Here is a 57,671-nt window from a genome sequence, read left to right as displayed (position 1 = left end):
ACATTTCTTATTTGGGCTACTAATTCTTGCCTTATTTATCTTTGCTGGCGTAAAGCACCCTAAAACAGGCGACTGGAATATACCATTACTAGCAATCCTTATTATTAGCCAATTTCTTTACCCTTACGCACGTTTTGTGTATGAAAGTATCATTGACTATATTTTAGGCAATAATATATTCTTTGCGAATGCAATTTTAGTTTTGATTGTAAAGTTATTTACGATGCTCTTTTGCTATAGCTTTGCGATTCTTATCGCACCTATCGGGCTAATTTACCTCTATTTTTACCATACTAAACAAGAAAAACAGCATAATAACGTATAAAATGAAAAGGCTGAACTCAATAAAGTTCAGCTCTTTTGTTTGACACTACATTATCGTTGAACGACCTTTATTTAAGATCTTAGTTAACACATTTTCCGCAGATTGTTCTAACTGTGAGCCGATTTTCTGGCTCAATTTCTTCTTCTCTTTATATTTCAATTCAATCACCTCTTTCTCAAAGATTGCATTTAAAATAAGATCATCACTGGTTGCAATTTCATCTACTAAATTTAACTCAATCGCTTGCTGTCCGAACCAATGTTCACCTGTTGCTACTTTTTCAATATCTAATTGTGGGCGGTGTTGAGCGACAAATTGTTTGAACAATAAATGAGTTTCTTCCAATTCTTGTTGGAATTTTTGCTTACCTTTCTCTGTATTTTCGCCGACTAAAGTTACTGTACGTTTATATTCGCCTGCAGTCATCACATCCACATCAATATCGTGTTTTTTCAGGAAACGATGAATATTTGGCACTTGAGCTACAACACCTACCGAGCCAATCACCGCAAACGGAGCAGACACAATTTTATTTGCCACACAAGCCATCATATAACCACCGCTTGCAGCAACTTTATCCACCGCTGCAATTAAAGGAATATTGCGATAACGCAAGCGTTGCAACTGTGAAGCTGCTAACCCATAACCGTGAACCACACCACCTGGGCTTTCTAATCTGAGCAATACTTCATCTTTTTCTGGATTAGCAAGGCTAATCACTGCATCAATTTCTCGGCGTAGAGAATTAACCTCGTGTGCCATCATATCGCCATTAAAATTCAGTACAAACAAGCGAGATGGGGCTTCTTCGCTTTCTCCACCTTCTTTTAAACGTCTCTTCTCAGCTTTTGCCTTCTCTTTCTCCGCTTTTTTCTCTTGCTTTTCTTGATGCTTTAGCTCTGCTTCACTCAAGAAAAATCCTGCAAGTGATTTTTGCTGTTCCTTATATTTTTTCGTTAAATTTGTAATAGATACTGTACCATTCTCAGTTTGTTTTTTGGACTCCAAAATCAACATTACTACCACTGCAATAATGCCGAAAACCGTTAATAATTCTAATAAGAAAATCCCATAATTAAGTAAAACTTCTTTCCACATACCTCTTCCCTTTTTGCAAAAAAATCAATAAATATGACCGCTTGTAGAACTATTTAATAAATCAACAACCGCTTGAGCCGCTTGCTCATCTGCATTACATTGAATTGACTTGTGCAACTCAACAAATCGCTGCTTTAAAGCTGACTTCTTAGTTTGGCTTTCTATATCATCTGCAAGGAAAACCGTTAAATGTTTTGCCAAATTCTCCGGATTACACTCCTCTTGGATTAACTCTGGCACAAGAAGCTCTTGAGCAAGTAAATTAGGCAGAGAAATATAGTCTGTCTTAACCAACCTTTTTGCCAACCAATAAGTAAGCGGTTTCATTTTATAGCCAACAACCATTGGCGATTTGCACAGCATTGCTTCTAATGCAGCCGTGCCGGACGCTAAGAGCGTACATTCCGCTGCAATCATCGCTTCACGAGCCTTGCCTTGAATAATAGTAAGCTCTAGTTCTGGAGCAACTTGTGCTTTAATCTCATTAAATTGCACAAATCGCTTTTCATTAACCATTGGGACTAAGAATTGCAAATCAGGAAAGCGAGCCTTTAGAAGTTGAGCTGTTTTTAAAAATGGCTCAGCTAAAAATTGAATTTCGCTACCTCTACTTCCCACCAAAATTGCCATATAGCGTTTGCTTTCATCAATATTAAGAGATAAACAGGCTTGCGAACGATCCTGTTCTAAAGGAATTGCATCAGCCATTGTATGACCAATAAAACGGCAAGGCACATTAAACCTATCGTAGAATGCCTTCTCAAACGGCAGAAATGCTAATACCAAATTAGTCGCTCTACCAATTTTAAACACCCGCTTTTGACGCCACGCCCACACCGATGGGCTCACATAATGAATAGTTTTAATACCACTCGCTTTGAGTTTTTCTTCAACAGTTAAGTTGAAATCCGGTGCATCAATACCAATAAAAATATCGGGCTTTAATTGAAGCATTTCATCAATCACTTGCTTACGACGTTTCAGTAATCTTGGAAGATGTTTAACCACCTCAGCTAAACCCATAACCGAGAGTTCTTCCATATCAAATAAAGTCTCGCAACCCTCTGATATCATTCGTGGACCGGCTACCCCAATAAAACGAGCATTTGGATAATGCACTTTTAATGCTTTAACTAACCCTGCTCCGAGAATATCGCCAGATACTTCCCCTGCCACTAGAGCAATAATAGGTGATTTATTTTTCATAGTTAGATTTATAAAATATAAATATTTAAATTTTACTATTATAGCCAATCATTATAAAAACTGATCATTTTTTTACATATTCACCAAACAGAACTCACAGTTTTAGCCATTAACCGTTTGAAATAACAAAAACCCCTAAGTATCTCTACTTAGGGGCTCTTCTCTCTATCTATCTTCTCTTATGTATTCGGTAAAACCCGATGATGCTCTACTCTCACATGGCGAAACACCACACTACCATCGACGTTACTGCGTTTTACTTCTGAGTTCGGAATGGTGTCAGGTAGAACCACAGCACTATGGTCATCGGGATAATTCAGTTAAAATCTAAAAACAAGCTGCTACTTTGAGTATTCTTCTCTTTGTTTGTCTTTTCTTCATTCGTCTTTTTTGTTTAGTCTTTACTTTACTTCGCCTTGTGTCTTCTTGTTTCTCTATAAAAACACTTGAGCGTTGTATAGTTAAGCCTCTCGGGCAATTAGTATGGGTTAGCTCAACGTCTCGCAACGCTTACACACCCCACCTATCTACGTCGTAGTCTCCAACAACCCTTACAGACTTATAGTCTGGGAGAACTCATCTCTTGGCAAGTTTCGTGCTTAGATGCTTTCAGCACTTATCTCTTCCGCACATAGCTACTCGGCAATGCGTCTGGCGACACAACCGAAACACCAGCGGTGCGTCCACTCCGGTCCTCTCGTACTAGGAGCAGCCCCAACCAATTCTCCAACGCCCACGGCAGATAGGGACCGAACTGTCTCACGACGTTCTAAACCCAGCTCGCGTACCACTTTAAATGGCGAACAGCCATACCCTTGGGACCTACTTCAGCCCCAGGATGTGATGAGCCGACATCGAGGTGCCAAACACCGCCGTCGATATGAACTCTTGGGCGGTATCAGCCTGTTATCCCCGGAGTACCTTTTATCCGTTGAGCGATGGCCCTTCCATTCAGAACCACCGGATCACTATGACCTGCTTTCGCACCTGCTCGACTTGTCTGTCTCGCAGTTAAGCTTGCTTCTACCATTGCACTAACCTCACGATGTCCGACCGTGATTAGCAAACCTTCGTGCTCCTCCGTTACTCTTTGGGAGGAGACCGCCCCAGTCAAACTACCCACCAGACACTGTCCGAGTACTCGTTCCGAGTACTTCGTTAGAACATCAAACGTTAAAGGGTGGTATTTCAAGGACGCCTCCACAATCACTGGCGTGACTGCTTCAAAGGCTCCCACCTATCCTACACATCAAAATTCAATGTTCAGTGTCAAGCTATAGTAAAGGTTCACGGGGTCTTTCCGTCTAGCCGCGGGTACACCGCATCTTCACGGCGATTTCAATTTCACTGAGTCTCGGGTGGAGACAGCCTGGCCATCATTATGCCATTCGTGCAGGTCGGAACTTACCCGACAAGGAATTTCGCTACCTTAGGACCGTTATAGTTACGGCCGCCGTTTACTGGGGCTTCGATCAGGAGCTTCTCTTTCGATAACACCATCAATTAACCTTCCAGCACCGGGCAGGCATCACACCCTATACGTCCACTTTCGTGTTTGCAGAGTGCTGTGTTTTTAATAAACAGTTGCAGCCAGCTGGTATCTTCGACCGGTTCAACCTTCATCCGCAAGGGACTACAATCTACGCCGGCGCACCTTCTCCCGAAGTTACGGTGCTATTTTGCCTAGTTCCTTCACCCGAGTTCTCTCAAGCGCCTGAGTATTCTCTACCTGACCACCTGTGTCGGTTTATAGTACGGTTTAGATAAACCTGAAGCTTAGTGGCTTTTCCTGGAAGCGTGGTATCGGTTACTTCAGCACCGTAGTGCCTCGTCATCATCTCTCGGTGTTAAGAATGTCCGGATTTGCCTAAACATTCCACCTACCAACTTAAACAGGGATATCCAACACCCTGATAACCTAACCTTCTCCGTCCCCACATCGCAGTTTATCCAAGTACGGGAATATTAACCCGTTTCCCATCGACTACGCTTTTCAGCCTCGCCTTAGGGGCCGACTCACCCTGCCCCGATTAACGTTGGACAGGAACCCTTGGTCTTCCGGCGAACGAGTTTTTCACTCGTTTTGTCGTTACTTATGTCAGCATTCGCACTTCTGATACGTCCACCGGACTTCTCAATCCAGCTTCTTCCGCTTACAGAACGCTCCCCTACCCAACAGTGTTACCACTGATGCCGCAGCTTCGGTGACTAGTTTTAGCCCCGTTACATCTTCCGCGCAGGCCGACTCGACTAGTGAGCTATTACGCTTTCTTTAAATGATGGCTGCTTCTAAGCCAACATCCTAGCTGTCTAAGCCTTCCCACTTCGTTTCCCACTTAACTAGTACTTTGGGACCTTAGCTGGCGGTCTGGGTTGTTTCCCTCTCCACGATGGACGTTAGCACCCACCGTGTGTCTCCTGAGTATCACTCTTCGGTATTCGCAGTTTGCATCGGGTTGGTAATCCGGGATGGACCCCTAGCCGAAACAGTGCTCTACCCCCGAAGGTGTCCGCTCAAGGCTCTACCTAAATAGATTTCGGGGAGAACCAGCTATCTCCCGGTTTGATTGGCCTTTCACCCCCAGCCACAAGTCATCCGCTAATTTTTCAACATTAGTCGGTTCGGTCCTCCAATTAGTGTTACCCAATCTTCAACCTGCCCATGGCTAGATCACCGGGTTTCGGGTCTATACCTTGCAACTACACGCCCAGTTAAGACTCGGTTTCCCTTCGGCTCCCTTATTCAGTTAACCTTGCTACAAAATATAAGTCGCTGACCCATTATACAAAAGGTACGCAGTCACAGAATTAATCTGCTCCCACTGCTTGTACGCACAAGGTTTCAGGTTCTATTTCACTCCCCTCGCCGGGGTTCTTTTCGCCTTTCCTTCACAGTACTGGTTCACTATCGGTCAATCAGGAGTATTTAGCCTTGGAGGATGGTCCCCCCATCTTCAAACAGGATATCACGTGTCCCGCCCTACTTGTTGTTAGCCTAGTACCACAATAAATACTTCGGATACGGGATTATCACCCTCTACGATTGAGCTTCCCAGCTCATTCTCCTGTATTTACTGCTATCACTAACTGGCTCTTTCGCGTTCGCTCGCCGCTACTAACGAAATCTCGGTTGATTTCTTTTCCTCGGGGTACTTAGATGTTTCAGTTCTCCCGGTTTGCCTCATTATCCTATGTATTCAGATAATGATAGTAGATTCTTCATCTACTGGGTTTCCCCATTCGGATATCTTGGATTAAACGCTTCTTATCAACTCATCCAAGCTTTTCGCAGATTAGCACGTCCTTCTTCGCCTCTGATTGCCAAGGCATCCACCTTGTGCGCTTAGTCACTTAACTATACAACCTCAAATGTTTTCTGTTATTTCAATCCAGAGAAAGAAAAAACAAAACACTTAAAGTTAGTTTTTAAACTAAACACTTAGCTGCTTTTGTTCAGCTAAGATTTTTGAACTACTCAGACTTTCTTTCGAAAATCTCTCAGTTTTTCAGCTTGTTTCTAAATTTTTAAAGAACATTAAGACAATAGGCTTTCGCCTATCATCATACCTAAAATCGCAAAAATCTCGGTATTTTCTACCGCTTGCAACCTTAGGTATGATGATTGGTGGAGATAAGCGGGATCGAACCGCTGACCTCCTGCGTGCAAGGCAGGCGCTCTCCCAGCTGAGCTATATCCCCAATTTCATCTTTCGTTGTTTTCACTCTTCAGTTTGCTTTCGCTCTCGTTTAGAGTGGTGGGTCTGAGTGGACTTGAACCACCGACCTCACCCTTATCAGGGGTGCGCTCTAACCACCTGAGCTACAGACCCAACGGATGACCTTCAGTTTGTCTTCTATTTCATCTATCAAACAATCTGTGTGAACACTTGCTGTCGTTTCTGCTCCACTTCGCTCTCGCTTAGCTTCGCCCTTGATTTTTGGTAAGGAGGTGATCCAACCGCAGGTTCCCCTACGGTTACCTTGTTACGACTTCACCCCAGTCATGAATCATACCGTGGTAAACGCCCCCCCGAAGGTTAAGCTATCTACTTCTGGTACAACCCACTCCCATGGTGTGACGGGCGGTGTGTACAAGGCCCGGGAACGTATTCACCGCAACATTCTGATTTGCGATTACTAGCGATTCCGACTTCATGGAGTCGAGTTGCAGACTCCAATCCGGACTTAGACGTACTTTGTGAGATTCGCTCACCATCGCTGGGTCGCTGCCCTCTGTATACGCCATTGTAGCACGTGTGTAGCCCTACTCGTAAGGGCCATGATGACTTGACGTCATCCCCACCTTCCTCCGGTTTATCACCGGCAGTCTCCTTTGAGTTCCCGACCTAATCGCTGGCAACAAAGGATAAGGGTTGCGCTCGTTGCGGGACTTAACCCAACATTTCACAACACGAGCTGACGACAGCCATGCAGCACCTGTCTCTAAGTTCCCGAAGGCACAAACTCATCTCTGAGTTCTTCTTAGGATGTCAAGAGTAGGTAAGGTTCTTCGCGTTGCATCGAATTAAACCACATGCTCCACCGCTTGTGCGGGCCCCCGTCAATTCATTTGAGTTTTAACCTTGCGGCCGTACTCCCCAGGCGGTCGATTTATCACGTTAGCTACGGGCACCAAGCTCAAAGCCCAATCCCCAAATCGACAGCGTTTACGGCGTGGACTACCAGGGTATCTAATCCTGTTTGCTCCCCACGCTTTCGCACATGAGCGTCAGTACATTCCCAAGGGGCTGCCTTCGCCTTCGGTATTCCTCCACATCTCTACGCATTTCACCGCTACACGTGGAATTCTACCCCTCCCTAAAGTACTCTAGACTCCCAGTCTGAAATGCAATTCCCAGGTTAAGCCCGGGGCTTTCACATCCCACTTAAAAGTCCGCCTGCGTGCCCTTTACGCCCAGTTATTCCGATTAACGCTCGCACCCCCCGTATTACCGCGGCTGCTGGCACGGAGTTAGCCGGTGCTTCTTCTGTAGTTAACGTCAATTGATTGCTCTATTAAAACAATCACCTTCCTCGCTACCGAAAGAACTTTACAACCCGAAGGCCTTCTTCATTCACGCGGCATGGCTGCATCAGGGTTCCCCCCATTGTGCAATATTCCCCACTGCTGCCTCCCGTAGGAGTCTGGACCGTGTCTCAGTTCCAGTGTGGCTGGTCATCCTCTCAGACCAGCTAGAGATCGTCGGCTTGGTGAGCCTTTACCCCACCAACTACCTAATCTCACTTGGGCTCATCTTATGGCAGGTGGCCCGAAAGTCCCACCCTTTAGTCCTTAGACATTACGCGGTATTAGCTACCGTTTCCAGTAGTTATCCCCCTCCATAAGCCAGATTCCCAAGCATTACTCACCCGTCCGCCACTCGTCACCCAAGGAGCAAGCTCCTCTGTGCTACCGTTCGACTTGCATGTGTTAAGCCTGCCGCCAGCGTTCAATCTGAGCCATGATCAAACTCTTCAATTCAAAAAGTTTAATCGCTCAATATGTACTGACATAAAATCGCACTTTCAAACTTAGCTCAACTTAAAAAAGTTCAGTTAAAAGAAAGTAATGAATTTCTAGTTAAGCACCTATTAAGACTTCAAAATTAAAAAAATAGTTTTAAATCAAGTCTATCAACAAGTGCCCACACAGATTGTCTGATAAATTGTTAAAGAACAAAAAAGAACGACGCACTGAATATTAACTTAACTGTTCACAACAGTGCGTCGTTGTGTGCGGTGCATTATAGAGAAATATTAAATCTACGCAAGTGTTTTTTGCAAAAAATTTTAAATTTTTTACCGCTTGTATGGTTTTAGTACAATCTGTTTATTTCTTTAGCGAAAAATGGTGATTTATTCAAAAGTAGTACTTTTATGCCTCCATAATCTCTGAGTTATTTTATAAAAATGTGATCTATATCACAAAATTATTTACTCTTTTGAAGTTGTTACTGCTATTATTTGCAAAATTATTTTCGTTATTAACATCATATATAAGGAATGAATATGAGCCAATTAGATGAATTGCGTAAAGTAACCGTTGTTGTTGCAGATACAGGTGATATTGAGGCAATGAAACTTTATAAACCTGAAGATGCAACGACAAACCCATCTTTAATTTTAAGTGCTTCTGCATTACCGCAATACGCTCCATTAATTGAAGATGCTATTGCTTATGCAAAAACACAAAGTAGTGATAAAGATCAACAATTAGTTGATGCAGAAGATAAATTAGCAGTAAATATCGGCTTAGAAATTTTAAAACTTGTTCCTGGTCGTATTTCTACCGAGGTGGATGCTCGTTTCTCTTACGATACAGAAAAGACAATTTCAAAAGCACGCAAATTAATTGCATTATATAACGATGCAGGTATCAGTAATGATCGTATCTTGATTAAAATTGCTTCTACTTGGCAAGGCATCAAAGCGGCAGAGCAGTTAGAAAAAGAAGGAATTAACTGTAACTTAACATTATTATTCTCTCAAGCTCAGGCTCGTGCTTGTGCAGAAGCGGGAGTTTACTTAATTTCTCCATTCGTTGGTCGTATTCTAGACTGGTATAAAGCGAATGAGGGCAAAGAATATGCCCCAGCTGAAGACCCAGGTGTCATTTCAGTAACCAATATATACAATTACTATAAACAACACGGTTATAACACTATTGTAATGGGAGCAAGTTTCCGTAATGTAGGCGAAATTATTGAGCTAGCTGGTTGCGATCGTTTAACTATCTCACCTTCTTTATTAAAAGAGTTACAAGAAAGCGATGAAAAATTAGTTCGCAAATTAGATTACAAAGGCGAAATCAAGCCTCGTCCAGAAAAAATAACTGAAGCAGAATTCTATTGGGAACATAACCAAGATCCAATGGCGGTTGAGAAATTAGCGGAAGGTATCCGTAAATTTGCTATCGACCAAGAGAAATTAGAAGCAATGCTTGCTGAAAAACTATAATAATTAATTTATAATAAAACCCACTTTAGCATTTACTTTAAAGTGGGTTTTCTATTTATATTATTTATGTAAAGGCTTTAAAATCAATGATAAGTCATTATCAATTACCTTGAATAATAAATCAATGTTTGGGTGTTTTCCTACATTAGCTTTAGCATCTTCAGTATGCTCTGCAAACCATTCAAGTCCTTGTTTTGCTGTATTGGCATCTAATTTTCCATCAAATTTCTCGTAAAGTGCATAGTAGAGTCTTAGTGAGCCTAATTTGCCTTCAATTGCCGGAATATGTTGCATTACCTCACCACTATTAATCACATCTAAACCTGAAAGATGCTCGATGGTCGGAAAAGTCGCTAAATAATCTTTGAATTGCATTTGGTTCTCCCTGATAAAGATAAAGGCAGATATAACATCTGCCTTTTGATTATATGCTGTTATGATTAAAATTTATAGCAAAATTAATTCCAATGTAATTGCCCGTTTACGGCAGTTGCTTTCACATTGAATTGGTTATCAAAAATCGCTAAGTTGGCAATTTTGCCTACTGAGAGTGAACCAAGTTTATCCTCAATCCCAATCGCTCTTGCCGGGTAGAGGGTACTCATACGAATGGCTTCATTCAGGCTGATATCGCAATGTAACACTACATTGCGGATCGATTCGATCATCGTGATCGCCGCACCGCCTAAGGCTCCAAATTCATCAAAGCATTTGCCGTCTTTTACGGTGACTTTCTTGCCGACAAAGATAAAAGATTCAATGTCACTACCTGCAGCAGCCACCGCATCGCTTACGATCACTAATTTATCGCCTTTGGCTTTTTTCGCAATGCGGATATTGCCCCATTCAACGTGCAAACCGTCGCAGATAATGCCAGCGTAAATATCACTGTCTAACACTGCACCTACTACCCCACCTTCGCGTCCGTTACTCACCGGCGACATCGCATTGTGTAAGTGAGTAGCAAAAGCTGCCCCTTCAGCAATTCGCTGTTTAGTTTGGGTGAAAGTCGCATTCGAGTGACCGATAGAGACAATTATGCCTGCATCGTTAAAACGCTTGATGTGATCTGCGGTTGAGTTTTCTGCTGCAATCGTGACTTTGGTGATTACATCGCCATTGGCACATAAGAAATCTAACATTTCCGGGCTGATTTCACGGATAAATTCCGGGCGGTGAACGCCTTTTTTCGCCACGCTTAAATAAGGGCCTTCAAAATGTAGCCCCAATGCTTGGTTTTTATGTTTGGCGAGGTATTCACGCATGACCACCACCGCCTCTTTCATTCCCTCATCAGGCGAAGTAATAAAAGTCGGTAAATAGCTGGTGGTACCTGAACGCAAGTTAGTTTCTTGCATAATTTCAAGGGTGCGGATGCTGATGTCTTCATTAAACATTACCCCTCCGCAGCCGTTGAGCTGTAAATCAATAAAACCTGCCGATAAATTCGCCCCGTTCAAATCCACTTTTTCGAGGGCTTGCGGTAAATTTTCTTCAAGAATGATAGATTCGATTTTGTCGTCTTTTACCACTAATGCGTGTTGGTACAACACTTCTTCGCCTGTGTAAATCACACAATTTGTTAAGGCATAATGGTTCATATTTTGTTCCTTTAGATTGTAGCAAGCGGTCGTTTTTACAAAATTTTTTGCGAAAATAACCGCTTGTTATCAAGCACTAACGTGCTACATTTTTCTCTAACTCTTTGAAATATTTAACTGTTTTTACTTTCAATTCTTGCGTTGCCGGTTCATCACATACCACAATACCACGGCGGTGTAATTGCAAGCAACTGATGGTCCAAAGGTGATTTACCGCACCTTCCACACACGCCTGTAAAGCTAATGCTTTATTATGACCTGTAACTAAAATCATCACCTCTTCCGCATCAAGCAGTGTCCCCACGCCTACAGTTAAGGCAAATTTCGGCACTTGACTGACATCATTATCAAAGAAACGGGAATTTGCAATGCGGGTATCTTCCGTTAATGTTTTGATGCGAGTGCGAGAAGAGAGCGAAGAGGCAGGCTCGTTGAATGCAATATGTCCATCAACGCCCACGCCGCCCATAAAGAGGTGGATTTTGCCGTAAGAGCGAATTTTCTCTTCATAACGTGCACATTCTGCGTCCACATCTTCCGCCATACCGTTTAGAATATTAATGTTTTCAAGTGGCACATCAACGTGGTCAAAGAAATGTTTGAACATAAAACTATGGTAGCTTTCAGGATGTTCCTTAGGTAAGCCAACATATTCATCCATATTAAAAGTAACCACATTTTTAAAGCTGACTTCCCCTGCTTGGTAGAGTTTAACTAATTCTTTATAGGTTTTTTCAGGGGTGCCGCCTGTCGGTAAGCCAAGCACAAACGGTTTCTCTTTAGTCGGTTTGAATGCATTAATACGATCAACAATATAGCGAGCAGCCCAAACACTCACATCTTGAGCAGTTTCTAACGGAATTAAACGCATAACATCTCCTTAAATTTTATTTTTGAGAAAAATACTTCATTTTTTTCATTTTAATGAAATATAACTTCAAATGCTATGCTTTATACGGTTTATTGTGATCTAGATCACATAAAATGTAAGCGGTTTAATTTTCGTAAAAAATCACAAAAATCAAACCGCTTGTCACTTAAATAGACTGAGCCGAAACCGCATTTTGGTAGCCAAACTGCCGCCACGCCTCATACACCACCACCGCCACAGAATTGGATAAATTCATACTGCGGCTGTCTTGGCACATTGGAATACGGATTTTTTGCGACATCGGCATTTCTGCTAACAGCGGTTTTGGAATCCCTCTACTTTCCGGACCAAACATTAAAAAATCGCCCAATTCATATTTCACATCACTGTGATTTTGCTCGCCACGCGTGGTTAAGGCAAATAAGCGTTTCGGCTTGGCTCGCTCTAAAAAATCCTCAAAATTTTTGTATTTTTGGATATTCACAAATTCGTGGTAGTCCAAGCCCGAACGGCGGAGTTTTTTGTCGTCCCAAGCAAAGCCAAACGGCTCAATCATATGTAAACGGAACCCGCAATTTGCACAAAGGCGGATAATATTGCCGCTGTTTTGCGGAATTTCCGGTTCGTATAAAACAATATCTAACATTTTAAATTTTTCGCCCTATAAATGTTTCACAATCCAACAATTATGAATCTGCGGATTACGCTCAAAATCAAGCGATAGCGTTTTGTGGGAAATATTTTCCGCTTGTAACCCCAGCTCTGCTAAGCCATCAAAATCCATTTTAAAACCACGTTTGTTATTGGAGAAAACAATAGTGCCGTCTGTAGTTAAAATGCGTTTAAGCTGTTTCATTAGCTCAATATGATCCCGCTGAACGTCCCAACTGTTTTCCATTCTTTTTGAATTTGAGAAGGTTGGCGGATCAACGAAAATCAGCTCAAAACGCTCACGGCATTCAGCAAGCCATTGCAAGCAATCCGCTTGGAATAAACGATTGTTGCGAAGCGATAAATTGTTCAGCTCTAAATTCTGTTCAGCCCAGTTCAAATAGGTGTTAGACATATCCACCGTAGTGGTCGATTTCGCCCCATTCAATGCAGCGTGAACTGTTGCCGAACCTGTGTAAGCAAAGAGATTAAGGAAGGTTTTACCTTTCGCCATTTCACCGACCATTTTACGGGTTAAGCGGTGATCTAAGAACAAGCCGGTATCCAAGTAATCGGTTAAATTTACCCACAGTTTCGCCCCATATTCATTGACGAAGAAATAGTCGCCTTTATTCGCTAATTTTTCGTATTGGTTCGTGCCTTTTTGCTTTTGGCGAACTTTGAGGACTAATTTATTGGTTTCCACACCTGTTACCGAAAGTGTGGCAGAAACGGCATCCAACAAGCGTTGACGAGCCTTTTGTTCGTCAATATTTTTCGGTGCTTGGTATTCTTGCACAACGATATGATCGCCATATCTATCCACCGCCAAATTATATTCCGGCAAGTCAGCATCGTATAAACGGTACGCATCAATACCCTGTTGCTTCGCCCATTTTTCTACTTTTTTGATGTTTTTCGCTAAACGGTTGGCGAAATCAGGTGCTACTTGGGCATTTTGCTCAAATTGCAAATTTTCGGTTAAATCTGACCGCTTGTTATTTTCGCTAATCAGATAATTTTTCTGCACACAATCTAACGGACCGTTTTTCGCTTTAAATTGGCGAGCCGAACGTAAACGCAGACAGTTTAACAACTCTGGCTCGCCACTAAAAATGGAGGCATTCCAGCCGGCAAATTGTTGTTTTAAGCGTTGCCCGAATACGGAATAAAGGGCGATTAACGCCGGTGTTGTGCCTAAACGCTCACCGTATGGTGGGTTACACACCACAGTGCCGATCTGCTCAGGCATTGGATTTTTCAATGCAGCGATATCGCCCTGTTGCCATTGAATTAAATGATCCACCCCGGCATTTTTTGCATTCTGTTTGGCTTTAGCGAGCACTCTATGATCGAGGTCAAAGCCGAAGAAAAGCGGTTGAATGTCATCATTTTTTTGCGAAAATGCTTCGTCTAACACCTCTTTCCAAATAGCTTGTTGATGCCCTTTCCACGCATTAAATCCCCAATATTTACGATGAAGTTGCGGAGCAATATTGGCGGCCATTTGTGCCGCTTCAATTAACAGCGTGCCGGAACCGCACATCGGATCGACCAACGGTGTGCCTTTTTGCCAACCGGAACGTAGAATAATCGCCGCCGCCAAGGTTTCACGCAAAGGGGCTTTACCGGTATCTTCACGATAACCTCGAATGTGTAACGCATCACCACTTAAATCCAGCGAAACCACCAGATTTTCACGATCTAAATAGACGTGAATTCGCACATCGGGGTTCTCTTTATCGACCGTCGGGCGGGCGAAACCTTTACGCTCAAAATAATCGACAATGCCGTCTTTCACTCGCATCGCCCCAAATTGGGTGTTGCGGATCTCTCGGTTTGTACCGTTGAAATCAATATAGAACGTATCTCTCGGGTCAAAAAGTTCAGCCCAATTAAAGGCGATAATGGAGGCGTATAAATCGCTATCGCTAAAAATTTTAGTGCTGATTAAAGGCAATAAAATGCGAGAGGCTAAACGGCTGTGTAAAAGTGCCTGATATGCCCCTTTTTGGCTGGTGGTGAAATGCACGCCGCCTTGTGCGACTTTACATTCTGCATTGCAGATCTGCTCAAGTTCGGTTTTAAGCATTTCCTCAAAACCTCGGGCTGCGGTGGCGAAATAAGTAGTTTGATTTGTCATTCTGGTTTTCTCATAGAAAATTTTGCCCATTATAGCCGAACAAGCGGTCTTTTTCTTGCAAAGTTTTGCAATTTCTTTTGTGTAAAAAATTAGCACAGATCAAAAAAACCGTGTTTTATAAGAGGGCAAAACTTGCTATTTTTAATCAATGATCGCAAAATTAGTCGATTAAATGAGGGAAGAAAACGGGAGAAACAAATGACTACTCCAACTCGTATTTTATTGATTGACGACCACCCGCTGATGCGTCAGGGAATGCGTCAGCTATTGGAACTTGACGATCAATTTTCAGTAGTGGGCGAAGCCAGTAACGGCACAGATGGCATCAAACTGGCATTACAACTTGAGCCGGATGTGATTATTTTAGACTTAAATATGAAAGGCATCTCTGGGTTAGATACCTTACGTTCATTACGTTCTCAAGGCGTAGATGCCCGCATTATTATGCTAACGGTTTCTGACGAGCAATCAGACGTGTTCGCCTTAATGGATGCAGGTGTTGATGGCTATTTATTAAAAGATACCGATACCCCGGAATTGTTGGATAATATTCGAAGAGCTGCCGCAGGCGAAGTAGTATTAAGCGAAACCGTTCGCCAGCACTTGTTAAACCGCCAACCGGAAAATGATCCGCTAAGCTGCTTAACCGATCGTGAGCTGGATGTATTGCAGTGGATCGCAACCGGAATGTCGAACAAGCAGATTGCAGCCCAACTCTTTATTTCTGAAGAAACGGTAAAAGTGCATATCCGCAACTTGCTGCGTAAGCTCAATGTTCACTCTCGAGTGGCTGCAACCGTGCTATATTTAGAACAACAAAAAGGTTAATAAGATTTCAAGGCAAAATGCTGAATAGCGTAAAGTTATTCGGCATTTTTATTTATAGTGCGGATCGAACTTCGTAACACTAATTCAGGCTCTAGCATAATAGTCTGAAATGCTGTAGATTTAGTACGAATTCGCTTTAACAAGGTTTCTACCGCCAATTTACCAAGTTCAGCTTTCGGTTGGCTAATGGTAGAAAGTGGTGGAGAGAGATATTTTGCCAGTTCAATATCATCGTAGCCAATAATTGAAATATCTTGCGGTACACTTAAACCTTGTTGCCAAACAGCTTGGTAAGCACCCAGAGCAATCGTATCACTACAGGCGAAAACCGCCGTTGGTTTTTTAGATTGAGTAAGCAAAGTATTCATTCCATCTACACCACCTGCAAAATCAAAATGGCTTTCAATAATCCAATTTGGGTTAAGTGGAATATTAGCCTCCGCTAGGGCTTTTTTGTAGCCTTCTAAACGGTTTTTTGCCAATGATTTTTTTAGATTTCCTGTAATAATCGCAATATTAGAATGCCCTGCATCAATTAAGGTTTTTGTGGCAAGATAGCCACCGGATGTTGAATTTTCAAAAATTTTATCCGCATTCAATTCCGTAAACCACCAGTCCACAACGACCATTGGTAGAGGAATATTTAGGTTATCATCAGCATTCAATCTGGCATCGCCACACATTAGTAGTAAGCCATCAACTTTACGTTGAATAAGCGTTTGCAAATGATGTTGTAAACGCTCAGCATCACCATTGGTAGTGGCAATAATCAGGTTATAGTGGTGTTGCTGGCAATATAGCTCAACACCTGCCATCACTTCTGCAAAAAATGGGTTGCTGGTTGCAGTAACCAACATTCCAATGGTTTTAGTTTCATTGACTTTTAGGCTGCGAGCCAATGCAGAAGGCGTATAATTTAGCTCTTTAACCACCCGCTGAACTTTTTCCCGAATTTCCTCACTCACAAAACGACTGTTGTTGATAACGTGGGAAACCGTTGAGGTCGAAACCTGTGCGAGGCGTGCAATATCCTTCATCGTTGCCATTTGCAAAATTCCTTAGAAAAACGACCGCTTGTTACTGCTTACTCAAAAAATCTAAGGTTTCTTGACGGCTTGGAATAGACGGCTGGGCTCCTTTTCGGGTTACGCTAATCGCAGCGGCTGCGTGTGCAAAACGAATTGCCTCATTAAGCGGTTTATCTTCTAACATTGCGGTAACCAATGCACCGTTAAAGGTATCTCCTGCTGCGGTCGTATCAACTGCATTAACACGAAAACCCGCTACAATTTCGCCTTGTCCGTTTTCACTCACAAAAACACCTTTTGAACCCAATGTAATCAGCACTTTCTCAATACCTTTTTGGTGGAAGGCTTGAGCTGCCAGCTTCGCACTTGCTTCATCAACTACTTTTATACTCGTTAAAATTTCCGCCTCTGTTTCATTTGGGGTAATCATATCTAGCAGGCTTAGTAGCTCATCAGGTAATGCTCTGGCAGGTGCAGGATTCAGCACTACTTGCGTGTTATTTTCTTTAGCGATTTTCGCTGCTTGAATAATCGCAGGTAAAGGGGTTTCTAACTGCATTAATAAGCAATCAGCTTGTGTAATTTCCGATTGAAATTCAGCCACAACAGTTTCATCTAAATGCCCGTTTGCTCCTGCCGAAATCACAATACTGTTTTCGCCCGATTCTGCTACTTGAATCATTGCAATACCGGTCATTTCATTTGCCACGGATTTGATCGGGCGAGTATTAATACCATCTTTCTCAAAAGCGGTTTTCATTGCTTGACCGATGCCATCATCACCAATGCAGCCGATAAAAGATACTTTTGCCCCAAGCCGAGCTGCAGCAACCGCCTGATTCGCTCCTTTACCGCCATAAGCAATGTGATAGCTATGCCCAGTCAAAGTTTCGCCCGGTTTAGCAAAATAGGGAACGGAAATAACGTGATCAGCGTTAATGCTGCCGAGTACGGTGAGGTTTTTCATAATAAGTCCTTAGTTGCCAAAATCTTTGCTTGCCCAGCACGGCAAAGCCGTACCGGGTTAAGCATAATTCAGCCCTTCTGGGGCTGTAAAGCGATTATTTTGTGATAACTTTTAAATCTACTGGGATTTTCGCTTCTACTTTTTCGCCTTTTAACACTTTGTCAGCAGTTTCCACGCCAAGTGAGCCGATTAAGTCTGGTTGTTGAGCGATAGTTGCCGCTAATTTACCACTTTCTACTGCTTTTACACCATCATCTGTACCGTCAAAGCCAACGATTAATACCTCTTTCTTCGCCGCACCTACTGCACGTAATGCACCTAATGCCATTTCATCATTTTGAGCGAAAATCGCTTGTACATCCGATTTACTCGCTAATAAGTTTTCCGTTACATTCAAACCTTTTGTGCGGTCAAAATCGGCTGGCTGGCTTGCCAATACATTGAATTTATGAGCATCAATTGCTTGTTTAAAGCCTTCGCCACGTTCACGAGCCGCTGATGTACCTGCAATACCTTCTAATTGGATAACTTTCGCACCCTCACCTAATTTTTGTGCGATGAAATCACCAGCCATTTTACCGCCTGCTACGTTGTCTGATGCAATATGGCTGACTACATCGCCTTTTGCTGCACCACGGTCAAGCGTAATTACAGGGATTTTATTACGATTTGCAATTGCTACCGCATTTCCGACCGCTTCTGAATCAGTTGGGTTAATTAGCAATACTTTCGCACCACGTACGGTTAAGTCTTCCACATTAGAAAGCTCTTTTGCCGGGTCATTTTGTGAATCAAGCACCACTAATTTGTAGCCTAATTCATCAGCTTTCTTTTGAGCACCATCTTTAAGGCTCACGAAGAATGGGTTATCTAACGTTGATACTGCTAATGCAATAGTGTCTTTTGCTGAAGCCGTAGCCGCAACAGATAAACTCAACATAATTGCTGAAGCGATAGTTGTTAATTTTTTCATAGAAAATCTCCTTTGAAGATGATTACACTTTTTTAGTACCTAAATAATTATCAGCTAATACGGCTGCTAAAATCACCAATGCTTTAGCAATCATCTGATAATATGAAGAAATATCCAATAAGTTGAGTGCATTGTTTAAGAAACCGATAATTAATGCCCCAACTAATGTGCCCATTACACGTCCTTTACCCCCCATTAAACTAGTTCCACCAACCACAACTGCTGCAATTGCATCTAATTCATAAGAAACACCGGCTGTTGGCTGTGCAGAAGAAAGGCGTGAAGTTACAATTAAGCCTGCCAGTGCGGATAAAAAGCCGCTTACTGCAAAAACGAAAATTTTTATTTTATTAACATTAATTCCTGAAAGCTGAGTTGCTGCTTCATTTCCACCTAAGGCATAAATATAACGACCGATCGGCGTATGTTTCAAGATATACCACGCTATCGCAAACACAACTGCCATAATCCAAATAGGGAACGGAATACCAAATAAATAACCTGTACCAATAAAAGAAAACGCATCGGCTTGATCAGAAAAACCTGTACTAATTGGTCTGCCATCGGTGTAAACCATTGTGATACCACGCAGTAATGTCATTGTAACTAATGTTGCAATAAAGGCTTGGACTTTACCTTTCGCCACAATCGCACCACTAATTCCACCAAAAGCTGTACCAAGTAATAACACTAATGGAATAACAAGGAAAATCGGTAATTCAGAACCGACTAAAGAGGCGGCAACCGCTCCTGTTAAAGCTAAAACAGAACCAACCGATAAATCAATCCCGGCGATTAAAATCACGAACGTCATTCCTACTGCAATAATCGCATTCACAGAAGTTTGGCGTAAAATATTGAGAATGTTATCTACACTGAAGAAATCAGGGTTAATCATTGAAACAATGATGATTAAAATAAATAAGGCAACAAAAGAGCGTTGCTCTATTAAAAATTTGCCTAGTTGAAATTTATTTGCTTGAGTTGTCATAAGAACACCTTAATTTAATACCGTATTTTTACCGATAGCTGCTGCCAACAATTTTTCTTGAGTTGCTTCTTCACGCGAAAATTCTGCACTAATTCTGCCTTCGTGCATCACTAATATGCGATCACTCATTCCAAGCACTTCCGGCATATCAGACGAAACCATCAAAATACTCAATCCATCTTTTTTAAATTCATTAATTAATTGGTAAATCTCTTTTTTCGCCCCAACATCAACACCACGTGTTGGTTCATCTAAAATCAACACATTTGGACGAGTCATCAAGCCTTTGGCAATCGCCACTTTTTGCTGATTACCGCCAGACAGTAACCCAATTTGTTGATCTCGACTTGGCGTTTTGATATTAAACATCAAGATAAAATCATCAACCGCCAATCTTTCTGCATCGTGTCGAATAGAGCCACCTTTGGAAAAATGATCTAATGAAGTCAAAGACATATTTTCTTTTACCGACATTCCTAAAATTAGCCCATCGCCTTTACGATCTTCTGAAATATACACGATGCCGTTATCCAATCCATCTTGCGGACATTTGTTGGAAATCGCTTTTCCTTTTAACTCAATCGTACCTGTAGTTTTCGGTAACGCCCCATAAAGCACTTTCATTAACTCGGTACGCCCTGCTCCCATTAAACCGGAAATCCCTACAATCTCACCTTTATGTAACTGGAATGAAACCCCATTTACACCACTTCCACTTAGGTTTTTCACATCAAGAAGGAGCTCGCCACGCTCTTGCTGTAAATGAGGATACTGTTCTTCTAAGCGGCGACCGACCATCATTTCAATCAATTTATCTTCATCAATATCTGCAATTACTTGTTCTCCGATAAACTGACCATCACGAAGCACAGTAACATCATCGCAAATCTGGAAAATTTCTTTTAAACGGTGTGAAATATACACAATGCCTCGATTTTCTGCTTTTAGCTCGTGAATAACCTTAAATAGAGCTTCCGTTTCCGTATCAGTTAAAGCATCGGTTGGCTCGTCCATAATGATCACTCGAGATTCAAAACTCAACGCTTTAGCAATTTCCACCATTTGCTGTTCACCAATTGATAATTCTGAACAAAGTTGATGACTGCTATGTTTTACACCTAAACGAGCCAATAATTTATCTGCCTCAGCGTACATTTTTTTCCAGTCAATCGCTCCCCAAGCAGTTCTAAATTCACGCCCAAGAAAAATATTTTCGGCAATAGTCAAATTACCCACTAAGTTAAGCTCTTGATGGATAATGCTAATTCCGGCTTCTTGCGAATGTTTCGGACCTTTAAAAGTAACCTCTTGACCTAAATAAGCAATTGAACCTGCATCTTTACTGTAAATCCCCGTCAATACTTTCATTAAAGTCGATTTACCGGCACCATTCTCCCCCATTAATGCCATTACTCGCCCTGCATACACAGACAAGCAAGCATTACTGAGTGCTTTTACCCCCGGGAAAGATTTATCAATCCCATTCATTTTTAATAAGGTTTCCATCATTCCACCTTAAAACGGTACACCTGAATATAAAATAATGTTGGCATAAGGCGAACATTCACCTGTACGTACAACGGCTTTGCTATGGTGTGTCTGCTCTTTAAAGATTTCGTGATTAACATAATCCACTTGAATTTTATTCTGTTGGACTTGCTCAAGCTGAGCTAAACGCTCTAAGAGAGCAGCTAAAATCTGTGGATTTTTTTGCTTAATTTCTTCTGCAATTAATACACGCTCAACAAAAAGCTCATCTACCACAACATCAAACGTCTGTAAAAAACCCGGCACACCGGCAGTTAACGCTAAATCAATTCTCTCTACTTCATTTGGAATAGGCAATCCTGCATCACAAATAGTTAAACTGTCGGTATGACCAAGCTTAGCAATACTATGTGAAAGTTGTGCATTAAGATTTGTTGTTTTTTTCATCTCAATTCCCCTTTATTTCGCTTCATTACATTTGGAAAACACTCCATCGAAACGTTTCGATGAGATCATAAAAAATTTTTCCCCAACGATAAACAACCAAATTGCAAAAATGTGAAGTAGTTCAAATTATTTTGCTTTATAATAGGCAAAACCTAGTTACAAGCGGTCGATTTAGTAAAAAAATTTACAAATTCTACCGCTTGTTTAATTTTATTTTCTCCACACAAATTTATGGCTTTATTAATTACCCACAAATGTACCAACTGCGATATGTGCTTACCGGAATGCCCGAATGATGCGATTTCGGTGGGCGATGATATCTATGTTATCGATCCCATATTATGCACAGAGTGCGTTGGGCATTATGATAAACCAACCTGCCAAAAAGTTTGCCCAATCACCAACTGCATTATTACAGATCCTGATCATATCGAAACCGAAGAGCAACTTTGGGAACGATTTGTGATGATCCATCACCCTGATAAAATATAAAAAAACGGTCATATTACTATGACCGCCTCTTTTACTCACTTTCTTCCAAACTATACGGCAGTTTTACTACCTGCAAATTCACACCTTTTACTCTAAATTGAGCATCAGGTTCTATATCTTTATTCAGCACAACTTGCACCCATAACATATTGCTGTGTGTTGAACTCGCTAATATTGTTCCTGTGCATTTCCAGTTTCCACCTAGTTGCATTTCCACTGCTGAACTTGGTTCAGGTAGAGCGACATTGTCTTCAAATTTGCCGGCAAGGGTAAACAAAGCTCGTTTGTTTGCTCCACGATATTTGGCACGAGCAACAGTTTCTTGCCCGATATAGCAACCTTTAGTGAAAGAAATTGCATTTTCCAATAGTTGTAAATTCGCCGCTTGTGGAATTAATTCAAATTGATTTTCCTTCAATAACACCGGAATACCGTCTTGAATATCCATTAACGTCCAAAGACTTTCATCACCATTTGGCTCGAGGTTTTCGCCCCACACAAAGGCACGTTTTTGTCCCTGAATGAGGGTTAAAGCGGTCGAATTTTCACTTAATTTTGCAACTTGCTCCGCAGCCACGCCATAAATTGGGGTATCTAATTCACTAAAGGTAATTTTTGAAAATACCGCATATTTTTTCAGTTGGGTTAAGGCTTCCGGCAGTAGGCTTTGATGGATTACTGCAATAAATTTCTCTTGTTCCGCACGGTATAAGCGGAAAAGGGAACTCATTTTGCCTTTCGGATCACAATGGCTGGTTAGGGTGTGATCACCCACCGCAAGTTTTGCCACATCACAGGTTAATTGCCCTTGTAGGTATTTCTCAGCATCAACACCTGCCATTTCAATTAAACGATACTGAGAAAGCTGCACGCAGAGCGTTGGGTAAGATCCAATAATTTGATTGCACTCACATTTCATAGTTTATTCCTACTCTAAATTTTGAATTTGCTCACGCATTTGTTCGATTAATACTTTCAATTCCACCGCAGAATTAGTTACCTCTGCATTAATGGATTTTGACGCAAGCGTGTTCGATTCACGGTTAAGCTCTTGCATCATAAAATCTAATTTACGCCCCACTGCTCCACCTTTTTTCAGAATATTGGTGGTTTCTTTAACGTGGAGTTGCAAGCGGTCTAATTCTTCCGCCACATCAACACGTTGAGCAAGCAGTACCATTTCTTGCTCTAAACGTTGTGGCTCAAGCTGTAAATTCAGCTCATCAAAACGTTGCTGTAAACGCTCTTTCTGCCATTGCAGAATTTCAGGCATTAAGGTTTGTACTTTCGCCGCCTCAACAGAAATTGCCTCTAAACGCTGTTGAATTAAGGCTTGCACGTTTTCTCCCTCTCTCGCACGCATTGCGATAAAGTCCGCTAAAATTTGCTCAAAACCGGCTAATAAATCTTGGGCGATTTGGTCTAAATCTTGGCTTTCCGTATCCACCACGCCCGGAAAACGCAATACATCAACAAGGTTGATTTCGCCCTCATTTGCAGTTTCTTTAATCCATTGTAGCGATTGGATCACTTGTTCGGCATAGGCTTTATTTAAGGCGATTTCACTATTTTGAGTTTTGCTTAAATCAATACGCAGACTACATTCCACTTTACCACGGGTCAGCGTTGCACGTAGGCGTTCACGCAAAGCCATTTCAAGGTTGCGAAACTGCTCCGGTAGGCGGAAATAGGTTTCTAAAAAACGCTGGTTTACCGAGCGAATTTCCCATACTGCATTTCCCCACTCCTTTTTAATTTCTAAATGGGCAAAGGCTGTCATACTATAAATCATTGTTATTCCTTGTGTTTTTATATTATTGGGCGGAAAACATTCCACCTCTACTCATCTTACTAAAGAAAAATCACATTCTACTGTTTTCTTTGTTAAAATGGTAAAAATTTTAGCAAAAAGGAAAAGAAAATGCGTCCAAATAATCGAGCAAATAACCAAGTTAGAGAAATTAAAATTACCCGTAACTACACTCGTTACGCTGAAGGTTCGGTGTTAATTGAATTCGGTGAAACCAAAGTGCTATGCAATGCCACAGTGGAAGACACTGTGCCCCGTTTTTTAAAAGGTCAGCAACAAGGCTGGGTTACGGCTGAATATGGAATGTTGCCTCGTGCCACTCACTCTCGCACCCAACGTGAAGCGGCAAAAGGCAAACAAGGCGGACGCACAATGGAAATTCAACGCTTAATCGCCCGCTCTTTGCGTGCGGTAGTGGATTTAAAAGCCTTAGGCGAACGCACCGTAACAGTGGATTGCGATGTTATCCAAGCAGACGGCGGCACTCGCACCGCATCTATCACGGGGGCTTGCGTCGCATTATATGATGCAATGAATAAATTAGTGGCAAACGGCACATTGAAAACTAACCCAATGAAAGGTTTAGTGGCGGCAATTTCTGTCGGTATTGTAGAAGGCGAAGCCGTGTGCGATTTAGAATATGTGGAAGATTCCAACGCTGAAACCGATATGAACGTGGTGATGGTGGAAGATGGTCGTTTGGTGGAAGTACAAGGTACAGCCGAAGGTGAGCCGTTCTCTCACGAGGAATTACTGACTTTATTAGATTTAGCGAAGCAAGGAATTAACCAGTTAGTTGATGCTCAACGTAAAGCGTTGGCATCATAGTATTTGCAAATTTCCAGCAAAAATTAACCGCTTGTAGATGAAAATCTACAAGCGGTTGCCTTTTTAAGGTTACAATAAATACATTACATAGAACATTAACTTGGTTTTAAGAAAACCTTAAATAAATGACAAGGAATAGCAATGACAACTAACTTTCAAACCAAACAATCTACTATTTCATCTGTTATTTGGAATATGGCAAATATGTTACGCGGTACTTATCGTCCACCACAATATCGCCGAGTGATGCTACCGTTAATTGTTTTGGCTCGTTTTGATGCAATTTTATCTCCTTATACAGATGCAATGAAAGCCAAAGCAGATGAACTCAATGCACAAGGCAATAAAGCCCCGAAAGGCGATTTATATGAAAAAGCACTCACCAAAGTTGCAGATCCTAGCCGCACACAACCACTTTACAATACAAGTGGCTACAACCTCCAACGTCTGTTAGCCGATCAAGACCATATCGTTGCGAATTTAACCAAATATTTACAGGGCTTTTCTGCGAAAGCAAAAGATATTTTTGCTAAATTTGAATTTGAAAATGAGATTGAGAAATTAGATAACAGTAATCGCTTATATGCGGTGCTTTCACAATTTCATAAAGATCTGAAAGCGAACAACATTGATTTATCGCCAAGCTCTATTTCTAATCTGCAAATGGGCTATATTTTTGAAGAATTGGTACGTAAATTTAATGAACAAGCGAATGAAGAGGCAGGAGATCACTTTACCCCACGTGAAGTCATTAATTTAATGGTGAATTTAATTTTCGCAGAAGATGAAGAACGTTTAAGCAAACCTCACGCCATTGCCCGCATTTATGACCCTACCGCAGGTACGGGCGGAATGCTTTCAGAATCTGAAAAGTATTTAAAAGGCTATAACAGTAGTATTAACTTACAGCTATACGGACAAGAGTATAATGCTGAGTCTTATGCCATCTGTTGTGCGGATTTATTAATTAAAGACGAGCCTATCAGCAATCTTATTTACGGCGATACACTCGGCGTAAAAAACAACAAAAACAACGATAACGGCTTTATGCCAAAAGACGGACACCCCGATCAAACTTTTGATTATATGTTCTCTAATCCGCCTTTCGGCGTAGAGTGGAAAAATGAGCAAGATTTCATTAATGATGAAGCAAAAAGTGGTTTTGCCGGTCGTTTTGGAGCAGGCTTGCCTCGCATTAATGACGGCTCACTGCTCTTTTTACAACATATGATTTCTAAAATGAAGCCTATTAAAGAAGGTGGATCACGCATCGCGGTGGTATTTAACGGCTCGCCACTGTTTACAGGCGATGCAGGCTCGGGCGAAAGCAACATTCGCCGCTGGATTATCGAGAACGACTGGTTAGAAGCCATTATTGCCCTGCCGGACCAACTCTTCTACAACACGGGCATTTATACCTATGTGTGGATTGTGAGTAACAAGAAATCGCCACAACGAAAAGGCAAAGTGCAACTGATTGACGGCACGCAGCATTATCAGAAAATGGCAAAAAGTTTGGGTGATAAACGCAATGAATTATCGCAAGCCCAAATTGAAGACTTAACTCAGCTTTATACCGATTTCAAAGACCAAGCAAGCGGTCAAATTTCAACAAAAATTTGCAGCAAAATCTTTAACAACCAAGATTTTGGTTATTTAAAAATCACGGTAGAACGCCCTTTACGCTTAAATTTTCAAGCAAGTGCAGAACGTATTGAACGAGTAAAAAGCCAAACGGCATTTATCAACTTAGCGGTAAGTAAAAAACGCAAAGATGAAGCTGAAATTGCTAAAGAAGAAGCAGAGGGAAAACGCCAACAACAGGCTATTTTAACGGCATTATCCACCATTGGCGATGAGCTATACAAAAACCGCTCTCTCTTTATGAAACGGTTCGACAACGCATTAAAAGCGTTAGATTTCAAACCGGCAGCCCCGCTTAAAAAAGCAATTTTAGATGCCCTAAGTGAACGAGATGAAACCGCTGAAATCTGCCTAGACAGCAAAGGCAACCCAGAACCTGACGCACAGTTGCGAGACACCGAACTTGTTCCGCTGCCATCTAATATTCCTCTGCCTTTACCGGTGGATTATAAAGACGGAAAGCCCGATGAGTTGGTTAAATTAGTCAAAACCCACTGTGAAGACTATTTAGCCAAAGAGGTGCTTCCGCATATAGATAATGCGTGGATTGACTACAGCAAAACGAAAATCGGCTATGAAATTCCGATTAATCGCCATTTTTATCAATACCAACCACCACGTCCGCTCGCCGACATCAAAGCAGAAATTGATGAATTGGAGGCAGAAATTGTGGCTATGTTGGGCGAAATATAAGCCACCGTTACCAAAACAAGCGGTCGAAATAAAGGAATTTTTTGCAAATGAAACGATACGAAAAATATAAACCAAGCGGCGTGGAATGGTTGGGAGAAGTGCCGGAGCATTGGGAAGTCAAGCCATTGAAATTTCTCACAACCAAAATTGTAGATGGTTCACACTTTACACCAACTTACATAGATACTGGTGTTCCATTTTTACGAGTAACTGATATTCAAAATAATGATATTAATATGGAAAATATCAAATATATTCCACAAGAAGAACATTTGGAATTGGTAAAGAGATGTAACCCCGAAAAGGGAGATTTATTATTATCTAAAAATGGAACTATTGGAGTAACAAAAGTTATAGACTGGAACTGGGAATTTAGCATTTTTGTCAGCCTATGCCTTATTAAATTTAATACAAAAATCAATTCAACTTTCGCTCACTATGTTTTTGAAAGTCATTCATTGCAAGAACAAATTTTTGGATTAACAAAAAAAAATACTGTAACTAATCTCCATTTAGATAAAATTCGTGAGTTTTGGTTTATTGTTCCAACTCTTAATGAACAACTCGGTATTATTAACTTCCTTGACAAAAAAACCGAAAAAATTGACCGCTTGATCAGCCGCCAGCAAGCATTGTTGGAAAAGCTCAGCGAAAAACGGACTGCATTAATTACAGAAACAGTATGCGGTAGAGTTCGTTTACCTACAGCCCTAAATGATAACGAAACATTAAGTAGTAACGTTCCCCTACGGAATTCGGGTATTGAATGGTTGGGAGAAGTGCCGGAGCATTGGGAAATTAAACCATTGAAATTTGCAGTCAGTTACAATGATGAAACACTACCCGAAAATACTGATTTAGACGAAGAAATTTTATATGTAGATATTTCAAGCGTATCACTAACTGACGGTATCAAAAATAAAGAACTGATGATATTTGAAAATGCTCCGTCAAGAGCCAGACGAATTGTTAAAGATGGTGATGTACTAGTTTCTACCGTACGAACTTATTTAAAGGCAATAGCCCAAGTAGAAAGTGCAGAACCTAATTTAATTGCTTCTACTGGATTTGCTGTATTGCGTTCAAAATGTGGTTTAAATTCACAATATCTAGGTTATTACATTCAATCAGAAGGTATTGTTGGAGCGATTGTCGCTAATTCGGTTGGTGTAAGTTATCCTGCAATTAACGCTTCTGATTTAGTGCGTTTACCTATTTGTATTCCCTCTGAAACTGAACAAACTATCATAGCTAACTACCTTGACAAAAAAACCGAAAAAATCAACCACTTACAAAATAAAATTGAACGTGTTATCGAACGGCTAAAAGAATACCGCTCGGCATTAATCACGCAAGTTGTTACAGGAAAAGTAAAGGTGTAAGCGGTTAAAATTGAGCAATTTTTTGCTAAAATTAAAGCAATGCAATGGGGGAATAATGTTAGATATTTCAGCACAAGAATTATTTGAGCAATTACAGCAGTATCAAGAAAGCGGTCGCCTAGAAGCTAAATTAGGTTCAGAGATTGGCAGTTCTATAATGCAAAGTATTAATGCATTTGCCAATGAACCAGACTTAGGTGGAGGCTATCTGTTATTAGGTATTGCCGAGCCTGATGAGGAACATGAAAATTATTGGGTTGCAGGTATTACAAATCGTGATAAGTTGCTAAACGAACTGCAAACAAATTGTCGTGAACAGTTTGAACAACCGATCCCTATTCAAGTTGCTGAACCTCAATTATCTATGATAGAGGGTAAAAGTGTTCTGCTTATTTTTGTACCTGAATTACCGCCCAATGCAAAACCTTGCATATTTAAAGGAAAATTAGACAGTAAAAATCGTCGTAAAACAGGAGTGTGGCGACGAGGATTAAATAGCGATTATGAGTGCTCCCAAACTGAATTAGAGCCAATACTCTTAGCAAAATTAGGAAGTAGCTTTGAGCAAACTATTCTTCCATCTGCACATTGGGACGATCTCGATCCTAGAGCAATTATGCAGTATCGGAGACTACGGGAAAAAGTTCGCCCTGATGCTGAAGAATTACAAGCTAATGACGAGGAAATGTTATTAGCATTAAATTTGGTCGTACGCCAAAACGGTGAATTTGTACCCAATGTTGCCGGTCTTTTAATGTTAGGTAAACCACTTGCATTACGCCGGCTCTTACCTGATATGAGAGTAGATTATGTGCGAATTCGAGGTATTGAATGGCAACAAGATGGCATTATTTCTACAATGGATCTAAGAGAAGCTCTTATTTTCTTAATTCCTAAACTGGAGAGAGAAATTTTAAGTGATATGCCACGAATGTTTAAAATGGAAGACAATAGCCTGCAACGTAGTGATGTCTCTAAACTGCCTTATAAAGTGGTTCGTGAAACGTTAGTTAATGCAGTAATGCACCGAGATTATCTCACTAAATCGCCTACTATCATTATACGATTTGATAATCGCTTGGAAGTCAAAAATGCGGGATATTCTCTCAAGCCTACCGAACAATTAGGAGAATATGGTTCAAAACTGCGTAACCCTGTATTAGCCGCTGTTTTATATGATTTGGATTTTGCTGAAACAAAAGGTTCAGGAATACGCAAAATTCGGCAGGAACTTAGTAATGCTGATTTATCTAAACCTGTGTTTATTAGTGATCACTTTGGGCATTACTTTCAAGCAATTTATCTTCTACATCAGTTTTTCAATGAAAGTCAGCTGAGTTGGCTTGCTAAATTCAAAGAAGAAGAACTAAGTGATGATGAAGCAATGGCTCTTGTACTTGCTAAAGAAACGGGGTTTGTCAATAACCAATCATTACGTTCACTTTCCGATTTAGATAATTCCTCAGTAACCCGATTATTAGCCAAACTAACTAATCAAAAAGGTTTGTTGGAAAAGCAGAAAACAGGAAAGGCAACTTATTATACGCTTTCAACAAAAGCCTTATCAGATAGATATGATGGCGTATTTTCTTATGATGGTACTTTGACTTATGGGGTATCCCCTCAAGTCTCCCCCCCAAGTTACCCCTCAAGTACCCCCCAAGCCACCCCTCAAGTTATGTTATTACTAGGGGTATTAGGCAATCTTGAATTAGATCGTAATAGTTTGAAATCATTATTAAATTTAAAAGACAGTAAAAATTTCCGTGAGCGTTATTTAAAACCCGCATTAGATGCCGGATTAATTGAGATGACTATTCCTGATAAGCCAACTAGCAGCCAACAAAAATATCGTCGTAAAATAAATAAGGAACAAAAATGATCACAGAACAACACTTTGAAACTGAAATTGAACGATTTTTATTAGAAGAAGGTGGCTATGTTCAAGGTAAAAATACGGAATATAACAAAGAGCTTGCTTTGTTTGAAAAAGATGTGATCGCCTTTATTCGTCAAACTCAACCTCAAAAGTGGGAGAGATTAGAAGCAGGACAAAAAGAAAATGCGACTGCAATCTTAATGAAAGCACTTTGTCAGGAACTGGACGTTAAAGGCTCTCTGAATGTGCTAAGACACGGTTTCCGTTGCTATGGAAAAACCTTCAAGATGGCGTATTTTGCCCCTAATACCGGGTTGAACGAGGAAACGCAATATCGTTTTGATGCCAATATTTTAAAAATTACCCGTCAAGTTATTACTGAAAACGGCGAACGCCCCGATATTGTTTTATCCCTTAATGGTATTCCGGTTGCAACACTTGAATTAAAAAATGTGCTGTCTGCAACACACTGGACTGTCGCAGATGCCATTCAACAATATCGTTTTGACCGTAACCCTAAAGGGAAACTATTTGACTTCAAAAAACGCACCTTAGTCCATTTTGCCGTAGATACCGATGAAGTCTATATGACGACTAAATTAGAAGGAGAAAGCACTTATTTCCTGCCTTTTAATCGAGGCTATAACGGCGGTAGAGGCAATCCACCTATTCAAGATAATGTCAAAACCGCGTATTTGTGGGAAGACATTCTAAGTCGTCAGAGTTTTTTAGACATTATCGCCCGCTTCCTTCATTTAAATATTGAGGAGAAAAAAGTCCGTACTGAAAGCGGCTTACGTTTATTGCAAAAAGAAACAATGATTTTTCCCCGCTTTCATCAGCTGGATGCAGTGCGTAAATTAATTACTCACAGTAAAGAAAATGGTGCAGGCAGAAATTATCTTATCCAACATTCTGCAGGTTCTGGAAAATCAAACACTATTGCTTGGTTAGCCCACCAACTTAGCTCGCTACACAATAATAATGATGAAAAAATATTTAACTCTGTCATTGTTGTAACAGATCGTGTAGTACTCGATCGCCAATTACAGGCAACTATTAGCCAGTTTGAACATAAAGACGGTGTAGTACAGAAAATCGATCATAACTCACAGCAGTTAGCGTTAGCCATTGCAACAGATACGCCTATTATTGTTACCACAATTCAAAAATTTCCTTTTGTTATGGCGGCTATTTCTAAACAACAAGCGGTTGGAAAAGGAATAGAAATTACCACTGCTGGTAAGCAATTTGCCGTGATTGTCGATGAAGCCCACAGCTCTCAAAGTGGAGAAGCGGCAATGGAATTACGCAAGGTATTAAATAAAGATGGAATTGAAGCGGCAGTAATGGCGGAGTTTTTAAATGATAATGATGATGAAAACCCGCTCTCTGATGAAGCCAAAAAGCAACTTTTTATTGAGGCTGCCAAACGACAACGCCAGCCAAATTTAAGTTTTTTTGCGTTTACCGCCACACCTAAATGGAAAACTAAAGCCTTATTCGATGAAAAAGGAGAAAATGGTGATACGCCATTCCATCATTACACAATGAAGCAAGCAATTGAAGAAGGTTTTATTTTAGATGTACTCGCCAATTATGCAACCTGGAAGCAATATTTCAACCTATTAAAAATCAGTGAAAATGATAAGGAACTCAATAAGAGCAAAGCCAAAAAAGAAATGATGCGATTTGTGAATTTGCATCCGAGTGTGATCGCTCAAAAAGTGGAAATTATCATTGAGCACTTCCGTTCAACCACAATGCATAAAATTGGTGGCAGAGCTAAAGCAATGGTAGTAACCAGTAGTAGAGAGGCTGCGGTGCGTTACAAATTAGCCTTTGATGATTATATTAAAGAGAAAGGCTATTCAGGCATTAAATCGCTGGTTGCTTTTTCTGGTGGTATTTCATTAAAAGAAGCTCCCGAACAAGAATATACCGAAGTAATGATGAATGGTATTCGAGAAGCGGATTTACCCGAACAGTTCGATACCGATCATTATCAAGTGTTACTTGTGGCGGAAAAATATCAAACAGGGTTTGACCAACCATTACTACATACAATGTTTGTGGATAAAAAATTAAGTGGCATTCAAGCGGTGCAGACACTTTCTCGTTTAAACCGCTATACAAAAGGAAAATCAGACACTTTCGTACTGGATTTTGTGAATAAACCTGAAGATATTTATCAAGCATTTAAGCCATTTTATGAAGTTACAGAAGTGGGTGAAATTCCTGATACTGAGAAATTAGATGAGCTTGCCATAACAATAGACCAATGGAAGATTTATTTCCAACAAGAAATTCAGCAATTTGCTGAAATTTGGTTTAGTGCGAAACAGCAACCAACAGGTTCAGAACACAGAAAGCTAAATGCGATTTTAGATAAGGCAGTAGCACGATTTTTAGCCATTAATAGTGAAATTCAACAAGGCGTTGAAGACTTATCTGAGCTTAAAGTTGAGCAACAAAATCTCTTTAAAAGCCAGTTAAAAAGTTACTTAAATTTATATCAGTTTGTTTCTCAAATTATGGATTATAGCGATGATTTACACGAACAACGCTATGTTTACTTACGAGCATTGCAAAGTAAACTCCCTAATAACGGCGATCATAATAAAGTCGATTTAAGCAAAGATGTGGTACTACAATTCTACAAGCTACAAAAACAAAGTGAGGGGCAGATTCATTTAAATGAAGGCGAAGCTAAGCCACTAAAAGGTGCTACTGATGTAGGAACAGGGCAAGTAAATGTAACTGATGAACTTAGCCGAATGGTTGAGGAAATTAACGGCATTTATGGTACTCAATTTACCATTGCCGACCAACTTTTCTTTGAGCAAATTATTGAAGATGCTTTAACCAATAAAGATATTATGGGGGCGGCACAAAATAATAGCCTAGAAAATTTTACTGCTTATTTTGCTGATAAATTACTCGATTTATTGTTCCAGCGAATGGAAGGAAATGAAGAGATCAGCAACCAAGTAATGAGTGATGAGAACTTGAGAAAACGTGTCGTAAAACGACTGGCAAAACAAATTTATCAAAGGAATATAGGTAAATAATGTTTATGCCTTAATTAGCTATTCTTTTAAAATTGGTAAATTTCAAACAAAAAATAACCGCTTGTAAAATCACGCTACAAGCGGTTATTTTTCTGTGTTTTTTTACCAATTATAGGTCATCGATTACTAGGTAAATTTTATTTACCGGACCGTGAACGCCGACGACTTTGATTAACTCAATATCTGCCGTAGCTGATGGGCCTGAGATGATATTCACACAAGATGGCATTCTTTCGCCACGCTGTGCTTTTTCGTGCAGGATTTGAGCCAGTTGAGCAACACGAGGGAGTACAGTGCTTTTGCGTAACACTACCACCGATTTTTCAGGCAGTAAGCTTACTGAGCGACCGAACTCTTTATCGGAAAATAACACAATACCGCCAGACTCCGCCAAGCCATATTCGCCATATACCACACCGATATTTGCATTTTGGGCTTTTTCGAAGTTGGTTTCTGATTGGTTATAATCCCAAACATAGCTGTCTTCGTATTTTGCTTGGATTGCTGAGGTGATACCAAGATCTTTTAAGCGTTGATCGTTATTGATGATCACACTTGCACCACCATATTTTTCGCAGATCTCAATGATGGTTTGTGGTAGATCCGCTTCCTTAGCTTCCACTACATCAGCCATCATTACACGAGCAAAGTCAATAAATTCTTGGCAAAGCTGTGGTTGAGCACGGTCAGTTAAACGGGTGATCGCGTGGTTGTTTTCCAACACAGGCATTGGCTCAGGCACATTTTGGCGTGGTCTGCCCATACGCTGTGCCAATTTATTTAAGAAATTTTCACGATTTTGTAAATCCATCTTAATTTTCCTCTTAACCTCTGTTGTTGAACCAATCACGGAAGCTCTCACCCTCTGGTTGAGGTAAATCACGAGCTTTTGTCCATTCACCTAATGCACCAAAATTCACAGGGGCTTTACCGTTTTTAATGAATTTGCTTGCGACTTTTGCCCCTACATTCATACCCACTTTCCAAAGTGTTGGGTGGGAGTTAGCAAAGTTGAAGCCGAAAATCGATAAACGTTCTACCATTGGTGTTAAGCCGGCATCCGCAATTTTCTCTCGGTGTTTTAAGATGAGCTGAGCCAGTGGAATTTTTACCGGGCAAACACTATTACACGCCGTACAGAGTGAACAGGCATACGGTAACTCTTTAAACTCTTCGTAGCCGCCTAATAATGGCGAAATTACCGAACCGATCGGACCCGGATAGATTGAGCCGTAACCGTGTCCGCCAATTTGACGATAAGCCGGGCAAGTATTCAAACAAGCACCACAGCGGATACAGCGTAAAACTTCTTGGAACTCACTTTCTAAAATTTTAGAACGACCGTTATCTACAATCACTAAGTGGAACTCTTCCGGACCATCTGTTTCGCCTTCAAGGCGAGGACCTGTTAGCCAAGTATTATAGGCGGTTAATTTTGCCCCTACTGCACTGCGGGCAAGCATTGTAATTAACACATCCACTTCTTTGAAAGTTGGGGCAATACGCTCCATACCCATTACCGCAATATGCGTTTTGGGTACGGTAGTTGCCATACGCAAGTTACCTTCGTTTGTTACTAAGCAAACAGAGCCGGTTTCCGGCACAGCAAAGTTACAGCCTGAAATGCCGATATCCGCTTCTAAGAAATCTTCACGGATTTTTTGGCGAACAAATGCCGTCATCTCTTCTGGCGTTTCTGAACCTTCATAGCCTAGCACATCGTGCATTTCTTGACGGATTCTATAACGGTCTTTGTGGATTGCAGGTACAACAATATGAGAAGGTTTATCGCCCACAATTTGCAGCAAATATTCACCTAAGTCGGTTTCCACCACTTTGATGCCTTCGGCTTCTAAAACGTGGTTCATTCCGATCTCTTCGGTTACCATTGATTTCGATTTTACAATCTTTTTCGCATTTTTCGCTTTCGCCACGTTTTTGATGTAATTTGTTGCTTCTTCTGCTGTTTCTGCGAAGAAAACGTGCCCGCCGTTTTGAGTTACTTTTTCACTTAATTGGTAAAGGTAAGCATCAAGGTTGGCTAAAACGTGATTACGAATTGCTTTCGCATCATCACGCCACTCTTCCCAGTTGCCTAACTCGTCCACCATACGCTGACGGTTTGCACCGATAGTTTCTTGAGCTTTTACTAAGGCTTTACGAACAACTTCATTATTAACCTGTTGTTCAACACGTTGCTTAAAAGGCAGGGTATTGGTTTGTAAATAAGACATATTATTTTCCTCCCTGCATTAGCACTTCTGCAATGTGCATCACTTTGATCTCTTTGCCTTCACGGCTTAAGCGACCACCGATGTTCATCAAGCAGCTCACATCAGCCCCGATTAAATAATCCGGCTCATCTGTATCCACATTTGCCACTTTCTCTTTTACCATTTCGCCCGAAATTTCCGCCATTTTCACCGAGAATGTACCACCAAAACCACAGCAGGTTTCTTGGTTTTTAATTGGCAACAACTCTAAACCTTTTACATTTTTTAATAAGGTAATCGGCTCTTCCTTAATACCTAATTTGCGGAATAAACTACAAGACGGGTGATAAACCGCTTTACCCGGTAGGTAAGCTCCCACATCAGTAACACCTAATTTATTCACAATAAAATCGGTTAAATCGTGAAAGCGATCGGCTACTTTCTTCGCACGCACCGCCCATTCAGCTTCACCGAAACGTTCAAAATGCTCCGGGTAGGTTTTAATTGCATAAACACAAGAACCCGCAGGAGCAACAATCGGGTAATCATTTGCTTCAAAGGTTTCTACCAAGTTTTTCATACCCGATAAAGCTTGCTTTGTATATCCACTATTAATTGCAGGTTGCCCGCAGCACCCCTGCTTTTCTAAAAAGGTGATTTTACAACCTAATTTTTCTAATAAAAGTACGGAGTTTTTCGCAACTCCTGCTTTCATCACATCTGCAATGCAGGTTACATAGAAATTAACGTTCATAAAGAACCCCACAATAAAAATAAGAATTAAACTCAGACTGCCCTTTTTAAGACAGAGAAAGGAAGGGCGATTTGCAAAACATCAGCAAAATCTGACCGCTTCCTTTTTATATTCATTAGATATTAATTATCCGGTTACACATTATAAAACATTGGTACAATCAATAGTGCAACTACTGCCGCAATAACACCATATACAAACATTGGAACAACTGTTTTCTTAATGATAGTACCTTCTTGTTTTTCGATACCTGTTACTGAACATACCGCAACAATGTTATTGATACACACCATATTACCCATTGCACCACCTACAGATTGTAATGCTAAGATTAGGGTTACTGATAAACCAACTTGTTGTGCTGTTGCGTATTGTACTGTACCGAAGGTTAAGTTAGATACCGTGTTAGAACCTGAGAAGAACGCACCGATTGCACCTAAATATGAAGCAAATAATGTCCAAGATTGACCTGTGAACTCTGCAAAACTTCTGCCGATAACTTGTACCATTGACTCTGAGCCACCAATCAACATTAATTTTACCATAATAATTGCACCTAGAAGGGCTAAAAATGGTTTTTTAACTTGGCTCAACGATGTACCGAAAATATCTTTGGTATTTCTAGCGGATACTGAGAAAATCGGTAAGCAAATTAATACCGTAATTACAAATGGAATTAATGCCGGCACATAAAGTAACTTATAGCTGGTTGCAACGTTCGTTCCTAAAATATTTTTCAGTGCGAAAATCAAACCTTGGCTGATTTCAAAGTTAGCAAAACCTAGTGAGCTTGCAATCCAAGTAGTTGCATCATTTAACCACGCTTTAAGTGGAAGTTGTTGAATACGAGTAATCACTAAGATGAAGATTAACAAACCTGTTGGTAATAATGCTTTCGCTACTTCACCAAAAGTGGCTTTTTCGCCTGCAAGATTATTCTCAGTTTTCGCTAAACCAATCCCTGCATTTGCTACAAATACAGAAACCAATAAACCAATTGCACCTGCCACTAATGAAGGGAACTCATAGTTAAATTGAGCAATAATAAAGTAAGGCACAACACAAGCTAGAATACTAATGTAGATAAACACAATATTCTGACGAATTTCTTTCCAGCTTACAATTAAACGCAATGCCATAATTGGAATAATGAATGCTGCAATGGAGTGAATCAGTGCTGTTATAGAGCCTATTTCAAGCACTTGAGCATCACTTAATAAACCATCTTTTAATAATGGTCCCATACCGAACCAAGTTGGCGTTCCCACCGCACCAAATGAAACCGGTACAGAGTTCATCACAAGTGCCAACATTGCAACTTGTAATGGTTTAAAACCTAAACCAACTAAGATTGGAGCGGCAATAGCAGCAGGCGTACCGAAACCGGATGCACCTTCAATCATAAATGCAAATGCCCAACCAATAATCATTAATTGTGCAACCGGGTTCGGGTTAATTGCCCCTAACCATTTACGCATTGTATTGGTTGCACCCGATACTTCAGAGAAACGGTTAAATAAAATTGCACCGAAAATAACGGTAATCGGCGTTAATACATCACCTAAACCTGCAATAATATTTGCGAAGACTAAGGTAGTGTCGTTACCGAAATAAGTCAGTTGAAGAATAAAAATAAGTAACGCTGTCAGTGGAAGAGCCACATAAGACGGCAACGCATTGCGTTTTACCATTAAATAAATCAGTAAAACAATCGGGAAAATGCTCAGAAATAGAGCCATAGAACACCTCATTTATGATTATAAAATGACCTTACTGGTCGGACTGGTTACGCATTCTACAGATTAAAAAAAGTAATGTAACTGACTTGTTGTAAATTTGTGATCTAATTCAAATTTTGAAGGTGCGTATGATTAAAAAAAAGCCTAATTTTTTATAAATAACACACAAGAGTTATTCATTTGGAGTTCATTTTGCAAAATTTTTATAAAATTTAACCGCTTGTTATCTATTTTGACAATTCAATAAAGTATAATCGCCCTGAATTATTTTACTTTTTAAGGAAAAATTATGTCTTTAACCTCTAACAACCGCTATCTTGCCATTTTTGGTATTATTTTAGCCGTAGGTTTGATGGCTGCCGCCTTTATTCTTGGACATCAATTTAAAAATTTACAACAAACAGGTGTGATTACCGTAAAAGGGCTTGCCGAAGCTGAACATAAAGCAACACTAGGTACTTGGCGGGTATCTATTTTTGGTTGGGGCTTAACTTATAACGATGCAATGAAAGCGAATCAGCAAAATCTGAACCACGCAGTTAAGTTTCTGAAAGAACAAGGTTTTGTGGATGAAGAACGTGAAATTACCGAGCTTTCCGTGAATGAGAGAACAGAGTACTATGTAGATGAGTTTGGTAAAGATCGTTCTCGTCAAAATGGTTATAACGCAACACGTTCTATTGTGCTTTCAACCAAAGACCTAGCCAAATTACAAAACGGATTATCAAAAATTCAATTCTTACGGGCTGAAAACGAAGCCATTGATTTTAGCCAGCCCGATTATTATTTAGAGAATTTGGAAGAAATCAAACGTGATTTAATTGCAAAAGCCACCCAAGATGCCTACGTGCGAGCAGAAGAATTTGCCAAAACCAGTAATGTGAAAGTTGGCTTATTACGCTCTGCCTCACAAGGTTCGTTTGATATTAAATCAAGCCGCCCAAATACTGAAGATAGCGATGATAGCTATGGCGGTAGTTACGATACTTCAACCATCGACAAAAAAGTTCGCTTGGTTGTAACCATTCAATACGCAATTAATTAACAAAAAAAGACCGCTTGCAAGCGGTCTTTTTTCTACTGAATTTTACAAATTACACATTGAAACGGAAGTGCATTACATCGCCGTCTTGAACGATATACTCTTTTCCTTCCAAACGCCATTTACCAGCTTCTTTCGCACCGGCTTCGCCTTTGTTATCAATGAAGTCTTGGTATGCGATCACTTCTGCACGGATAAAACCTTTCTCAAAGTCAGTATGGATTACTGCCGCCGCTTTTGGTGCGGTAGCCCCAACGGAAACCGTCCACGCACGCACTTCTTTTACGCCTGCGGTGAAGTAGGTTTGCAGGTTAAGTAAGCGGTAGCCCGCACGAATTACACGGTTTAAACCCGGCTCTTCAATGCCTAAATCTTGTAAGAACTCAACTTTTTCTTCATCATCAAGTTCCGCAATTTCAGACTCAATCGCCGCACACACCGGTACTACCACCGCCCCTTCTTTTTCGGCAATTTCACGCACACGATCAAGATATGGGTTGTTTTCAAAACCATCTTCGTTTACGTTAGCGATGTACATTGTCGGTTTTAGCGTTAAAAAGTTGTAACCTTTGATGGCGTGCAATTCATCTTTATCTAAATCAACAGAGCGGATCATTCCGGCGTTTTCAAGCACCGGCAGAATTTTTTCCATAATGGATAATTCAAATTTTGCATCTTTATCGCCACCTTTTGCACGTTTTTGTAAACGTTGGATGGCACGCTCACAGCTGTCTAAGTCAGCCAATGCTAACTCGGTATTGATGATTTCAATATCGTCCGCCGGGTCGATTTTGCCTGCCACGTGAACGATGTCATCATTTTCAAAACAACGCACAACGTGCCCGATTGCATCGGTTTCACGAATGTTTGCTAAGAATTTATTACCTAAACCTTCACCTTTACTCGCACCGGCAACTAAGCCCGCAATATCTACAAATTCCATTGTGGTTGGCAATACACGCTCAGGTTTTACGATTTCCGCCAACGCATCTAAACGCGGATCCGGCATTGGCACTACGCCCGTGTTTGGTTCAATGGTACAGAACGGATAGTTCGCTGCTTCAATTCCTGCTTTTGTTAATGCGTTGAAAAGAGTTGATTTACCGACGTTTGGTAAACCCACAATACCACATTTAAATCCCATTTTTTGTTCCTTTGATTATTTGTAAATTTTTAACTATTTTTAACCGCTTGTAGGGGCGAATTACATTCGCTCCTACAATCACGCCTTAAACGCATTCAATCGGTTGGTTGCTTTGACTATACCGTCTTTTAATAAAATTTCGACACAACGGCTGCTTTCATCAACCACAGCGTTAATCAGCTCTTTTTCTTGCGGAGCCGGTTTGCCTAGTACATAGGCTGCCACTAAATCCTTATGCCCCGGGTGCCCGATACCAATCCGCACACGGTAAAACTCTTTATTATTGCCAAGGGCAGCAATAATATCTTTCAAGCCATTATGCCCGCCGTGTCCGCCACCTTTTTTCAACTTAACCGAACCGGGGGGTAGATCTAGCTCATCGTGAGCCACCAAAATTTCTTCCGGTTTGATACGATAAAAATTTGCTAACGCTCCTACTGCTTTGCCACTTAAATTCATAAAAGTGGTCGGCACTAATAAACGCACTTCGCCTTGAGCAGTATTAATTTTTGCCACCTTGCCGAAATATTTTGCTTCTTCTTTCAGGCTGACGTTATACATTCGGGCAATTTCATTCACCATCCACTCGCCTGCATTATGACGAGTCTCTTCATATTTTGCTCCGGGGTTGGCAAGCCCGACAATCAATTTAATTTCTGACACAATGTTGTCTCAATTCTCTAAATTAAAAGGCAATATTGTAGAGAAAAACCGCTATTTTCTCAAGGTAGCCATTAATCATATTGTCTATACGGATTTGGCACGCATTGATATTTCGCCAACATCGCCTCAGTAAAATCAGAGCGTGCAGCCGCATTATTGTTATTCAAGCTCACCACGCCAATTCGCTTGCCTCGGCAATCACCTTTAGCAATAAAGGCTAAATTATAGCCGGCTTCACGGGTGTAGCCTGTTTTGCTGACTAACGCTTGATAGGATTGAGAACGCACTATACTATTGGTGTTTTTCATTGAGAAATAACGACCGCCTGCGTAAACACTCACTAATGGTGAATTAGATAGTTGCTGAATTTCAGGTTTACTTGCGGCATAACCTGCCAGTTTTGCTAAATCAACTACGGTCGAAACATTATCAGCAGATAAGCCAGAGCTATCGCCAAAGTAGGTTTGGGTCATACCGATTTCACGGGCTTTGCTGTTCATTCGTGCCAAAAATTGGGCTGTATTTAAATGAGTGGCGTGAGCAAGGGCGTGTGCCGCATAGTTATCGGAACGAACTAACATCGCTTTTAATAATTCGCTACAGGCGATGTTGGTATTCTTTGGTAACGGGCTGGTTGTGCCTTTAATAAAATCGGCATCTGACGGCAGAATTTGTGTTTGGCAGCTTGAGCCGTAGCGATTTTCTTCCAAGAAAACAACCGCTGTCATTAATTTAGTCACGGAAGCAATCGGGCGAACCAAGTTAAAGTTCTTTCCTTCTAAAAATTTTTTCTGTTTTAAATCAAACACCACATAAGCTGAATTTTCAGCAGGGATATAAGCAGGTTTCGCCTTAATACGAGGACTTGGTTTCTTTGCCGGTTGTGAAGAGCAAGCACTCAATATTAATGCGGCAATGATGAGAGGAATAAGTTTTTTCATAAAAGATTCATCGAAAAATAAAGTCAAAGTTTGGTATTGTACTCCGTTTCTTGAGTTGTGCCATAGCAAGCGGTCGATTTTTACAAAATTTTTGCAAATAGAAATTTGCAAAGTTCTCTCAAAATTTAACCGCTTGCCCTCTCGCCTTAAATCAGCGAAAATAACGCCTAAATTTTTGGCGGTCTTTCCGCCCTTTTTATTTACATTGATTGAGAAAATATGTCATATCCACAAGAAGTTAATAAACGTCGCACCTTTGCGATTATTTCCCACCCCGATGCAGGTAAAACTACTATCACCGAAAAAGTGTTGCTTTACGGAAATGCAATTCAAACCGCAGGCTCGGTAAAAGGTAAAGGCTCGGCACAACACGCAAAATCCGACTGGATGGAGATGGAAAAACAACGTGGAATTTCCATTACCACCTCGGTAATGCAATTCCCTTACAATGATTGCTTGGTGAACCTGTTAGACACCCCGGGGCACGAAGATTTCTCGGAAGATACTTACCGTACCTTAACCGCCGTGGATAGTTGCTTGATGGTGATTGACTCAGCAAAAGGGGTTGAGGAACGTACCATTAAATTAATGGAAGTTACCCGTTTGCGTGATACGCCAATTTTGACCTTTATGAACAAGCTCGACCGTGATATTCGTGACCCAATGGAACTGTTGGACGAAGTGGAAAGCGTGTTAAAAATCAACTGTGCACCTATCACTTGGCCAATCGGCTGCGGGAAATTGTTCAAAGGGGTTTATCACATTTATAAAGATGAAACCTATCTTTACCAAACAGGTCAAGGTCATACCATTCAAGAAGTGCGTACTATTAAAGGATTAGATAATCCGGAGTTAGATCAAGCGGTTGGCGATGATTTAGCCCAACAACTGCGTGATGAGTTGGAATTGGTACAAGGTGCATCACACGAATTTGAACACGAGGCTTTCATCAACGGCGAATTAACCCCGGTGTTCTTTGGTACAGCGTTAGGTAACTTCGGGGTAAACCACTTCTTAGACGGTTTAACCGAATGGGCTCCGGCTCCGCAAGCTCGTGAATCTGACAGCCGTACCGTTGAGGCAAGCGAAGAAAAATTCAGCGGTTTCGTGTTTAAGATCCAAGCGAATATGGATCCAAAACACCGTGACCGAGTTGCCTTTATGCGTGTGGTTTCAGGCAAATATGAAAAAGGAATGAAGCTCAAGCACGTCCGTATCGGTAAAGATGTGATCATTTCCGATGCCCTTACCTTTATGGCAGGCGACCGTTCACACGCAGAAGAAGCTTACGCAGGTGATATTATCGGCTTGCATAACCACGGCACGATTCAAATCGGTGATACATTCACCCAAGGCGAAAACCTGAAATTTACCGGTATTCCAAACTTCGCACCGGAATTGTTCCGCCGTATTCGCTTGAAAGATCCACTCAAACAAAAACAACTACTGAAAGGCTTAGTCCAACTTTCGGAAGAAGGAGCTGTACAAGTTTTCCGCCCACTCATCAATAATGATTTAATTGTGGGTGCAGTTGGTGTACTACAGTTTGACGTAGTCGTTTCCCGCTTAAAATCGGAATACAACGTTGAGGCAATTTACGAAACGGTAAACGTGGCAACCGCCCGTTGGGTTGAATGCAGTGATGCGAAAAAATTTGAAGAATTTAAACGCAAAAACGAACAAAACTTAGCCCTAGACGGTGGTGATAACCTTACCTATATCGCCCCAACTATGGTGAATTTAAACTTGGCTCAAGAACGTTATCCTGATGTAACCTTCTTTAAAACAAGAGAGCATTAATAATAAAAACCTAATTTGTCCGCCCAATTATCTCAAACGGGCGGACAAATTCTTTTCCTACGCCAGCATTTTCTCAATAGGGAGAACAAGTACAGAACTTGCTCCCATCTCTTTCAGTTGCTCCATTGTTTCCCAGAATAGGTTTTCTTGGCTTACCACGTGCATAGCTACTCGGCTTTGATCATTGGCAAGCGGCAGAATGGTTGGGTTTTCCACACCTGGTAATAATGCCGTGATTTCAGCCAGTTTATCTTTCGGTGCGTGGAGCATAATGTATTTTGACTCACCTGCCTGTTGCACCCCTTGAATACGGGTAAGTAATTTATCCACCAACGCTTGTTTCTCGGCAGATAACGGCTCTTTACGCTGAATTAAACAAGCGGTTGAGCGGTAAATAACCTCCACTTCTTTCAAACCGTTTGCTTCTAACGTTGCACCTGAAGAGACCAAATCGCAGATTGCAGTCGCAATGCCGGCAGCTGGGGCAACTTCCACTGAACCTGTCAGCAGAATGCTTTTAAACGGCACGCCTTTCTCTTGCATATAACGTTTTAATAAGTTCGGGTAAGAAGTTGCAATGACTGCATCGGTTAGATCCTGCACATTGCTATAACCACGATCACGGTCGATCGCTAACGATAAACGGCAACCGCCAAAATCTAACTGACGAAGTTTTTTATATTCCACTTTCTCGCCTGCAGCTAATCGCCCAAGCTCTTCTTCCTCTAACACGTTTTCGCCGATAATGCCGAGATCTACCACGCCGTCAAATACCAAGCCCGGAATATCGTCATCACGCACACGCAAAATTTCAATCGGCATATTTTCCGAATAGGCAATCAAACGTTGGTCATTCCAAATAATTTTCACGCCACACTGTTTAAGTAATTCACTGCACTCTTGGCTCAAGCGCCCTTTTTTCTGCATTGCGATGCGTAATCTATTTTGTGTTGTCATTGCTGTTTCCTTCTTATTTTGAATTTTAAATGTAAAAAACCCTCTCGAAACGACTTCCGAGAGGGTTAAATTTTGTCTGCTTATGCGTACTCGGAAGTTTTTTATCTTCCGCACACACCAAATGCCCGAAAGATTATTCAGGGAAATGATGGTGGCGATGAGTACGAATAAATGTCATTGTTCTGTTTTCCAAAAATTGAATTGGTTTAAAAGATACTCTGAAAATTGATAAATCACAAGCACTTTTTATGAAAAAATGGCTTATTTTTGATTAAAGGGAAGAATTTATCGCAAACGTTTGCGTAAAGCGGTATAATTTTGGCAGTTTTTTACAAATCCGCAAAATAGGAATTTTAAAAATGCAAATCAGCTTAAAAAAAATCTATTCAGGTAAAGTGCGTGACCTTTACGAAATTGATGATAAAAGAATGTTAATGGTTGCCACCGACCGCTTATCAGCATTCGATGTGATTTTAGATGACCCTATCCCCCGTAAAGGCGAAATCCTAACTCAAATTTCTAATTTTTGGTTTGATAAATTAGCCCATATTATGCCAAACCATTTCACAGGCGATAGCGTATTTGATGTATTACCGAAAGAAGAGGCTGAAGCGATCCAATACCGTGCAGTGGTGTGCAAACGCTTAACGCCGGTAAAAATTGAATCCATCGTGCGTGGCTATTTAACCGGTTCAGGCTTGAAAGATTATAAACAAACCGGCACGATTTGTGGCTTGAAATTACCTGAAGGTTTGGTAGAGGCAAGCAAATTACCACAACCGATTTTTACCCCGTCTAGCAAAGCAGAAGTAGGCCATCACGACATCAACATCAGCTATGAAGAATGCGAGCGCCAAATCGGTACAGAACTTGCCGCCAAAGTGCGTGATGCCGCATTACAGCTTTATACTGAAGCAGCAGAATATGCACTAACCAAAGGCATTATTATCTGCGATACCAAATTTGAATTTGGTTTAGATGAAAACGGCGTACTAACTTTAATGGACGAGGTGCTTACGCCGGATTCCAGCCGTTTTTGGTCAGTTGATACCTACCAAGAAGGCACAAACCCACCGTCTTTCGACAAACAGTTCGTACGTGATTGGTTGGAAAACAGCGGTTGGAACAAACAAGCTCCTGCTCCGAAAGTGCCTACAGATGTGATTGAAAAGACCGTGGCAAAATACCAAGAAGCGTTGGATTTATTAACTAAATAAGGTATAGCAAGCGGTCGTTTTTCTCTTGTGTTTTGCAAATAAGCAAAAAGCCTGTAAGGAGGACTTACAGGCTTTTGTTTTATAAAGGTATTATCAATTAACCTTGTGATGAAATACGTTTCATATCTGTCATATAACCACGTAATTCTTGACCGATGATCTCGATTGGGTGGTTACGGATAGCATCATTTACATCACGTAAATAAACGTTGTCGATTTCAACCGCCGGGGTTGGCTCGCCTAAGTCACCTTTTTCTAAGTTAGGGATAATTTCTTTTGCAAGAATTGGCGTTGCAACGTGTGAGAATAAGTAGTTGCCGTATTCTGCCGTGTCTGAAATTACCACGTTCATTTCATATAAACGTTTACGAGCAATGGTATTTGCGATTAACGGTAACTCGTGTAAAGATTCATAGTAAGCTGATTCTTCGTAGATACCTGCTGAAACCATTGTGTCGAACGCTAATTCAACACCGGCTTTTACCATAGCAACCATTAATACGCCGTTATCAAAGTATTCTTGCTCGGAAATTTTGATGCCGTCTGCCGCCGGTGCATTTTCAAATGCTGTTTTGCCGGTTTCTTCACGCCATTTTAGTAGGTTTGCATCGCCGTTTTTCCAGTCTGCCATCATAGTTGATGAGAACTCACCGCTGATGATATCGTCCATATGTTTTTCAAATAAGAATGCTAATTTCTCTTTGATTTGCTCAGAAAGCTCGAACGCACGTAATTTTGCACTGTTAGACAAGCGATCCATCATTAAGGTAATACCACCTTGTTTTAACGCTTCGGTAATTGTTTCCCAACCGAATTGGATTAATTTACCTGCGTAAGCCGGATCTTTACCTTCTGCCACTAATTTGTCGTAGCACACGATAGAACCTGCTTGTAACATACCGCAAAGAATGGTTTGCTCACCCATTAAGTCAGATTTTACTTCTGCCACGAATGAAGATTCTAATACGCCCGCACGGTCGCCACCGGTGGCACTTGCCCACGCTTTCGCAATCGCTAAGCCTTCGCCTTTCGGGTCGTTTTCAGGGTGAACTGCGATTAATGTAGGCACACCGAAACCACGTTTATATTCTTCACGTACTTCTGTACCCGGGCATTTTGGTGCAGTCATCACAACCGTAATATCAGGGCGAATTTGCTCGCCTTCTTCCACGATGTTAAAACCGTGTGAATAACCGAATGCTGCACCCTGTTTCATTAACGGCATTACATCAGCAACCACTTTTGAGTGTTGTTTGTCCGGTGTTAAGTTGATCACTAAATCTGCTTCAGGGATTAATTGCTCATAAGTGCCAACCACAAAGCCGTTTTCTGATGCACGTTTGAATGAAGCACGTTTTTCCGCAATTGCTTCAACACGCAATGCGTAAGCGATGTCTAAACCGCTGTCACGCATATTTAAACCTTGGTTTAAACCTTGAGCACCACAGCCCACGATCACCACTTTTTTGCCTTTTAAGAAATTGCAGCCGTCTGCAAATTCGTTACGATCCATAAAGCGGCAACGACCTAATTGGTCTAATTTTTGACGTAAATTTAATGTGTTGAAATAGTTAGCCATTTTTTAATCCTTCTGATTAGTCAATGAATGAGTATAAGGTTGTGTTTGCATATTGTTATGTTGTGAAGTTGATTATACACAAACATATCATTGCGTAAATTGAAAATATTAATATTTCATATTGCATAATATGCAATAAATTGTCGTTTGCAAATTTTTTTGAAAATTTAACCGCTTGCAATCTCTGTTATAAAGTAGAAAATAACCACTCAAATCAATAGAAGATAAACCAATGAAGATAAAAAGCATCGTTCTACAAACTTGCCTTGAATGTGGGCAAAATGTGCGAGTTCCCTTAGCCGAAAAGGGGGATTTCCTTTGTCCTGTTTGCGATAATGTTATACGAAAAGGTAATACTTGGAGCTTACACCGCAGTGCATTTTTAGCATTAGCCATTTTAATTTTACTCCCCTTCGCACTTGGCTTTCCGCTACTCAGCATTGATTTACTCGGCATAAAAATTAATGCAACCGTATGGGACGGTATTTGGAAAATGGCAACCGCTGGCTACCCTTACACCGCATTTATGGTTCTCGTGTGTGCAGTCATTATGCCTGTTTTCTTTGTTTTGCTGATTTTAACTATTCATTTCCAACGAATGATCCGCCAACGTCCACGCTATACATTGATTTTCCTGACTAAAATTAAAGAGTGGGTAATGTTGGATGTTTATTTGGTCGCTCTTGCTGTTGCAGCCTTTAAAATTCGGGATTATGCCAATTTAGAATTTGATATTAATTTAATTGCATTTGTCCTTGTTACAGTACTAAATACGCTACTGTTTATCAAAACAGAGCCCAAGCAAGCGTGGGAGCGATTTTACCCTGAATATCACTCACTGCCTTTCGATCACGCAAGCCAACCAACACTCTGCCCGACTTGCGAATACTGTTTTGATGAAACTATTTTGGATTTAAAAGGTAGGCAACGCTGCCCTCGTTGCGAGAGCAATTTATCGGTTGCCGATAATATTAAAATTCAGCGTGTCTGGGCGTGTTTAATTGCAGGGACGATAATGATGATCCCCGCCAATATTTTCCCCATTTCAATTACTGAAATGGCAGGAAAAGTTTCCGCAGATTCATTGATGTCCGGGGTGCTCTTGTTTATAGAAATGGGTAGCTACACCGTTGCCGCTATCGTATTTATTGCAAGTATTGCCGTACCTGTAAGTAAAATTACGATTATTTTTTACCTGTTACTTGCTATTCGCTACAAATGGAAGCACCCTATTCACATACAGATGAAATTACTACACTACGTGCACTTTGTCGGACGTTGGTCGATGCTTGATTTATTTGTACTTTCACTGATGATGTCGTTGCTTGAACGAGGGCAAATTCTCAGCTTCTCAGTAGGTGAAGCGGCATTCTATTTTGGTGCAGCAGTTTTTTTGACAATGTTTGCTTCAGCCAATTTAGATGCCAGAATGTTGTGGAAGATTCATTATGACAATCACAAAACGACTAATTAATTTAAGAACGGGCACTATACCCGCTCTTAAATGTCTATACCGATAACTTTTCCTGTTTTAATAAACTCTGCAACTGTGGCAATAATTGGCTTATCAACCGCAGTTGCTGAATCAAAATCAACGCCAATTCATCTTGTTTTTGCTGGTGCTCTTGTTCAAATTGAGCGAGATCTTGATCGATAGCGGTCAATTTTTCCGATAATTTTGCAAATGAACGATTGTCATCAGCAATTTTATCAATAATATTCGCCACCTCTCGTCCGTGTGAAAAGAACATTGCGGAAAAATCTACTTGTCGGCTAATTTCACGGCTGGCAATCCGGTAAGCCCCTAAGGTTGAAATATAGCCGAGCAAGGTATAACCAATGCCTAATAATTTTGGAGCAAAGGCTAAATCATTTGCGTATTTTTGCGGCTCGCTGTACATATTCGTAATTGTATTGCTGAGTGCTGATAAATGATTGTGTACATCACGGCGGGCTATGCGATAAGGCAGTTGTTCGTTATAACCAAATTGGAGTTGAGCAATAATGTGCCGTAAATAATTTCCGCTGGCTTTTAGGCTATTATATAAGTTACTTTGCAAATTGAGATATTTCCAGTCTGGCCATAAAAATGTTACGGCTAACCACGCAATAGCTGTACCGAGTAACGTATCGAAAATTCGCATTAATGTGCCACTTTCTATGCTTACGCCTGCAATATCAAGGCTTATCATCACCAGTACGGTAATGTAAAAAGTCGAAAAACCATAATGCACCAAACGGAAGAAGGTATAGAGCGAGCCGGTCAGCACAATAATACCAAGTTGAGCTTCAAGACTAAGCGTTACATTAAACAACTCAAACATTCCACCAACGATTACACCAAAAATTGTACCGATTACACGGTGAATTAAACGGGTTTTGGTTGCGGTATAATTGGGCTGGCAGACAAAAACTGCTGTCAGTAAAATCCAATAGCCTTTATTATCAAAGCCTAAAATCGGTACTATCGCACTACATAAAAGCACCACAATCGAAAGACGAACGGCGTGGCGAAACAGTTGTGAATCAAAGGTTAAATGCCCTTTAATTGCTTGGATAATATTACCTAAACCCGTAATATTTTCGGCTATCAAGCGGTTAGATTTTGTGAAATTTTTACTAAGCGGTTCAATATGCTCTGAACGGCTTGCCCCTTGTTCGATTTGAGCTAATTGGCGTTCAATGTTGTCTAAATTCTCAGCAACCGATTCCCATCGGTAAGTGCTTTTTAACCCTCTTTCTTGATGATAAACCAACGAGTTGAGTAACCCTTGCAATGCTTTCCCACCACGCTCACTGTGTTCATATCTTTCTCGATGGCGTAATGCCACTGCAATATTTTGGCACGCAACCGCTTGAAGCTCCATCACTCGCTGGAATCGAAACATTAAATCGCTATTACTTAATTGTTGGAACAGTTCGTGATACTGATAATGACTGGAGCTCGCCCGTTCTAAAATATCTTGAGCCGTAAAATAGTAGCGTAACATTCGTTGCGTACGTTGCTGTTTGTGCTGTCGTCTTAAACGATAAAATAATGACACTCTCGTTTTATCAAATGCCGCCATTACTTCACTATTTGCTTTGGCAAGTGCCAGTTGTTTTGCGTTTAAATCGTCATCATCGGGGTCAAAATAGGCGGATTTTGCCAGCAAATAGTGGCTTAGTGCGAGGTAAGCAGAAGCTAAATTTTCCTGTACCGTTCTATTCGGGAAAATCAAATACACTAAGATCCCGACTAGTCCGTATAATAATGTGCCAAGCAAGATCATCACCACATTGTTATACCACAGTACTTCGGGGGTATAAGTTAAGCTGTTATAGATAGCCACAATCAGCGTGCCGAAGGCAATAGTGCTGTAACGTTGCCCGACTGCACCAAGCATTACTAGAAGAAAAGTACAAACCATCAGCACCGGCACAAAAAGCCAGCCTAAATATAAAGAGAGGCTTGCCCCGATAGAGGAAAGTGAAAATGCCACTAGGCTGATAATCAGATTTTTTGCTCGTCCGATAAGACTATTATCTAAATCAACCAAACCACCTGCGATAATGCCTAACATCAGCGGCATCGCAAAATGCGAAATACCAAGCTGCCAAATGCTTACTGCGGCAATATTGAGCGAAATAAACATCGGCAAGGTTTTAATCACACTTTCCGAGAGCCAACTGTTTTGCAGATTTTTTAAAAACTTATTCATCTTTTTATTTGTAAATTTTTACTAACAAACGCTTGCGTTTGAACATTGGCTTTGCCAACGGCTCCGAAGGAGCGAGCGTAGCGAGTAAAAATGACCGCTTGTAATTAATATCAAATGTTACCCTAAACGCTCCGCCAAATAGCCATCGTAATCCGGCACAATCGCTTCAACCTCTTGATTAAATAAATCTGCATTTAACAAGAAATTAGCTGACGTTTCATTAATAGCAACAGGAATATTCCACACCGTTGCAATTCGCATTAAGGCTTTTACATCAGGATCGTGCGGAGCGGCATTCATCGGATCCCAAAAGAAAATCAGCATATCAATTTTCTTTTCTGCAATCAGCCCGCCTAATTGCTGGTCGCCGCCCATTGGTCCGCTCATTAATGCCGTTATTTCAAGCCCGGTTTCTCTCGCAAGTAAATGTCCTGTTGTGCCTGTAGCGTAAAGTTTATGGGAAGCAAGTTGTGATTTATGGGTTTGCGTCCAACGAATTAAATCGTGTTTGCAACTGTCGTGAGCAACTAACGCAATCTGTTTTTGTTTTGCGATTGTTCGAACAGTGGTTTTCATTTTTATCTCCTTTGCAAAATTTTTACTAAATCATACCGCTTATTTTTCGCTTTTGCATTGACTAATCATTGCTTATGGCTAAAATCAATTAAAAATTTCTATTTTAAAATAAAGGATCTCCCTAAATGAATTTATACAACATCAAACATCCAGAAGAACAAGTGAGTTTTGCCCAAGCTGTCCGCCAGGGATTAGGCAAAAATCAAGGATTATTTTTCCCCGAAGTCTTACCTAAATTAGATAATATTGATGAATTATTAGATTTACCTTTAGTTGAACGTAGCCAAAAAATTCTTTCTGCGTTAATCGGCGAAGAATTGCCGCAAGAAACGTTAAATGTAATGGTAAAAAATGCGTTTACTTTCCCAGCACCACTTGCGAAAGTCAATGATGATGTTTATGCGTTAGAATTATTTCACGGTCCGACTTTAGCGTTCAAAGACTTTGGTGGTCGTTTTATGGCTCAAGCTCTTGCGAACGTGCGTGGCGATGGAAAAATCACGATTTTAACCGCAACTTCGGGCGATACCGGTGCAGCAGTGGCTCACGCTTTCTACGGTTTAGAAAATATTAATGTAGTGATTTTGTATCCGAAAGGTAAAATCAGCCCATTACAGGAAAAATTATTCTGTACTTTAGGCGGCAATATTCGCACTGTGGCGATTGAGTCTGATTTTGATGCTTGCCAAGCCTTAGTTAAACAAGCCTTTGATGATGCGGAACTTCGCCAAGCCATCGGCTTAAACTCTGCAAACTCCATCAACATCAGCCGTCTACTGGCTCAAGTTTGCTACTACTTTGAAGCTGTGGCACAACTGCCAAAAGAGAAACGTGATAATGTGGTAGTTTCTGTACCAAGCGGTAACTTCGGTAACTTAACGGCAGGTTTGATTGCAAAATCAATGGGCTTACCAATTAAACGTTTTGTTGCTTCAACGAATGCAAACGACACCGTTCCACGCTACTTACAATCAGGCAAATGGGAACCAAATGCTACCGTTGCTACTCTTTCAAATGCAATGGACGTAAGCCGCCCGAATAACTGGCCTCGTGTGGAAGAGTTATTCAAACGCAACGGTTGGAGCTTGTCAGACTTAGGATCAGCAGCATTAAATGATGAAGAAACCGAAGCAGCATTAAAAGCACAATATGCGGAAGGTTACTTATGCGAGCCGCACGGTGCTATTGCTTACCAAGCCTTAAAAGATCAACTTCAAGCAGGTGAAACCGGTATTTTCTTATGTACTGCTCACCCGGCGAAGTTTAAAGAATCGGTCGAGCGTATTTTGGAGATTGAATTACCACTTCCGGAAGCTCTTGATAAACACAATAAATTACCGCTTTTATCAGACGAAATGGCGGCAGATTTTAATACCTTACGTGCTTATTTATTAAAATAAATCTCATCTCAATGGGGCGTTAAGCCCCATTTTCTTTTGTTGTTAAAATGCTCTCACCTCTTATCAATTTATTTAATTTAATTAAACCTTAAAATTTATCGTTAAATCCTATCGATAGATACAGTTATGTTGTAAAATGCTAAGCATTATGCGTGCAAATATGGCATAATTTACCTATCGGATTAATAGGAAAATATCAAATTGGAGAAATAAATTGAACATTCGAGATTTAGAATACCTGATTGCCCTTGCAGACTATAAACATTTCCGCCGTGCAGCGGAATCTTGTAATGTCAGCCAGCCAACATTAAGTGGGCAAATCCGTAAATTAGAAGATGAGCTAGGCACAATTTTACTTGAGCGAACCAGCCGCAAAGTGCTTTTCACGCAAGCAGGCTTAACCCTCGTAGAACAAGCGAAAGTGGTATTGCGAGAAGTTAAAATTCTAAAAGAAATGGCAAGCAATCAAGGGAAAGAGATGTCCGGTCCGCTCCATATTGGGGTAATTCCGACACTCGGACCTTACCTTTCTCCAATTATTATTCCTGCATTGAAAAAAGATTTCGCTGATCTGGAGCTTTATCTTTACGAATTGCAAACTAACCAATTATTAGATCAACTTGAGGCAGGTCAGCTTGATTGCGGCATCATTTCATTTGTAAAAGAGAGTGAGCCTTTTATCGAAGTGCCGATTTTTGATGAAGAAATGTATCTCGTTGTGCCGGAAAATCACGAATGGGCTACATTGGATAAATTAGATATCAGTTTATTGAAAAACAAAGAGCTACTTTTCCTTGACGGCGGTCATTGCTTACGTACTCACACGCTGGATTACTGCCTATCTATCGGTGCGAAAGAAAATCCGCACTTCAAAGCAACTAATTTAGAAACCTTACGCAATATGGTTGCGGCAAATGTAGGCATAGCTCTAATTCCTAAGCTGGCAGCAAAACCAATGGACGGTATTCGTTATATTCCATTTGATACCCCAAAACCGTTCCGTGCGGTCGGTATGGTTTACCGCCCGGGTTCTCCACTACGTGTGCGTTATGAGCGTTTAGCCCAAGCAATCACGCAGATTATCAAAACTGAGGTTTAAAATGGCAAATGTGGTGAGCGTGCGTGCCATTCAAAAAGAAAAAACGCGTAGAGCATTGGTTGAAGCGGCGTTTAATCAATTAAGTCCGGAAAAAAGTTTCTCCAACCTGAGCTTGCGGGAAGTTGCCCGTGAAGCAGGGGTTGCTCCAACCTCATTTTATCGCCATTTTAAAGATATGGACGAGCTGGGCTTAGCAATGGTTGATGAGTCCGGCTTATTGCTTCGTCAATTAATGCGACAAGCCCGTAAACGCATTGCCAATGGCGGCAGTGTGGTTATTGTATCAGTTGAAACATTCTTTGAACTGATTGCTGACAGACCTAACGTCTTCCGATTGCTACTACGTGAAAGTTCAGGCACATCACAAGCCTTTAGAACCGCCGCCTCACGAGAAATTCAGCATTTTGTTGCCGAATTGGCGGATTACATTATGGGAAAAGATAACCACAGCAACCGAGAACTTGCTTATATTCAAGCAGAAGGGCTGGTTACGTTAGTCTTTACCGCCGGCTCTCACGCACTAGATATGAACAACCAAGAGCGAGAAAAGCTCAAGCAACGGGTGATTATGCAACTTAGAATGCTCATTCGTGGATCAGCTTATTACGCAAGCAAACAAGCTCCTCAACACTAAATAGACGCTTCTACGTCTGTTTTTACTCTTTCGTAATGTGTGCGGTAGATAATTTTAACCACTCTAATGCTAATCGATATTGATCTGATAACGCATTCCATAACGCATCTTCCGATAACACACTATAATTGCCTTTTGTTTCTAATAGCTCATTAAAGCTGTCGTGCAATTCACGCCATTTCGGATCAGAATAAAATTGACTTAAGGGTTCTAAAAGCTCAATGGCTTTCTTCCATTGCTCTATACCTTTTTCCAATTCAGGCAGTAATTCCATCCATTCATTATAGCGATCTTGCATTTTTTGAATTTCTTCTTTTTTCATACACTCCCCTTATGACAAGCGGTTGAATTTGTAAAATTTTTTGCAAATTTAACCGCTTGTTAACCGGTATATTAAAAATCTTGTTTAATTTGAGAAATCATAGCATACATCAACTTATAATATGATCGAATATTGATTTTCATCAATGGCTTACCAATTTTGAGGGAAGATTTAATAATCAACAATCTCTAAAATAATATCAACAAAATGGAGAAGCGTGATGATGAAATTATTAACTATAGGTTTGTGCGGACTATTAGCTCACTCCGCTATTGCATTAGAAAAACCGTCCCGTGTTATGCCGGCAGAAGGTATGAGTAAAAAGCTCATTGGGCAGATTTTGTTTTTTGATAATATGCTCTCCCACAATGGCTCGCAAAACTGTTCAAGTTGTCATAATCCTGATAAAGCCTTTATTGATACTAGTATTACTCCAGCCGATGGTGTGGTTTCGCAAGGCGACGATCCAACTAAGTTCGGCAAACGCAACTCCCCAACAATGCTTTACGCTAAATACTCGCCCGATTTCCATTTTGATGCAGCCAATCAAGAATATGTAGGCGGGCAGTTTTGGGACGGCAGAGCAAAAAATCTGATAGAACAAGCTGGAATGCCGCCTATTGATCCGAATGAGATGGGAATGGAGAATAAATTAGCAGTCGCCACACGCTTATACAGTGTGCCGATGTATCAACGCTTCCTAGGGCAATTCTATGGTGAAAAAGTGTGGGAAAGCTATGAAAGTGTTTATGCCGCAATGGAAGATGCGATTGCTGCTTTCCAACAAGAAAACAAACTACTTGCCCCATTTGCTTCTAAATATGATCTATTTTTGAAAGGTGAAGCTCAACTTACCGCCTTAGAGGAAAAAGGCAGAGCCTTATTTTTCGATAAATCTCAAACAAATTGTAGCAGTTGCCATCAATTACAGAGCGATGAAAACCATAAAGAAGAAACATTTAGCAATTATCGCTATTACAATTTAGGCGTACCGAGCAACCCGAAATTGATTGAAGTGAATGGCTTCTCTCCTGATTTTATTGATTTAGGTTTGTTTGAAAACCCAAATGTAAAAGGCGATGAAAAACAAAAAGGCAAATTCAAAACGCCTACTTTACGCAATGTTGCAGTAACTGCCCCTTATATGCACAACGGCATATTTAAAGAGTTGAAAACCGTATTGCTTTTTTTAGATAGCCACAATAATCCGGAAAGACAAATCAATCCTGAAACAGGCAAGACGTGGCAAAAACCTGAATTTGCAGCTACTATCGCTCACGATAAATTAAAATCCAAGCCTCTTAATGATGAAGAAATTGAGGCATTAGAAGCGTTTTTACATACGCTGACTGATGAGAGGTATAGAAAATAAAGTTACAAGCGGTAAAATTTTGCGAAAATTTTACCGCTTGTAAAGGTTATTTATCCGCTAATTTGGCAAGTAGCTTTTGATGAATGCCGCCAAAAGCCCCATTGCTCATCACTAAAATATGATCGTTTGGTTTGGCTTCGTTAGCAACTTGTTCAACTAAATCATCAATATTTGCCGACCAATAGGCTGGTTGTGATAACGAATTGGTAATCTCGCTCACACTCCACGTAATAATATCGGGCTGATAGACAAATACCGCTTGAGCATCGTGTAGACTTGGGGCAATTTCATCTTTATGCACACCCATTTTCATTGTATTAGAACGGGGTTCTAGTACCGCTAAAATACGTTGGTTCTGCCCTACTTTGCCACGCAAGGCATTAATAGTGGCTTCAATCGCTGTTGGGTGGTGAGCGAAATCATCGTAAACGGTAATGCCGTTTACTTCGCCTTTGACTTCCAAACGGCGGTTAGCATTAATAAATGATCCTAATGCTTTACACGCATTGTCTACTTCAACACCTGCGTGGTGAGCAGCTGCAATTGCCATTAGAGCATTGTGCATATTGTGTTTGCCAATCACACTCCAATGCACTTCGCCTTTTTTATTCCCTAAATGAAACACTTCAAATTGTGAGCAATCTGCATTCAATGGTTTAGCAAACCATTCGTTTTGTTCACCAATAAATTGTAATTGGCTGTAGCTACCCATTTTGAGCGTATCTTGTACGTTTTCATCAGCAATTGCCGATAAAATACAACCGCTTCGTGGCATTGTGCGAACAAGATGGTGGAATTGGCGTTGAATCGCTTTTAAGTCATCAAAAATATCAGCGTGGTCAAATTCCAGATTGTTAATAATCAGGGTTTTCGGTGTGTAATGCACAAACTTAGAGCGTTTATCGAAGAGGGCGGAATCGTATTCGTCCGCTTCAATCACAAAGAATTTGCTATTGCCTGCTCTGGCAGAAATACCGAAATTGCCTGCCACGCCACCAATTAAAAAGCCGGTATCGATACCGCTTTGGTCTAAAATCCACGCCAGCATTCCTGTTGTAGTGGTTTTGCCGTGCGTGCCGGAAACGGCAAGTACCCATTTATCTTTTAATAAATGATCGTGTAACCATTGTGGTCCGGAGGTGTAA

Annotated in this window: 45 protein-coding genes, 2 tRNA genes, 3 rRNA genes and 1 other annotated feature (2 of these 51 cut by a window edge); of the genes, 17 read left to right on the top strand and 33 right to left on the bottom strand. The window is 40.8% G+C overall.

The features are described 5' to 3' along the window. Window positions 1–325, top strand: the 3' portion of a protein-coding gene (locus ICJ55_RS04115; RefSeq protein WP_188157425.1) for a hypothetical protein. 56 nt of this gene lie to the left of the window's left edge; only the last 325 of its 381 coding nucleotides appear in the window; its start codon lies off the left edge, out of view; its stop codon occupies window positions 323–325. A 45-nt stretch (window positions 326–370) separates the two neighbouring features. Here the strand turns inward: ICJ55_RS04115 and sohB are convergent, their stop codons facing one another. The 7 genes from sohB to ICJ55_RS04080 all read right to left on the bottom strand — a co-directional run bounded on the left by sohB (window position 371) and on the right by ICJ55_RS04080 (window position 8,111). Continuing rightward, a complete protein-coding gene (sohB, locus tag ICJ55_RS04110; RefSeq protein WP_188157424.1) occupies window positions 371–1,423 on the bottom strand; it encodes a protease SohB in 1,053 nt (350 codons plus the stop codon). A 24-nt stretch (window positions 1,424–1,447) separates the two neighbouring features. Next, complete coding sequence (lpxB, locus tag ICJ55_RS04105) at window positions 1,448–2,629, bottom strand: lipid-A-disaccharide synthase (protein WP_188157423.1); 1,182 nt, start codon at window positions 2,627–2,629, stop codon at window positions 1,448–1,450. Window positions 2,630–2,824: 195 nt separating this feature from the next. Then, window positions 2,825–2,940 (bottom strand): 5S ribosomal RNA (gene rrf, locus ICJ55_RS04100). A 146-nt stretch (window positions 2,941–3,086) separates the two neighbouring features. Next, a 23S ribosomal RNA gene (locus tag ICJ55_RS04095) occupies window positions 3,087–5,986 on the bottom strand. A gap of 266 nt (window positions 5,987–6,252) precedes the next feature. Continuing rightward, a tRNA-Ala gene (locus ICJ55_RS04090) sits at window positions 6,253–6,328 on the bottom strand. 54 nt (window positions 6,329–6,382) lie between these two features. Further along, a tRNA-Ile gene (locus ICJ55_RS04085) sits at window positions 6,383–6,459 on the bottom strand. Between the two features lie 112 nt (window positions 6,460–6,571). After that, a 16S ribosomal RNA gene (locus tag ICJ55_RS04080) occupies window positions 6,572–8,111 on the bottom strand. The 16S, 23S and 5S rRNA genes sit together here with 2 tRNA genes alongside, the layout of an rRNA operon. A 527-nt stretch (window positions 8,112–8,638) precedes the next feature. Between ICJ55_RS04080 and tal the strand changes: the two genes are divergently transcribed. Further along, a complete protein-coding gene (tal, locus tag ICJ55_RS04075; protein WP_188157422.1) occupies window positions 8,639–9,586 on the top strand; it encodes a transaldolase in 948 nt (315 codons plus the stop codon). Between the two features lie 60 nt (window positions 9,587–9,646). Here tal and ICJ55_RS04070 read toward each other — a convergent pair whose 3' ends face one another. From ICJ55_RS04070 to rlmKL, 5 genes are all read right to left on the bottom strand, one after another. Beyond that, on the bottom strand, window positions 9,647–9,961 hold the full coding sequence (locus ICJ55_RS04070) for a DUF2322 family protein (protein WP_188157421.1): 315 nt from the start codon (window positions 9,959–9,961) through the stop codon (window positions 9,647–9,649). A gap of 83 nt (window positions 9,962–10,044) precedes the next feature. Continuing rightward, window positions 10,045–11,187 carry an N-acetylglucosamine-6-phosphate deacetylase gene (gene nagA, locus ICJ55_RS04065; RefSeq protein WP_188157420.1) on the bottom strand — a complete coding sequence of 381 codons (1,143 nt, stop codon included), beginning with the start codon at window positions 11,185–11,187 and terminating at the stop codon, window positions 10,045–10,047. Window positions 11,188–11,263: 76 nt separating this feature from the next. Then, window positions 11,264–12,058 carry a glucosamine-6-phosphate deaminase gene (gene nagB / locus ICJ55_RS04060; protein WP_188157419.1) on the bottom strand — a complete coding sequence of 265 codons (795 nt, stop codon included), beginning with the start codon at window positions 12,056–12,058 and terminating at the stop codon, window positions 11,264–11,266. Window positions 12,059–12,224: 166 nt separating this feature from the next. After that, window positions 12,225–12,704, bottom strand: a complete 480-nt coding sequence (gene trmL, locus ICJ55_RS04055; protein WP_025236646.1) for a tRNA (uridine(34)/cytosine(34)/5-carboxymethylaminomethyluridine(34)-2'-O)-methyltransferase TrmL — start codon at window positions 12,702–12,704, stop codon at window positions 12,225–12,227. 15 nt (window positions 12,705–12,719) lie between these two features. After that, window positions 12,720–14,852, bottom strand: coding sequence for a bifunctional 23S rRNA (guanine(2069)-N(7))-methyltransferase RlmK/23S rRNA (guanine(2445)-N(2))-methyltransferase RlmL (gene rlmKL, locus ICJ55_RS04050; protein WP_188157418.1), 2,133 nt, complete (start codon window positions 14,850–14,852; stop codon window positions 12,720–12,722). A 198-nt stretch (window positions 14,853–15,050) separates the two neighbouring features. Between rlmKL and narL the strand changes: the two genes are divergently transcribed. Then, window positions 15,051–15,680 carry a two-component system response regulator NarL gene (gene narL, locus ICJ55_RS04045; protein ID WP_188157417.1) on the top strand — a complete coding sequence of 210 codons (630 nt, stop codon included), beginning with the start codon at window positions 15,051–15,053 and terminating at the stop codon, window positions 15,678–15,680. Window positions 15,681–15,715: 35 nt separating this feature from the next. Here the strand turns inward: narL and ICJ55_RS04040 are convergent, their stop codons facing one another. From ICJ55_RS04040 to rbsD, 6 genes are all read right to left on the bottom strand, one after another. Beyond that, on the bottom strand, window positions 15,716–16,726 hold the full coding sequence (locus ICJ55_RS04040; protein WP_188157416.1) for a substrate-binding domain-containing protein: 1,011 nt from the start codon (window positions 16,724–16,726) through the stop codon (window positions 15,716–15,718). A gap of 31 nt (window positions 16,727–16,757) precedes the next feature. After that, the gene (rbsK, locus tag ICJ55_RS04035) at window positions 16,758–17,675 is read right to left on the bottom strand and encodes a ribokinase (RefSeq protein ID WP_188157415.1); all 918 of its coding nucleotides are present in this window, start codon (window positions 17,673–17,675) and stop codon (window positions 16,758–16,760) included. 94 nt (window positions 17,676–17,769) lie between these two features. Continuing rightward, a complete protein-coding gene (gene rbsB, locus ICJ55_RS04030) occupies window positions 17,770–18,648 on the bottom strand; it encodes a ribose ABC transporter substrate-binding protein RbsB (RefSeq protein WP_188157414.1) in 879 nt (292 codons plus the stop codon). A gap of 22 nt (window positions 18,649–18,670) precedes the next feature. Next, window positions 18,671–19,639 carry a ribose ABC transporter permease gene (gene rbsC / locus ICJ55_RS04025; RefSeq protein WP_188157413.1) on the bottom strand — a complete coding sequence of 323 codons (969 nt, stop codon included), beginning with the start codon at window positions 19,637–19,639 and terminating at the stop codon, window positions 18,671–18,673. Window positions 19,640–19,648: 9 nt separating this feature from the next. Then, window positions 19,649–21,145, bottom strand: coding sequence for a ribose ABC transporter ATP-binding protein RbsA (rbsA, locus tag ICJ55_RS04020; protein ID WP_188157679.1), 1,497 nt, complete (start codon window positions 21,143–21,145; stop codon window positions 19,649–19,651). Between the two features lie 9 nt (window positions 21,146–21,154). Next, window positions 21,155–21,574 (bottom strand): D-ribose pyranase, encoded by a 420-nt coding sequence (gene rbsD / locus ICJ55_RS04015; protein WP_188157412.1) that lies wholly within the window; start codon window positions 21,572–21,574, stop codon window positions 21,155–21,157. A 231-nt stretch (window positions 21,575–21,805) separates the two neighbouring features. Between rbsD and ICJ55_RS04010 the strand changes: the two genes are divergently transcribed. Continuing rightward, a complete protein-coding gene (locus tag ICJ55_RS04010) occupies window positions 21,806–22,066 on the top strand; it encodes a YfhL family 4Fe-4S dicluster ferredoxin (RefSeq protein ID WP_188157411.1) in 261 nt (86 codons plus the stop codon). A gap of 31 nt (window positions 22,067–22,097) precedes the next feature. Here ICJ55_RS04010 and ygfZ read toward each other — a convergent pair whose 3' ends face one another. Continuing rightward, on the bottom strand, window positions 22,098–22,985 hold the full coding sequence (gene ygfZ, locus ICJ55_RS04005) for a CAF17-like 4Fe-4S cluster assembly/insertion protein YgfZ (protein WP_188157410.1): 888 nt from the start codon (window positions 22,983–22,985) through the stop codon (window positions 22,098–22,100). A 9-nt stretch (window positions 22,986–22,994) separates the two neighbouring features. Then, window positions 22,995–23,858, bottom strand: a complete 864-nt coding sequence (locus ICJ55_RS04000; RefSeq protein ID WP_188157409.1) for a YicC/YloC family endoribonuclease — start codon at window positions 23,856–23,858, stop codon at window positions 22,995–22,997. A gap of 129 nt (window positions 23,859–23,987) precedes the next feature. Here ICJ55_RS04000 and rph point away from each other — a divergent pair, with 129 nt between their 5' ends. The 5 genes from rph to ICJ55_RS03975 all read left to right on the top strand — a co-directional run bounded on the left by rph (window position 23,988) and on the right by ICJ55_RS03975 (window position 33,373). Continuing rightward, the gene (gene rph / locus ICJ55_RS03995) at window positions 23,988–24,704 is read left to right on the top strand and encodes a ribonuclease PH (RefSeq protein ID WP_188157408.1); all 717 of its coding nucleotides are present in this window, start codon (window positions 23,988–23,990) and stop codon (window positions 24,702–24,704) included. A 141-nt stretch (window positions 24,705–24,845) separates the two neighbouring features. Beyond that, window positions 24,846–27,041 carry a type I restriction-modification system subunit M gene (locus tag ICJ55_RS03990; protein ID WP_188157407.1) on the top strand — a complete coding sequence of 732 codons (2,196 nt, stop codon included), beginning with the start codon at window positions 24,846–24,848 and terminating at the stop codon, window positions 27,039–27,041. Window positions 27,042–27,088: 47 nt separating this feature from the next. Continuing rightward, window positions 27,089–28,423 carry a restriction endonuclease subunit S gene (locus ICJ55_RS03985; protein WP_188157406.1) on the top strand — a complete coding sequence of 445 codons (1,335 nt, stop codon included), beginning with the start codon at window positions 27,089–27,091 and terminating at the stop codon, window positions 28,421–28,423. Between the two features lie 55 nt (window positions 28,424–28,478). Next, a complete protein-coding gene (locus ICJ55_RS03980) occupies window positions 28,479–30,305 on the top strand; it encodes a Fic family protein (protein ID WP_188157405.1) in 1,827 nt (608 codons plus the stop codon). Next, complete coding sequence (locus ICJ55_RS03975; protein WP_188157404.1) at window positions 30,302–33,373, top strand: type I restriction endonuclease subunit R; 3,072 nt, start codon at window positions 30,302–30,304, stop codon at window positions 33,371–33,373. Before ICJ55_RS03980 ends, ICJ55_RS03975 begins: the two co-directional genes overlap by 4 nt. 109 nt (window positions 33,374–33,482) lie before the next feature. On the opposite strand, the gene ICJ55_RS03970 is transcribed toward ICJ55_RS03975, so the two are convergent. The 4 genes from ICJ55_RS03970 to ICJ55_RS03955 form a co-directional block, all read right to left on the bottom strand. Then, window positions 33,483–34,184, bottom strand: coding sequence for a LutC/YkgG family protein (locus ICJ55_RS03970; RefSeq protein WP_025236659.1), 702 nt, complete (start codon window positions 34,182–34,184; stop codon window positions 33,483–33,485). 13 nt (window positions 34,185–34,197) lie between these two features. Further along, window positions 34,198–35,607 carry a LutB/LldF family L-lactate oxidation iron-sulfur protein gene (locus tag ICJ55_RS03965; protein ID WP_188157403.1) on the bottom strand — a complete coding sequence of 470 codons (1,410 nt, stop codon included), beginning with the start codon at window positions 35,605–35,607 and terminating at the stop codon, window positions 34,198–34,200. Between the two features lies 1 nt (window position 35,608). Beyond that, window positions 35,609–36,340 (bottom strand): (Fe-S)-binding protein, encoded by a 732-nt coding sequence (locus ICJ55_RS03960; protein ID WP_188157402.1) that lies wholly within the window; start codon window positions 36,338–36,340, stop codon window positions 35,609–35,611. Window positions 36,341–36,474: 134 nt separating this feature from the next. Further along, the gene (locus ICJ55_RS03955) at window positions 36,475–38,079 is read right to left on the bottom strand and encodes an L-lactate permease (protein ID WP_188157401.1); all 1,605 of its coding nucleotides are present in this window, start codon (window positions 38,077–38,079) and stop codon (window positions 36,475–36,477) included. A 289-nt stretch (window positions 38,080–38,368) separates the two neighbouring features. On the opposite strand from ICJ55_RS03955, the gene ICJ55_RS03950 reads away from it, so the two are divergent. Continuing rightward, complete coding sequence (locus ICJ55_RS03950) at window positions 38,369–39,124, top strand: SIMPL domain-containing protein (RefSeq protein WP_188157400.1); 756 nt, start codon at window positions 38,369–38,371, stop codon at window positions 39,122–39,124. A gap of 49 nt (window positions 39,125–39,173) precedes the next feature. Here ICJ55_RS03950 and ychF read toward each other — a convergent pair whose 3' ends face one another. The 3 genes from ychF to ICJ55_RS03935 all read right to left on the bottom strand — a co-directional run bounded on the left by ychF (window position 39,174) and on the right by ICJ55_RS03935 (window position 41,869). Continuing rightward, window positions 39,174–40,265 (bottom strand): redox-regulated ATPase YchF, encoded by a 1,092-nt coding sequence (gene ychF, locus ICJ55_RS03945; RefSeq protein ID WP_178218606.1) that lies wholly within the window; start codon window positions 40,263–40,265, stop codon window positions 39,174–39,176. 78 nt (window positions 40,266–40,343) lie between these two features. Continuing rightward, the gene (gene pth, locus ICJ55_RS03940; protein WP_188157399.1) at window positions 40,344–40,928 is read right to left on the bottom strand and encodes an aminoacyl-tRNA hydrolase; all 585 of its coding nucleotides are present in this window, start codon (window positions 40,926–40,928) and stop codon (window positions 40,344–40,346) included. A gap of 71 nt (window positions 40,929–40,999) precedes the next feature. Then, window positions 41,000–41,869 (bottom strand): D-alanyl-D-alanine carboxypeptidase family protein, encoded by an 870-nt coding sequence (locus ICJ55_RS03935; RefSeq protein WP_188157398.1) that lies wholly within the window; start codon window positions 41,867–41,869, stop codon window positions 41,000–41,002. A gap of 219 nt (window positions 41,870–42,088) precedes the next feature. On the opposite strand from ICJ55_RS03935, the gene prfC reads away from it, so the two are divergent. After that, window positions 42,089–43,669 (top strand): peptide chain release factor 3, encoded by a 1,581-nt coding sequence (prfC, locus tag ICJ55_RS03930; RefSeq protein WP_188157397.1) that lies wholly within the window; start codon window positions 42,089–42,091, stop codon window positions 43,667–43,669. A 57-nt stretch (window positions 43,670–43,726) separates the two neighbouring features. Here prfC and hisG read toward each other — a convergent pair whose 3' ends face one another. Beyond that, window positions 43,727–44,626 (bottom strand): ATP phosphoribosyltransferase, encoded by a 900-nt coding sequence (hisG, locus tag ICJ55_RS03925; protein WP_188157396.1) that lies wholly within the window; start codon window positions 44,624–44,626, stop codon window positions 43,727–43,729. Between the two features lie 30 nt (window positions 44,627–44,656). After that, window positions 44,657–44,784 (bottom strand) — a sequence feature (His leader region). Between the two features lie 201 nt (window positions 44,785–44,985). On the opposite strand from hisG, the gene ICJ55_RS03920 reads away from it, so the two are divergent. Further along, complete coding sequence (locus ICJ55_RS03920) at window positions 44,986–45,843, top strand: phosphoribosylaminoimidazolesuccinocarboxamide synthase (protein WP_188157395.1); 858 nt, start codon at window positions 44,986–44,988, stop codon at window positions 45,841–45,843. Window positions 45,844–45,940: 97 nt separating this feature from the next. Here ICJ55_RS03920 and ilvC read toward each other — a convergent pair whose 3' ends face one another. Further along, window positions 45,941–47,422 carry a ketol-acid reductoisomerase gene (gene ilvC, locus ICJ55_RS03915; RefSeq protein ID WP_188157394.1) on the bottom strand — a complete coding sequence of 494 codons (1,482 nt, stop codon included), beginning with the start codon at window positions 47,420–47,422 and terminating at the stop codon, window positions 45,941–45,943. Window positions 47,423–47,654: 232 nt separating this feature from the next. Here ilvC and ICJ55_RS03910 point away from each other — a divergent pair, with 232 nt between their 5' ends. Continuing rightward, the gene (locus tag ICJ55_RS03910; RefSeq protein ID WP_188157393.1) at window positions 47,655–48,896 is read left to right on the top strand and encodes a paraquat-inducible protein A; all 1,242 of its coding nucleotides are present in this window, start codon (window positions 47,655–47,657) and stop codon (window positions 48,894–48,896) included. 34 nt (window positions 48,897–48,930) lie between these two features. On the opposite strand, the gene yccS is transcribed toward ICJ55_RS03910, so the two are convergent. Then, entirely contained in the window at window positions 48,931–51,123 is a 2,193-nt protein-coding gene (gene yccS / locus ICJ55_RS03905) for a YccS family putative transporter (RefSeq protein WP_188157392.1), read from the bottom strand. Window positions 51,124–51,240: 117 nt separating this feature from the next. Beyond that, window positions 51,241–51,699: a methylglyoxal synthase gene (mgsA, locus tag ICJ55_RS03900; RefSeq protein WP_188157391.1), complete on the bottom strand. Its 459-nt coding sequence runs from the start codon at window positions 51,697–51,699 to the stop codon at window positions 51,241–51,243. Window positions 51,700–51,824: 125 nt separating this feature from the next. Between mgsA and thrC the strand changes: the two genes are divergently transcribed. The 3 genes from thrC to fabR all read left to right on the top strand — a co-directional run bounded on the left by thrC (window position 51,825) and on the right by fabR (window position 54,832). Continuing rightward, on the top strand, window positions 51,825–53,099 hold the full coding sequence (gene thrC / locus ICJ55_RS03895) for a threonine synthase (protein WP_188157390.1): 1,275 nt from the start codon (window positions 51,825–51,827) through the stop codon (window positions 53,097–53,099). A 214-nt stretch (window positions 53,100–53,313) separates the two neighbouring features. Then, the gene (oxyR, locus tag ICJ55_RS03890; protein WP_188157389.1) at window positions 53,314–54,198 is read left to right on the top strand and encodes a DNA-binding transcriptional regulator OxyR; all 885 of its coding nucleotides are present in this window, start codon (window positions 53,314–53,316) and stop codon (window positions 54,196–54,198) included. 1 nt (window position 54,199) lies between these two features. Further along, window positions 54,200–54,832, top strand: coding sequence for an HTH-type transcriptional repressor FabR (fabR, locus tag ICJ55_RS03885; RefSeq protein WP_188157388.1), 633 nt, complete (start codon window positions 54,200–54,202; stop codon window positions 54,830–54,832). 22 nt (window positions 54,833–54,854) lie between these two features. Here fabR and ICJ55_RS03880 read toward each other — a convergent pair whose 3' ends face one another. Then, window positions 54,855–55,154: a DUF4298 domain-containing protein gene (locus ICJ55_RS03880; RefSeq protein ID WP_188157387.1), complete on the bottom strand. Its 300-nt coding sequence runs from the start codon at window positions 55,152–55,154 to the stop codon at window positions 54,855–54,857. Window positions 55,155–55,374: 220 nt separating this feature from the next. On the opposite strand from ICJ55_RS03880, the gene ICJ55_RS03875 reads away from it, so the two are divergent. Further along, window positions 55,375–56,526, top strand: coding sequence for a cytochrome-c peroxidase (locus tag ICJ55_RS03875; protein WP_425168887.1), 1,152 nt, complete (start codon window positions 55,375–55,377; stop codon window positions 56,524–56,526). 46 nt (window positions 56,527–56,572) lie between these two features. Here ICJ55_RS03875 and mpl read toward each other — a convergent pair whose 3' ends face one another. Further along, window positions 56,573–57,671 carry the 3' portion of a UDP-N-acetylmuramate:L-alanyl-gamma-D-glutamyl-meso-diaminopimelate ligase gene (gene mpl, locus ICJ55_RS03870; RefSeq protein WP_188157386.1) on the bottom strand. The gene runs 266 nt beyond the window's last position, so the window shows 1,099 of its 1,365 coding nt (coding positions 267–1,365); its start codon lies beyond the right edge, outside the window; its stop codon occupies window positions 56,573–56,575.

The organism is Mannheimia bovis (genome assembly GCF_014541205.1).
Classification (GTDB): domain Bacteria; phylum Pseudomonadota; class Gammaproteobacteria; order Enterobacterales; family Pasteurellaceae; genus Mannheimia; species Mannheimia bovis.
This window is presented reverse-complemented; position numbering and strand designations above follow the sequence as displayed.

What these genes read in the sequence shown, in the direction of transcription:
- sohB (WP_188157424.1), bottom strand. Translation starts at nt 1,423, where the DNA reads ATGTGGAAAGAAGTTTTACTTAATTATGGGATTTTCTTATTAGAATTA.
- ICJ55_RS04010 (WP_188157411.1), top strand. Translation starts at nt 21,806, where the DNA reads ATGGCTTTATTAATTACCCACAAATGTACCAACTGCGATATGTGCTTA.
- rbsB (WP_188157414.1), bottom strand. Translation starts at nt 18,648, where the DNA reads ATGAAAAAATTAACAACTATCGCTTCAGCAATTATGTTGAGTTTATCT.
- thrC (WP_188157390.1), top strand. Translation starts at nt 51,825, where the DNA reads ATGAATTTATACAACATCAAACATCCAGAAGAACAAGTGAGTTTTGCC.
- rbsA (WP_188157679.1), bottom strand. Translation starts at nt 21,145, where the DNA reads ATGGAAACCTTATTAAAAATGAATGGGATTGATAAATCTTTCCCGGGG.
- prfC (WP_188157397.1), top strand. Translation starts at nt 42,089, where the DNA reads ATGTCATATCCACAAGAAGTTAATAAACGTCGCACCTTTGCGATTATT.
- mgsA (WP_188157391.1), bottom strand. Translation starts at nt 51,699, where the DNA reads ATGAAAACCACTGTTCGAACAATCGCAAAACAAAAACAGATTGCGTTA.
- ICJ55_RS03960 (WP_188157402.1), bottom strand. Translation starts at nt 36,340, where the DNA reads ATGAACGTTAATTTCTATGTAACCTGCATTGCAGATGTGATGAAAGCA.
- ICJ55_RS03935 (WP_188157398.1), bottom strand. Translation starts at nt 41,869, where the DNA reads ATGAAAAAACTTATTCCTCTCATCATTGCCGCATTAATATTGAGTGCT.
- ilvC (WP_188157394.1), bottom strand. Translation starts at nt 47,422, where the DNA reads ATGGCTAACTATTTCAACACATTAAATTTACGTCAAAAATTAGACCAA.
- tal (WP_188157422.1), top strand. Translation starts at nt 8,639, where the DNA reads ATGAGCCAATTAGATGAATTGCGTAAAGTAACCGTTGTTGTTGCAGAT.
- rbsD (WP_188157412.1), bottom strand. Translation starts at nt 21,574, where the DNA reads ATGAAAAAAACAACAAATCTTAATGCACAACTTTCACATAGTATTGCT.
- ICJ55_RS03880 (WP_188157387.1), bottom strand. Translation starts at nt 55,154, where the DNA reads ATGAAAAAAGAAGAAATTCAAAAAATGCAAGATCGCTATAATGAATGG.
- ICJ55_RS03985 (WP_188157406.1), top strand. Translation starts at nt 27,089, where the DNA reads ATGAAACGATACGAAAAATATAAACCAAGCGGCGTGGAATGGTTGGGA.
- ygfZ (WP_188157410.1), bottom strand. Translation starts at nt 22,985, where the DNA reads ATGAAATGTGAGTGCAATCAAATTATTGGATCTTACCCAACGCTCTGC.
- narL (WP_188157417.1), top strand. Translation starts at nt 15,051, where the DNA reads ATGACTACTCCAACTCGTATTTTATTGATTGACGACCACCCGCTGATG.
- rlmKL (WP_188157418.1), bottom strand. Translation starts at nt 14,852, where the DNA reads ATGACAAATCAAACTACTTATTTCGCCACCGCAGCCCGAGGTTTTGAG.
- ychF (WP_178218606.1), bottom strand. Translation starts at nt 40,265, where the DNA reads ATGGGATTTAAATGTGGTATTGTGGGTTTACCAAACGTCGGTAAATCA.
- fabR (WP_188157388.1), top strand. Translation starts at nt 54,200, where the DNA reads ATGGCAAATGTGGTGAGCGTGCGTGCCATTCAAAAAGAAAAAACGCGT.
- lpxB (WP_188157423.1), bottom strand. Translation starts at nt 2,629, where the DNA reads ATGAAAAATAAATCACCTATTATTGCTCTAGTGGCAGGGGAAGTATCT.
- hisG (WP_188157396.1), bottom strand. Translation starts at nt 44,626, where the DNA reads ATGACAACACAAAATAGATTACGCATCGCAATGCAGAAAAAAGGGCGC.
- yccS (WP_188157392.1), bottom strand. Translation starts at nt 51,123, where the DNA reads ATGAATAAGTTTTTAAAAAATCTGCAAAACAGTTGGCTCTCGGAAAGT.
- ICJ55_RS04070 (WP_188157421.1), bottom strand. Translation starts at nt 9,961, where the DNA reads ATGCAATTCAAAGATTATTTAGCGACTTTTCCGACCATCGAGCATCTT.
- ICJ55_RS03990 (WP_188157407.1), top strand. Translation starts at nt 24,846, where the DNA reads ATGACAACTAACTTTCAAACCAAACAATCTACTATTTCATCTGTTATT.
- ICJ55_RS03955 (WP_188157401.1), bottom strand. Translation starts at nt 38,079, where the DNA reads ATGGCTCTATTTCTGAGCATTTTCCCGATTGTTTTACTGATTTATTTA.
- ICJ55_RS03910 (WP_188157393.1), top strand. Translation starts at nt 47,655, where the DNA reads ATGAAGATAAAAAGCATCGTTCTACAAACTTGCCTTGAATGTGGGCAA.
- rph (WP_188157408.1), top strand. Translation starts at nt 23,988, where the DNA reads ATGCGTCCAAATAATCGAGCAAATAACCAAGTTAGAGAAATTAAAATT.
- ICJ55_RS03875 (WP_425168887.1), top strand. Translation starts at nt 55,375, where the DNA reads ATGATGAAATTATTAACTATAGGTTTGTGCGGACTATTAGCTCACTCC.
- ICJ55_RS03920 (WP_188157395.1), top strand. Translation starts at nt 44,986, where the DNA reads ATGCAAATCAGCTTAAAAAAAATCTATTCAGGTAAAGTGCGTGACCTT.
- trmL (WP_025236646.1), bottom strand. Translation starts at nt 12,704, where the DNA reads ATGTTAGATATTGTTTTATACGAACCGGAAATTCCGCAAAACAGCGGC.
- ICJ55_RS03965 (WP_188157403.1), bottom strand. Translation starts at nt 35,607, where the DNA reads ATGTCTTATTTACAAACCAATACCCTGCCTTTTAAGCAACGTGTTGAA.
- rbsK (WP_188157415.1), bottom strand. Translation starts at nt 17,675, where the DNA reads ATGAAAAACCTCACCGTACTCGGCAGCATTAACGCTGATCACGTTATT.
- ICJ55_RS03975 (WP_188157404.1), top strand. Translation starts at nt 30,302, where the DNA reads ATGATCACAGAACAACACTTTGAAACTGAAATTGAACGATTTTTATTA.
- ICJ55_RS04040 (WP_188157416.1), bottom strand. Translation starts at nt 16,726, where the DNA reads ATGGCAACGATGAAGGATATTGCACGCCTCGCACAGGTTTCGACCTCA.
- ICJ55_RS04000 (WP_188157409.1), bottom strand. Translation starts at nt 23,858, where the DNA reads ATGATTTATAGTATGACAGCCTTTGCCCATTTAGAAATTAAAAAGGAG.
- ICJ55_RS03950 (WP_188157400.1), top strand. Translation starts at nt 38,369, where the DNA reads ATGTCTTTAACCTCTAACAACCGCTATCTTGCCATTTTTGGTATTATT.
- ICJ55_RS03970 (WP_025236659.1), bottom strand. Translation starts at nt 34,184, where the DNA reads ATGGATTTACAAAATCGTGAAAATTTCTTAAATAAATTGGCACAGCGT.
- nagA (WP_188157420.1), bottom strand. Translation starts at nt 11,187, where the DNA reads ATGAACCATTATGCCTTAACAAATTGTGTGATTTACACAGGCGAAGAA.
- nagB (WP_188157419.1), bottom strand. Translation starts at nt 12,058, where the DNA reads ATGCGTTTAATTCCGTTAGAAACTGCTCAAGATGTGAGTGTTTGGGCT.
- ICJ55_RS03980 (WP_188157405.1), top strand. Translation starts at nt 28,479, where the DNA reads ATGTTAGATATTTCAGCACAAGAATTATTTGAGCAATTACAGCAGTAT.
- rbsC (WP_188157413.1), bottom strand. Translation starts at nt 19,639, where the DNA reads ATGACAACTCAAGCAAATAAATTTCAACTAGGCAAATTTTTAATAGAG.